The sequence below is a fragment of the Chroococcidiopsis sp. CCALA 051 genome (genome assembly GCF_003015105.1).
Lineage (GTDB): Bacteria > Cyanobacteriota > Cyanobacteriia > Cyanobacteriales > Chroococcidiopsidaceae > Chroococcidiopsis > Chroococcidiopsis thermalis.
Genome location: NZ_PYCI01000053.1, coordinates 1 through 40,807, shown reverse-complemented (window position 1 = coordinate 40,807; position 40,807 = coordinate 1). Strand labels below are relative to the sequence as shown.

Below are 40,807 nucleotides of genomic sequence, written 5' to 3'. Positions count from 1 at the left end.
TACCTAAAGAGTCAACAATATCGCTGCCTAAGCAAGTTTCATTCTCGCCGAGCGATCGCTCGTTTGCCTGTGGGAATTTCTTCAAGATAAATTGGCGAATCTGCTGTCTTATATTTTGATTTTTTTTGACAATCATTTTTACTCACTTCTTCCATAAGTATTTTTTTTAAATGTATTCTTTATTTCGTACCAATATTTGGTTTCATGCCATAAACCACGCAATTCTTTTAAGTTACTCGGAATTAAACTAAAATTTAATAAAATAAGTTCTGAGTATAAATTATCAATTTGAGCTAGTTTTAAGCTAGAAGACCTGTAAAGTTTGGGAAAACTAAACGGTAAATCGTAACTGAATGGTAATTTGAACGGCGCGATGAGCCGCGAATCTACCACAACTAAAGGAATACGACTGTGCCTGATTATTTCAGAACGGATTGCGCCGCTGTACTGCGAAAATATTTGAATATTGCTGATGTATTGAATGTAGCAGTGTGAAAGAAATGCTTGTTTCACTATAGTATATATGACGTAGCAATAATTTTTGCCATTGTCAATTAATAAATGATAGCAGTTAGAATAACTGCTATGGTCTTGAAATAATTTTAAATCTTGTTTTGAGAACTGCTCTGCTATTTGAGGTTTTTCTTGAGATAGGTGAACTATCTCGATCGCACTCCTATTTCTCCCGCCAACTGGTAGTAATACACGTAGCTTTGAATCTAATCTTTTAAAACCCAGCTTTTGCAGGATTTCGATCGCTCTAGGGGCTGGACTGAGATCTGTCAGCGTACAATCTTTTAACCTCAAAACGGGTAGAAGTAAAGATAGACTGCGATCCCTATATTGCGGTTTGACTATCCAACTATGAATGTTACAAAAATTCTCAACGCGATCGGCGATCGCTCTACGACTAAAAATTAATCCTAAAAAACCAACAACTTCTTTGCCATCAAACAATCCATAACCGCAATAATCTTCCGCCTGCCAATTATAATCAAAAACGTTTCTCCAATTAACTTGAGCATTTAAATCTAAAAGTAAAGGAAAAACCTCTTCATACATCGAACGATCTACTTTTTGGAGTGAAACCATATTGTTTCTCAACTGAAATTAGCCTACATTAGTAGACCATTGGTATTGCAGCAGGCAAGTCGCCCAACTGCGAGGAGGTGACTTACCCGAGCCATAAATATCGTAAGCTTCTACATCAAAACATGTGGCATATTCAATACAGTCAAGCAGAATTTCACCTCTGAGTAACTCCAGTTCAATGCGACATCGCCCAGGTGTCAGATACATTGGTTCTGTAATGCAAGTCACCGTACCTTCAGCAGGAAGAAGCTCGGGAACTCCTCCTACGACATTACTATCTAGTGAAAAGATGGCATATTCGTTGTTGCAGTCATAAATAGTGACTAAGAATCGCGGTGAATAAATTGGTTTTTCACTACGGTAGCCGATGGTGAGTTTTAGGCGGCTAATCGAACAAATGATTTTACTCCCATCGCCATCTTCAATATTAATAAAAGTTAATTTTGCGCTGCCATCTCCAGAGCGATCCTGTCGCTGTTCCAATATAGTTGAATTGAGTTGTGTTAGCAATCGCAAAGATAATAGATATTGCTCGATGACCTCACCTGAATCTCCTTGAGCCGCCATACTTCCGGCTTTGAGTAAGCAAGCTTTAGCACACAAAGCTTGAACCATTTGCATATTATGACTGACAAATAAAACCGTTCGACCTTCTTGAGTCGCAACATTTTCCATTTTACCCAAACACTTCTTTTGAAATGCTATATCTCCTACTGCTAAGACTTCATCGATAATTAAAATCTCTGGTTCTAGGTGAGCGGCAACGGCAAACGCTAGTCTGACGTACATGCCGGAAGAATAGCGCTTTACGGGCGTATCTAAAAATTTTTCGACCTCCGCAAAAGCAACAATTTCATCAAATTTACTTTTAATTTCAACTTTACTCATTCCCAGAATTGCGCCGTTGAGATAAATATTTTCTCTTCCTGTGAGTTCTGGATGGAAGCCCGTTCCTACTTCTAAAAGGCTGGCAACTCGACCTTTAATTCGGATTTTACCTTTAGTTGGTTCGGTAATGCGGCTTAAAATTTTTAGTAATGTTGATTTTCCGGCTCCGTTTCCGCCGATAATACCAACGCACTCGCCCTGCTTAACTTCAAATGAAACATCCTTGAGCGCCCAAAATTCTTCGCGAGTTGGTTTAAATTTGTGCGTGCGTTTGGGAGTTAATATTTTCTGGGTCAAAAACTTAGTTTTTTGAGTAATTTTTTCTCGCAAATTAGTATATCCACCTGCTTGCTGCGCTAGCAGATATTTTTTTCCCAACTGCTCGACACGAATAACGGTTTGTGACACGATCTATTCCTACAATTTAAATCACGTCTGCGAAGGTGCGCTCCGTGCGTCGAAAATACCAAATACTGCTAGTCAGTAAGAGTAAAACTAACCCTACGCTCAGAATTAATCCTGGTAGGTAAAGTTGAGCTTCTCCCCCTAAAATTGCCCAACGGAACCCATCAATAACCCCTACCATCGGATTTAGAGAATATAGCAATCGCCACTGTTCGGGAACGATGCTGCTACTAAAACCTACGGGCGAGATGTATTGACCGACTTGAACGAGAAACGGCACGACATGGCGAAAATCTCGATATTCGACTGTTAAGGCTGCTAACCACAGACCAGCACCTATTGCCGTAGCAAAGGCGATCGCAGTAAATAAAGGTAGTGTGAGAATTCGCCAATCAGGTACGAAATTGTACCATGCCATTAAAGCTAGTAATATCATACCAGAAATTAAAAAATCTACAAAGCAGACCACAACTGCACTTACGGGAACGATTAAGCGAGGAAAATAAATCTTAGAAATAATTTGAGAGTTAGTAATTAAGCTATTGCTACACTCGGTCAGGGCATTCGCAAAAAATTGCCAGGGTAGCATTGCGGCGAACACCATAATCGGGTAAGGTACGTTTCCTTCTGAGGGCAATTTAGCCAAAACGCTAAAAACTACTGTCAGCACGATCGTAGTGAGAAACGGTCGAATCAGCGCCCAGAGAATACCGATCGCGGTTTGTTTGTACCGAACCAAAATATCTCGCCAAGCGAGGAAATATAATAATTCGCGATAGTCCCAAACATCTCGCCAATACTGACTTTCAGTTTTGCCTGCTTCTAATACGATCTCGCGCGTTTTCATGTTGATGAAGGGTGGAAGTCGGAAATCGAAGGTTACAGAGCGCTAACTATCCTTTGTAGAGACGTTACATGTAACGTCTCTACATTGACAACCGATCCATTACCCATTACCTATGACCATTTCACCTACTAGAGACTACTGTGGTATCGAGATTGTCTTGACTTTGATAATGGAAGGAACTGTAAGGTCGATTTTCGGACGGAACGCTATTGGCAACAACTCCCAGCACTGTCTGACAGGAACATTTGAGAGCCTCTCTTGCCGCAGCTGCATTACTATAATCGACCACCCCTAGCCTAGCGACCAACAAAATTCCATCGGTAATTTTTCCTAGAGTCAGAGCATCTGCCGCTACTACCAAAGGCGGAGCGTCGATGATGACAAAATCGTAACGATCGCTTAATGAACTGACCAATGCAGCCATTCGCTGTGAGTCGATTAGAGCCATTGGGTTAGGTGGCACGACTCCAGCCGTAAGAACGTGTAAGTTGGGCATAACTTGTTCTACTGCTGCCTGAAAATCGGTTCCGCCAACGAGGACGTGGCTCAAACCCTCTACATTCGTTTGCTGCCAAATATGGTGTTGGATCGGAGAGCGGAGGTCGGCATCAATTAATAATACTCTGCGTCCTAGCTGGGCGATCGCGACGGCTAAATTAGCACAAACGGTCGATTTGCCTTCTTTGGGTACTGAACTCGTCACGACGACAGCTTTGAGCGGACGATCTAAATTCAAAAACCGCAAGTTAGCTTGTAACATGCGATAAGCTTCCGCTGTCAACGAGCGAGGACTGTTTCTCACTGCTAGTTCGGGAATTGGACAATCTTCCTGTCGTCCGGGTTTCAATTTGATGAATTTACCAAGTTGAGGAATGCTACCGATTAAGGTATAACCAAACAACTGCTTAACTTCTCTAAGTGTTTTGATTGATGCGTCGCTTAGTTCGAGTAAAGTAATCGTGGCGATCGCCAGTAGTATTGCGGCGATTCCTCCCAAACCGAGAGTCATCACTCTTTTACCCAATAAGGGAGTTTCTGGCACTAATGCTGTTTCAATAATGCTGGCGTTACCAATATTTCTGTTTTGCTCTACCCGTAGTTCTTGCAGTTTTTTCAGCATTAATTCGTAGGTAGCTTGGGCGGCTCTGACTTGTCGCTCTAACTCCCGTTGTTGCTGCTCTAATTGCGGTAAAACTGTCGCTCTTTGCCTGTAGTTCGTTCTAGCTTGAGCTAAAAATTTTAATCTATTAGACAAACTGAGGCGTTCGACTTCCGCTCTTACCAAGTCTTCAGCCAATTTTTGTTGCAACTCGCCTGCTTCTAAATTGCGATTCGATACCTGCTTCGAGTTGCCCAACATTTGTCCTATGCGTCCTTCTAACAACTGTTTGAGGGCATTCCGTTTTTGTTGTAATTTTTGGACTTCGGGGTATGTGTCTTCAAAACGAGTTTGGAGGACAACCAAATCGCCTTCTACCCGTTGTAATTCTGCCAGGGTCTTTTGTATTCCGGGGGACTCTTTGAGAGAATTAATCGGTACGACATCTTGGGAAGTGAGGGCAATTTCTTTTTGCAGTTTTGTCGCTCGACCTTGAGTTTGTACGAGTGCTGCTTCTGCAAGTGTGATTTGGTCTTGTAGTTCCTTCAGCACTTCTACAGCTGAGATAGCTTCATGTTCTAAGCTAACGATTTGGTGTCGTTCCTTAAAACGGCGCAAACTAGCTTCAGCTGCCCGCACCGTGCTTTCTGTCTGCGGCAGTTGCTTGACGATAAAATCTTCTGCAGCTGAGGCTTCGGCACGGTTACTCTGAATGTTGTAATCTACATAGGCGCTCATCAATTTATTGACGACTGCTGCTGCTTCTTGAGGATCTTTACTTTCGTATGCGACTTGCAGCACGTCAGTAGCGGGAATATTTTTCAGTGTCAACTGGCTAATCAGTGCTGTCGGTTTGAGCGGCTTACCTTCCTCATCTTTAAGGGTGAGAGCAGCGATCGTTTTCTGTGCCAGCGGGATCGAACTGACGATTTCCGACTCGGTACTCACCGGATTGCTCTCAGCGCTGAGCGGTTCCAAGCGCGGCTCGTACTTTTCAGGGTTGAGACTAGAAGTCTCGCTGGGCTTTTTGAGCAAGAGCTTGCCTTCTGCTTGGTATAGCGGCGCTTGCAAAAGGGTTACGATTGTTGAGAGTCCTAAGACAAAGCCAAATACCCCTGCTGCTGCCAACCATCGTCGTTTGATGGCTAACTGCAAGTTTTGCAAGTTGATGTCTACGGCTTCTCTAGATTCCACTCTAGATTCCATAAGCTAATGGTAAGTTGCTGCTGATTGAGAGCGAACGTTTCGCGACCGGAGATATTTCTGGCGCAAGTGCTACTGGGAATAGGGCGGGTGGCTAGTTGAACTGTGCCGCGATCGCCACTCGAATGAGGGACTTAATTGTGAACGAGAACGATACTTTCTTGGCAGTATATCACTATAAGCATAAATGAGATCGGCTTTCAGGGTAACAAATACAACTAGGGTAATTCAACCTTTTGCGCTTTTAATCCCGAATCAGCGATCGCCTGTTGGCACTGTTGTCGATTTCGATAGCCTGCAAATAATTTCCGCTTGAGCCTACCGATCGTAGCAATCGCCTCTCCACTGGGCGCGCAGGGTAATATTATTGCATCTTCCCGTTCCGAAAACATCAATAGTAGCTGCCTAATCCGCTCTCCATCAATTCTTTCCCGGGGATGGAGGATCAACGCCGAGCGAGCTTTATACATTAACCAGTCATGCTGCCACTTACCACCTACCGCAATATCCAAAGCAAAAGCTGCTTCCGGTAGGCGATCGAAAAATGCTGGTGAGTTAGTATCGCCGCAAAATAATAGGTGATCCATGCCCAGCGTGTACCAATGCGACTGCTGGAAACGTGGGGTGACAATTGTTGGATTAGCTTTATAAGCAGCAGCTTTATAGGGAGGTTGTTGTATTTCTGGGACGACTGATTTAACTTCTTTATCTATATTTAGGGACGGGTCTTCTTCTGGTTGAGCTGCTGCCGATTTGAGAGAATGTTCGATGGGAGAATTGGGAATTTGCTTCAGCTTTTCTTCAGTAACGGCTTTCAAAACTTCTTTATGCGTGACTTTACTACCCGCATTAGCCTGTTGAATAAATTTGTCGCGGATTGCATCGGGAGTCGAAGGCGAAGCTAAGCGATAGAGCGCGGATGGCTCGATGATCATCTGTGCAAATTTTGCATAAGGAAATGCTTCGTATACATAAATAAAGTTGTATGCCGTGCGCCGACTCCACCCGAATTCAGCTCTCAGCCAAGCATCGAAGTAGCCATGTCCTTTTAGTTCTGCTCTCACCTCAACTAATTTCTTCCCAATGTCCCATATATCTTGAGCTGTACGCTGCAAGCGCTCCTTCAGCTCTTTAGTTCTTTGCTGAACGAGCGAACGGTTTTTCTCACTTAAAACTCTGTAATCGAAACCTGGCTCTAGCTCCATTTGTTTAGATTGTTTAGATTTGCTTGGCTTGCATTTGTCGATCCGAGTTTATGACCTTCGATTAATTTGTTGACGCTTATTTGTGATATTTTTTAGAGATTCTGTTGTAGAAAATGATACAAACCTGATTTGAGTCAAAAGGAAGTTTTAAACACATAAGTTAAAAATTCAATCGAAGAAATAGACATTGAATTTATTTTAGAATTTTCAGCCGACGATGGATAGAGATCGCTAGCGCAAACCGATACTAAGAATTTAACGACGACCATTTTATGCCTTAACTATGGGGGTTTAGGTTTATCAAGTCGAAAACGTTACGATAAGTTAAGAATCTTTTTTAATTTATTGCTTGCGAAATTTTACGGAAAATTGAACCGAGGTTGGGGTAACTTGTCACAAATTATCCGTGAAATTACGGTTGACAATATCCGAACGACGTTCTGGTCGAAAATCTGTCCTGCACCAATTTCATCGCCGTTCCCCCTTACCCGTTGTCCGTTCCCTCGAACAGATAGTTAGGCATGACATTTAGGGATAGATTACATTCAGGGCTAAATACTGGTTGCAGGTTGAGTGCGATCGCGCCTCGCGCTCAACAACAACTACATAGCACAAGTCACACCAACAGCTACAAAAACGTTTTCATGAAGCGATCGCAAGATGGATAGAAAAATGGGTTGCGTAATTCCACCTAGTTAGAGTATATTAACTCTGGCTACATTAAAATCGCCTTTCGTATCGTAGCTGCGGCAGATTCCAATTGTCTGTTGGTCTATTAACGATTACGGACTCAGGTACGGCAATCTAGACCGAGAGACGAAGAAAAAAAGCAGTTCTAACAATTCCTAGAGCAGCTGAAATCTTGAGGAGTTTCCATCTACGGTAGCTAGCAGGCTCCTGTGTGGTAGAACACCAAATTTAAATCCAGAGTATTGCAAAATTGTCAGCGAGAGATTGCAGATTTTCAGTCTGAAGCTTCTCGCGACAGAGGTGCAGGCATTCGAGCGAATGTCAGACAAATTTTTGACACGCGATCGCCTGAGCATTAGCACATGCGTCGGCTCTAGGCTGGTCAAGTATAGATCGTGATATTCGCATGTATTGTCAAAAGTACCGGCAGTCATTGCAGCTCTGGAATGCATACTAAACAATGCAGAGAAAAAATTACAAAAAGCTTGAGAATAAGCCATGAGTGTTGCGATCGTTACTGGCTCTGCTGGTCTCATTGGTTCGGAAGCAGTACGTTTTTTTAGCGCTCTCGGTATGCATGTCGTCGGGATCGATAACGATATGCGTAGCTTTTTTTTTGGAGAGGAAGCTTCCACAAAATGGAATCTTAGGCGTTTACAATCTCAGATTAGAGAGTACACTCACTACGATGTAGATATCCGAGATAGCGCTCGCCTGGATGTCATTTTTCAGTACTACAAACAAGACATTGCCCTTGTCATTCATACCGCAGCCCAGCCATCTCACGACTGGGCTGCACGCGATCCGTTCTCCGATTTCTCGGTCAATGCCAACGGTACGTTGAATTTGTTACAAGCAACGCGCCAACATTGCCCAGACACCCCATTTATCTTCACTTCCACTAACAAAGTCTACGGAGACTTACCCAACTTTTTACCCCTAGTTGAGTTAGACCGCCGCTGGGAGATCGATCCCGCTCATAAGTATGCTTTGGGGATCTCTGAAGATATGAGTATCGATCGCAGCAAGCACTCTCTATTCGGAGCTTCTAAGGTTGCAGCCGACGTATTAGTCCAAGAATACGGTCATTACTTTGGCATTCCTACTGTTTGCTTTCGAGGTGGCTGTTTGACCGGACCCAGCCATTCGGGAACGAAATTACACGGCTTTCTCGCTTACTTGATGAAATGTACCGTGACTGGCGATCCTTACACGATCTACGGTTATCAAGGCAAACAAGTCCGCGATAACATTCACTCCTCAGACTTGATTGCGGCATTTTACGAGTTCTATCTCAATCCTGGAATCGCTGAAGTTTACAACATCGGCGGTGGTAGAGAAAGCAATTGCTCAATGCTAGAGGCGATCGCTTATTGCGAACAAATTGCTAGCAAGGAGTTGAACTACTCTTACACCGATGAAAATCGCAGTGGCGACCACATCTGGTACATCAGCGATTTATCGAAGTTTAAAGCCAAGTATCCAAATTGGTCGATTAAATACGACGTACCGCACATTTTGCGGGAGATTTACACCCAAAACTGTGAAAGGTGGTTAAAGTACAGTGATTAATCGAGGCAAACACTCCATCTTAGGAATTAACATCCACGCTATAGATTACGAATTTGCTGTCAGCAAAATTGTTGTTGCGGCTGAAAAGAGAGTTCCCTATGCGGTCAGTGCGTTAGCCGTTCATGGCGTGATGACGGGATTTTTAGACCCCATTCACGCCCGTCGATTGAACGGTATGGATCTCGTAGTTCCTGACGGACAACCCGTGCGCTGGGCTTTGTGGTGGCTGCACAAGCAAGGATTACCCGATCGCGTCTGCGGTCCCAAGCTGACGCTCAGAATCGCTCAAGCTTTTGCTGAAAAAGGGCTAAGTGTCTATCTATATGGCAGTCAAATAGAAGTATTACAGCAATTCGCTTGTCAGTTGCAGCAACGCTTTCCCCAGCTTCAAATTGCGGGCATGGAGCCTTCTAAATTTCGCCGTCTCTCTTTAGAGGAACGGAAAGAGTTAGTGGCTCGGATTAAAGCCTCTGGAGCTAGTACCGTACTTCTTGGTCTTGGTTGTCCTCGACAAGAAGTTTGGGCTTACGAATATCGCCAAATGCTAGGCATCCCCATCTTAGCTGTGGGTGCTGCCTTCGATTTTCACGCTGGTAGGCTAGCGCCAGCACCGCAAACAATGCAAGATTTGGGATTGGAGTGGTTATTTCGTCTGCTACAAGAACCCAGACGCTTGTGGCGGCGCTATATCCTGCTCAATCCGCTTTATTTATGGTATGTTGGCTTTCAGTTACTCGGTTGGAAAAAATTTGTGCCACCTGCTCCTGACGGTAGCGAACCGATTGAATCTTACGGGTAATCTATAAACGACGTGCAAATTTTGCACGAGGTTTAATCGTCATTATTTGACAGTAAATGCTGCGCTAAACTCCGTGAAGACAGTTGACGGGTGTTTTATTCTGCTCCCAGCTCCCAGCTCGTCCCTGCTCCCTGCTTCGCAGCAAGAGCGATCGCGGCGGGTAAAATTCGATATTCTTGCTGGTGAATTCGTTGGTGTAGAGTTTGGGGGGTGTCGTCAGGTAAGACGGGTACGGCTGCTTGGAGCAAAATGCGCCCGCTATCAACTTCGGGAACGACTATATGCACCGTACAACCTGCGATTTTTACACCAGCAGCGAGGGCTTGTTCTACTGCCTGAATCCCGCGAAAGCTGGGTAATAAACTGGGATGGATGTTAATAATTCGTTCGATAAAAGCATTGATGAGTACTGGCGTGACAATTCGCATCCAGCCCGCCATTATAACCCATGATACGTCATATTGATGTAAAGTTTGAACAATTTGACGATCTAGATCTTCACGGCTGGGAAAATGACGATGATTGAGCAAAACGGCAGGTACGTCACGATTTGCAGCTCGAACTGCGACTTTCGCTTCTGGGTTATTGTAAATTAAAACTTGAATTTTAGCATTAAGTCTACCTTGGGCGATCGCCTCTGCTACAGCTTCAAAGTTACTGCCATTTCCCGAAGCAAGTATACCTAGTTTAATTGGTTCTCCTGGTATCCATAGATCGGTGGGATCGATCGGAGAAATTAAGCTGGCAGTAGAGGCGGTGGTTGCTGGGATCGTCATACAGCATTTTATCGAGCAAGGTGTTAACTCAGTCATTATCCATCATTCGACTGGCGATCGCCTCACTCCGGCGTTAAAAATTGCAGTTATCAGTTATCGGTGAAGCGTCAACAACCAACAACCATCAACCATCAACTCTTGACTCTTGACTCCTCCCTACTACCTGCTTGCTTTAATGAGTAAAATAGCCCTACAAAGTTAAAATACAAAGTATGGCTTTTGAGCGTTCTCGCAAGCAACTGCTAGATAACGATGCGATCGCAGCATGGATTTTTCTCACGCCAGCGCTGCTCATGCTGGGAATATTTCTAATATTTCCCATTGCTTATCTGTTTTATCTCAGCTTCACTACAGGAAGTTTTACCGCTGCTGGCGTGCGCTGGGTAGGATTTAACAATTACTTACGACTAATTCTCAATCCTGATTTTTGGCAAGTTCTTAGTAATACTTGCTATTTTACCATTGCTACAGTAATTCCCAGCCTAGCGATCCCTCTAGGTTTGGCAGCACTATTAAACCGCAATATAGCTTGGCGAGGATTATTACGCAGCGCCTATTTTCTCCCTTCAATTGTGTCTATTGTCGCCGCTGGGTTAGGATTTCGCTGGCTATTTCAAACCGAGGGACCAGTCAATACATGGTTGAATGCAATTGGAATTTCTCCGATTCCCTGGCTAGGTAGTAATATTTGGGCAATGCCAGTCATCATTTTATTGAGTATTTGGAAGCAGCTAGGCTTCAATATGGTGGTATTTCTAGCTGGATTGCAGGCAATTCCTCCCAGTCGTTATGAAGCAGCAGAATTAGATGGAGCAAATGCTTGGCAGCAATTTTGGTATATTACTCTACCAGGATTGAGACCGACGTTAATCTTCGCTACGATTACAACAGCAATTTTTACTTTGCGGGGTTTCGAGCAAATTTATGTCGTGACTGGTGGAGGACCTTTAAATTCTACTAATATTTTAGTTTATTACATTTATCAAGAAGCTTTTGGGCAATTCGATTTCGGTTATGCTGCGGCTGCGGCTACAGTTTTGTTATTGGTAGCGCTAGTTTTAGTTTATATTCAGTTGCAAACTTGGGACGAAGAGTAGAAGCACGCTATATATATTTTTTGCTACAAATTAACGAAATACAACTAAAGAAGATGCTGTTTTTGCTTGCTGTCTCGCTTTCTCTATAGCACTCATAGTTTGTAATGAAAGAAAACCAAAACCTACCTTGGAAGCCATATCGAGGAGAGTCACAAACATTGTTTCCACGCTAATATTTAAGAAATTCAAACCTGCGGGACTCAGAAGCCAGACTATCGGGTAAAGCGTCCATATTGTCAAGTGAACTTTCAGCAATTTGTGAAAAGCTGGAATAACTCTAGGGAAGGTACGTTCTACTTGTGGGCGATATTGGTTAAGGAGAAGATATACAGTAGCACAGTAAGCTGCACAACTGACAATGTACCAAATATAATTAACTGGATAGGGTGAAATAGTAGCAACAAAACCAGCAGCAATTGTATAAGCATTTGCTCCTAACAAGCTCGCTGTGGTTGTCACGTTAGTTTTTCCAAGATATGTGAGAATTAAGAGCAACAAAGGCGTAGAAATAAACCAAGAAACATATCTGACCCAGAAAGTGGGACGACCGTTAATAAAATCTACTCCTTGACCGAGAGCCATAATTAAATACAGTCCAGCAGCGATCGCGCAAACGAAAAAGTTGAGCGTGTACAAAATTTGCCAGCGCTGATTTTTCGCATTGTGAGCGCCAATTCCAAAAACGATCGCACCAAACGACATACCAAATACACCAAGCCACTGCCAGAGAAATGTCATATTTCTATAACTTATATAACTGATAACTTGCGATATAACTTTCCATATGCGAGCCAGTGGTTATGTGAGAATTACCAGCAACCGCTGGCATTTGCTTAGCTTGATTTAGATGTTCGTCAACTACATTACTCCCATATTGACTAATTGGCTAGTGTCAATTTTTTGAACTGTTGGCATAATTTGCGAATATGGAAAAGCGATGTTACATAACACCATCATTTGAGATTAACACTGTAATTCGAGAGCTAGTATGGTTAAATGTAATTCCTTAAGCTTCAGTGAATTTCATCATAAAGTCATACTTGCCTGATGCCAACGCTCGGTCTTGGTGCTTGGCGCTCGTCCTTCGTCATCCCAAGAAAAAGCCTAAGTCAAAAAATCTTCTTTCTGACTTAGGCTTTCTAATTTAGGCTTTGACGTGCAGACTATGAGGAATTATAAATCCTCTTCCTCGTATCTCCAATCATGTCCTAACTATCTGAGCGGATTGCGGCTCTAATTGCTAAAAGCATCCTTGATAGAGTCAACAGTACGCTTGACAGCGTTCATGTTTTTGTCTACTGCTTTTTCAGTCCGAGCGGCATCTTCCTCAGCTCTTTGCTCAATCCGATCTCGATCTCGCTTGGCTTTGCGCTCAACGCCACTACCCTCGTCGTCAGCTCGATCGACTTTAGCAGCATTTTTGTTGGCAGCTCGCTCAACTTTGTTTGCCGTATCTCGGATCAAATTCTTGGAGCCTTTAGCAACATCATCGGCTGCTTCTTTAGTTCGATCGCCCATATCTGCCGCTGCGATCGAAATCGGAGCGGGACTAGCCATTGCTACAGGGTTTGAGAACAAGGCAAAGTGCCATACAAAGCCGATCGCCGACAGAAAAAATAGCGTTGTTGCCAGAAAACGTCCCAAAGTCGAAACTTGTTGCTTCAAATATGTCAGTTTCATCGGATACAATCTCTATACGATTTAGCATTTACAGTACTCCAACTAACTCATCTGCTAGATCGTTCTGCGGATAGAGGGTTTTCAAGTTACTCAGTTGTTAACTAAATTTCCTCCTTTCGGTAGACTAGAAGTCGTTCCTTAATTTAATCCTCGCCAGTAGCAACAGTCATCCTATTTGATTTAGAGAGCTGATGGTTTGAAGATTACGGGTACTACATCCATCGATCGCCTTGTGGCGATCGCAGATTTAAACGAAGAACATCACAATGGTGGATGCATCGTTAAGACATGCTGCTTATATTTGCGTAGCGGTAGCGGATGATACCACCAGATGACGATCCAAGAGTAACGAACCAATAATGAATGCAAAAATTAAAAATCAGCCTGGAAGACCGCGTAGTGTAGAAGCCGATCGCGCTATTCATAGAGCCACCTTGGAACTCTTAGCCGAGGTGGGTTACGAGCGCATGAGTATAGAGGCGATCGCTAGCCGTGCAGGGGTGGGAAAAACCACAATTTACCGTCGCTACAACTCAAAAGAAGAACTGGTGGCAGATGCGATCGAAAGCCGTAGAGAAGACGTAGAAATTCCAGATACGAAAAACTTTTGGAGCGATATCGATTTAATTATTGCCAGTGCTACCCAAATGACCTTAGATCCTCTGGGACGGCAAATTGTAGCTTTAATTATCAGTACAGCATCTAACAATCCCCAGTTTGCTCAGGTTTACTGGGCGAGATATCTCCAACCCCGCCGCCAAGCCTTTGCTGCTGTCATTGCACAAGCAAAAAGCAGACAAGAAATTGCCGCAGATATAGATGCCGATCTTGTCTTCGACCTCATCAGCGGTATCATGCTTTACGGATTGGTATTTCCACCTACAAACGAGTCGTATCAAGCATACGTTCGTCGTGCTGTTGGTTTAGTTGTAAAAATGTAATTGTCATCTAATTTTGAAAATTTAGACTTCAACCGAATGTCTACTTTACCATCAGGATGCAATCTTCGCCCCGCCAATGCTAAGGATGCTTGGGCAATTCGGAAGTTGGTGCTATCGGCAAAACTCGACCCGACGCAGTTACGCTGGCAACAATTTTCAGTCGTTGAATGCAACGGACGAGTCGTTGCTTGCGGGCAGTTACGGGCTTTTGCTGGGGCGCAAGAATTGGGTAGTTTAGTGGTTGCCTCTAACTGGCGGGGTAAAGGCTTGGGGTCGTACTTGGTGGAATATTTAATTGAACAAGCAACTCAGCCGCTTTATTTAGAATGCTTGGGGCGTAAACTAGCAGAGTTTTACACTCGCTTTGGGTTTGTTGCAGTTACATGGAAAGAATTACCGCGATCGCTCAAATTTAAGTTTGCTTTGTCTGACTTGGCAGCGAAAATCGGTGTTCCTGTAACAATTATGCGTTATTCAAAGCTGTAGTCGTTAATCATACTAGAGAGCAGGGAGTAGGGAGCGCACGAGCAGAGGAGGAAGCAGGGGAGCAGGGCAATACTTCTCACTTAGCAATGCAAAAATCTTGAAGATCCCCCAACCCCCTTAAAAAGGGGGCGAGAGTTCCCCCCTTAAAAAGGGGGGTTAGGGGGGATCGAATCTTAACCGAGATGTATTGGGTAGCAGGAGGAAGAAGAGAGCTGAGGAAGCTGAGGGAGCAACTACCGATTACCAACTACCAATTACCTACTCACTGCTGTAAAACAAAACGCATGAGTCTATCTTTTGAGAGAAACACTGCTGTAATTCTTGCCATAAAATCAAAAAATAAGTTCGATAAAGCTTGGCGATAGTGTTACTATGGCGAATTCAAAATCGGCAAAAAAATCCGCTGCTCAGATTAACAAAACTACAGATAATGAGACAGCAAAAGTTGCCCGCACTATGTCTCCAGAAACAGTTGTAGCAGACGAGTTACCACCAAAACCCGATTATCCCCGCTATCGCGTCACTCCCAACGAACCAATTCAGCTAAGTCAGATCGATCCAGATACTTGTGAAAGCTATCAGAGCAAGAAAGAGATAGAAGCAGAACTAGAGTATTATCGCGATCGCTTGAGTTTGTTACAAGAACGCCTGTACGCCGAGCAGCAGCGCAGTCTACTCATCGTACTACAAGCAATGGATACTGGTGGGAAAGACGGCACAATTAAACATGTTTTTCAGGGAATCAATCCTCAAGGTTGTCGAGTTTGGTCTTTTAAAAATCCCAGCCAAGAAGAATTGAGCCATGATTTTTTGTGGCGCTACCATCAGCGGACACCGCAACGAGGCATGATTAATATTTTTAATCGTTCTCACTACGAAGATGTATTAATCGTGCGCGTTAAACAACTCATGCCGGAAGCAGTATGGCAGAAAAGATATCACAGCATTAATGAATTTGAACAAATGCTGGTTTTGAATAATATTAGTATTATTAAGTTTTTTCTACATATTTCTAAAGACGAACAAAAACGTAGATTAGAAAAGCGGCTGGAAGACCCAGATAAGCGATGGAAATTTTCTATTAACGATGTCAACGAGCGGAAATTATGGGATGATTACCAACAAGCTTATGAAGATGCAATTAATTATTGCTCTACAGAGTATGCTCCTTGGTATGTCGTTCCGGCAAATAAAAAGTGGTATAGAAACTTAGTTATTGCTCGGGCGATCGCTGATACCTTAGAAGCAATGAATCCACAATATCCAGCAGCAGCACAAAATTTAGAAAATATAACTATTCCCGATTAACAGTGATCAGTCAGTTATCAGTGGAGAAGAGAGTAGAGAGCAGGGAGTAGGGAGAATTAGTTTTGACTTTTAGCTTTTGACTTTTGACTTTTTTGTTGATACTTATTCCGAGCGTAAAGCTTTGACCGGATCGAGTTGGCTGGCACGGAGAGCAGGAATAAAGCCAGCACCCATACCGACTAGTAAAGCTGAAGCTAGCGCTAGACTTGCGGTGCTGGGTTCAAATTGGTACGGTAAGTTAAATGTATCGGCGACTGCAACGGCAATTCCATGCACTGTCCCTATGGCGATCGTCCCGCCGATTAAACTTAAAAGTGCAACTTCTAAAATAAATTGCGCCATGATATCTTGCTGAGTTGCTCCCAAAGCCCGACGCAGACCGATTTCTGGCGTGCGTTCTATCACTGAAGCGATCGTAATATTGGCAATACCCACACCTCCTACAAGTAGGGAAATTGCACCCACTACAGTTAACGCTTGGGAGGCTAGCTGCATGATTTTTTGCTGTTGAATGATGTCTTCCACATTGTTCCAAGACCAATAACTTCGCCCTGGAAAACGTTGTGCCAAGAGTTGCTGGACTCGATTACCAAAAGCTTCAAGGTCTTCAATTCGGCGAGGACGCAACTGAATTGTATCGACAGCACGGCTACCTGTAAGAGAACTATAAATTGGTAGCGGTACTAACAATTGTCCTTCAGGTGGTGCGTTTTCCTGCATTTTAGTTGGTACGACTCCCACCACTACGTAGGGTCGATCGTTAGCATAGAGGCGTTGTCCGACTGCTTGACCATCTTTAAATAACTTATCCGCCAAAAAGCGATCGATCGCGACCACAGGTCGGTAGTTGGCGAAATCAGCAGCAGTAAAAAACCGTCCTGCTTCCAACGGTCTACCCAAGGTGAGTAAAAAATCTGGGGTCACTGCCATCATCTGAGGACTAGCTTCTTCAGTTTGAAATACAGTTTCTGCCGAACCCACCCAAGCTGCGCCACTACTCGCCCGTAAGCCAGAGAGCCGTTGGCGGAAAAATTCCAAATCTGCTAGGCTCATTTGAGCGCTCAAGTCGCTGCCTGCTTGCCAATTGAGTCCTACCATAATCTGAGGCGCGTCTCTTTCTGCTAATCGTTGGGCAATAACAATCCGGCTGATACTACCAACTTGAAGCGTAGCACTGACCGCAGCCACACCCATAAATACTCCTAACGCCGTCAAAGCAGAACGTAGGGGATTGCTACGCAAAGAGTCAAAGGTGAGGATTAGCAGTTCGACTGGTGAAAGGCTCATTGGATAGTTGGTAGTTGGTAATTGGTAGTTGGTAATTGGTAGTTGGTAATTGGTAGTTGGTAATTGGTAGTTGGTAGACTGACAACTGCTCCCTGCTCCCTAATAACTGATAACTGGTGTTCCTGGGGTCAGGGTGGCTTCGGCGGGGGGTAAAATGACTTTTTCGCCAAAGTTCAGTCCAGCAACAACTTCAGCGGTGAGCAATCCTTCTAAACCCAATTTAAGATATCGTTTCTGAGCTTTGTTTTGACTGTCTTTTACCCAAACAAAAGGACGTTGTTCGGTGCGTTGAATAATTTCTGAATTCAAGACTAAAACGTTGCGCCGCTGCTCTAGTACGATCTCAACGTTTACGCCGCTACCTGGAATGAGCGATCGCGTCGGGGTGTCAAGCTTGACAGTTGCAGGTACTCTAGGTTGATTCGAGCGATCGCTACTACCACCACTACGACCGCTTTGTTTTTGACTTTCTTCGGGAGTCACTGCCTGGGGATATACGCTTTGGATTGTGCCAGTAAAAGTTTTGGCGTTAGGCGCGATCGCGCTGACGCGAACCACTTGATTGACTCTGACTTGAGCGGCGTTTAGAGGAGAGAGCAAAAGCTTGATTTTCACTTGCGCCGGATCGCCTACCGTCAACAGATCGGTACGCAACTCAACTCCATCACCATTTTTGACGCTGACTCCCAAAACCGTGCCATCTAGCGGCGATCGCACTAATGTATCTTGGAGTTTTTGCTGAATGCTTTGACGTTGAAGCTGCTCGATCTGAAGCTGGATTGTCGCGTTTTGAGCTTCCAACTGAGCATTGCGGATGTCAGCTTCATTCTGCCGCACTTTATCTTCTAGCTCTTGGACTTGTTGTTGCGCCACGGCTCCTTCCTGTGCCAAGGCATCTAGTTTTTTACGAATTTTTTCATCGGCAATTAACTGTTCCTGAGCCTCTAAGATTTTTTGACGGTTGCGTACCAGAGTCGCTTGCGCCTCTAGTATTTTCAATTGCTGGTTGGCTAAAGCAGTTTGGCGCTCGGGATAGCGGAGAATGACGAGTACTTGATCGGCTTTCACTTGATTTCCAGGCTGGACTAAGACGCGATCGACAGCGCCTTCAGTGGGCGACTTGATCGTTCGCTGTCCCTGAAGTTCCACAGTACCGCTTTCATCAATTGTATTTTCTACGGTTCCTGTTTCTACGGCTACCGTTTGTACGGTCACTGGTTGGGCAGTAGAATTGAAAACCAGAAAGTAACCCAGCCCGCTAGCTAAGCAAATTCCGGCTAGACTCGCCGACCAAGCTAGCCATTGCATACCAGAACGAAATTTGTGTCCCTGTTTTCTACTCACGATTGACCAGGTGTCAGTTATCAGTTATCAGTTATCAGTTGTCAGGGTATGGGTAGTTGGTAATGGGTAATGGGTAATGGGTTGTTGGTTGACAGTTTTTGCTTCCTCTGCTTCCTCTGCCCCTCTACTCCTCTGCTCTTATTTCATGGCGGCTTCAAGTAAAGGTGGCAGGATGTGACGGGCATCGAAATATTCTTGGGCGATCGCTCTTGCTGCTTGGCAGTGAAATTCGTAGCGGCTGTTAACTGCTTCAATCCCCGCGATCGCTTCTTCTAAATTACTAAATGCGATCGCGCCTGCACCAGTAGGCAACCAATTGGAAAAACCCGTGTCTTGAATCACCACAGGACGACCGCTAGCGAGATAGCAGGCGCTGCGTTCGCTAAACAAACCACTCCAAGTTACGGCAAAAGCATCCTTGGTTATACTAAACTCTGCCTTCGATTGTTGAATGTATTCTTGATAAGTCCAGGGCGATCGCGTCGGTGGCTCTCGCACTCTCCAGCCTTTAGTTGCCAGTTGCTCGGTGGGTGTATTACCTCCACTCACTGCCAGCTCCAAGATCGAGCCTACCCGCTTTGGCAAATCTATGTAAGGGGGAAAAGCATCTGCCTTTAAGCCATAGCGAATACCTTTGTATTCTCGCGCTGGATAACTTTCCCATTGCATGACTGTCGTAAATTTGGCTGCGGCATCAGTTAAAGGCTTTACCGACCAGGTATCGAGAACGATCGGTTGGCGCGTGGGTTGCCAGGGAAACCCATCATCGGGGACAGTACATTTGCTCTGACCGATATTTTCCGCACAAGAAAAGAAAGTTGTATGCTGTCGCGCTTGTTCGTAGGCATAAGCATCGGTGAGGTGGCGAATTTGGGTGAAGACAGAATCTCCCTCAACTAATGCACGGGCGGGAATTTGCAGCAGCCAAGGGCGCAGCGGGTTAACTCCATCTAAATTGAGTAACAGATCGGCAGTAGTGCAAATCTCCTTAATCCGGTCAGCACAACCTCCCAACCACGAACTTGTATGGGCATCGTAATACGCCCAGCGATCGCCTAAACCAACTTGCTCGAAAATACTGGCAGCATATTTCAAGCCATAAGTAGGATCGATATCCATATAACCGCGTGTCGGGTCGTAGCAAGAGGGATAATCATCGCTATCTTCGATGAAATAAACATCGTGACCCAAATTTGCTAGCCCCATTAGGTATTGCAAAGGATGCCAAGACATTCCACCCAAAGGTCCACGCACGATGTATCCGAGGACGACGATTCGCAGGCAACTGGCGCGATCGGGAGTGGGAGAGTGGGAGTCAGCAGGGACGGGTTTGGAAACCCGCCCGTACAGGAGTGGGAGAGTGGGAGTCGGGAAATTTTGACTTTTGACTTTTGAATTTTGACTTTTGCATCATGGTTGAAGCCCGTACACAACAAGGCGGGTATTTTTCAACACGCAGCGACAATGCGATCGCAAATAACGTTCCAGCTCAGAATAGTAATCGAGCCACCAAAAAGCCGACCAGCCAAAAACGATAAACTGCACCCCTTTGCTCTGCAAACGTTCCAGTTCTTGAATTGCCGTTGCGTCATCTGGTGGTGCGCCCCAGTATTGTCCATCTTGTTCAAGGAAAGGAATTGCTGGTGCAGAGGCGATCGCTTCCCCTTGCCACTGACCGTCATCGACGAGAATGTAGGCTTCTTCTGGGGGGATTAACCGAGCAATTTCTTGGGTGGCTAATTGCAATCGTTCCTCCCAAGTTTGTTGCATGTAGGGCAGAGCCATTTGCGTGTATTCGCTTTGACGTGCGTGTAGAGCAAGAAAGCGTTCGGCAAGCCATTGTCGATAGTTCTCATCCCTGGCGCGATCGCTTTGCAATAGATAAGCGACAGCATCGATAATTTCAGCAATGACACCAATTGGTCCGTTGCGATCGAAGCGCCAGTCTGTTTCGGTAATCTGTCCTGGGTGCAGGCGGACTTGCGCGAGTTCTCGGGCTAAAAAGAAGATGTCGAACTTGGCAGCCAGCCGATAGATCGTCGTCAAGTCAAATGTATGCTTAGAATGGGGACTATCAAACTGTCCCACGACTGCCAACGCTGAAGCGCGGAAAAATAGACTAGAAGTATAAACCGGACAACCCTGCCAGGAAATCGTCTGTTCGAGAAAATCTAGACCCTCGACTAAACCACCAGAAATATTTCCCGTGTGCTGTAGGTCTAGGGAATTACCAGCAGCATCGATCAGCCTCACCATTGCAAATGAAAACCCAACTTGCGGATGCTCGTCTAAAACTCGGACAGATTCGCCGATCAACCCCGGCAACATCAGATCGTCATCGCTCAAAATTGTTAAATAAGGACTAGTATTTAATTCAATAGCAAGGTTCCAGTTACCTAAACCACCAATATTAGTTTCGTTACGAATGTAAGTGACGCGATCGTCGTCTTCAGCAAGCGATCGCACGACTGTTTCAGTATCGTCAGTCGAAGCATTATCGAGTACCATCACCCGAAAGTCTGGATAGTCTTGAGCTAAAACACTTGCCAAACTGAGCTTGAGTAACTGCGATCGATTATATGTAGTTAGGGCTACAGTAACTTTGGTCATCGCATTGCGTTGTTGGTTGTTGGTCACTGGTTACTGGTCACTGGTCACTGATAACTGCTCCCAACTTCCCGCCTTGTCAATCAAATTCGTCAGTACCTTATCCGAGTCAAAATATGCTTGCGCGATTTCTCTGGCGGCTTTGGCGTGTCGCTGCGGGTTGGTTTTTAATTTCTCGATTGCCTCTGCTGCTTGAGCTGTTGTCGTAAATGTCAATAGCCCTTCCCCAGTAGGAATGGTTTTGCTAAAGCCTGTATCTTGTAGAATCACTGGTACGCCAAGGGCGAGGTAGCTGGCTGTGCGACAAGAAAACCAACCGCTTTGACTAGCAACGTAAGCGTTCTTAGCAATGCTCCATTCGCCGAATGAATGAGCGAGATAATCTCGGTAAACCCAAGGGTTGTGGGAGACTTCGTAGCCATCGCGTACGATCCAACCGGATTCTTGCAGCCTCTCGACGGGGGCAGAACCGCTTAAAGCTAATTCGAGTGGTAGCGGACTGTGAGATGGTAAATCTATGTAGCGCTCGAATTCACTACTTTTTCCGGTATAAGCAACGCCGTTGACTACCGGACCCTTTTCTTTTGGTTCCCACGATGCAACAGTTGTCAATACGGGTCGCCGCTCTGTAACTGGTACGGCTGCTCGGTCGAAGCAATCTAATACAATTGGTTGGCGTGTGGGCATCCAGTCAAACGATTCGCAGGGAACTTTACAATCAGCAGCGCCTATATTTTCTCCAAAGCTAAAGAAAACGTCGTGATGTTCCTGCCACCAAGCAACGCGAGCTGCGACTTCCGCAGGGGAACCAGTCAGTAGTCCGGCTTGAGTATATAAAGGATCGGTATCGATTAATACGACTTTGGCATTGGTAAAGTTTTCCTCACGCATCCAATGCCCAGCGGAAATATGGAGTAACAGATCGGCACTGTGGCAGAACTCGACAACATCGTGCCAAGGACGACCGTAGGTCTTGCCAGTTACGTCGCGAAAAAACCAGCGATCGCTCAAACTCTCGTCTAAAATGGCTAGTTCTCGCGCTAAAAAGGCAGCATTTTTCGACCCATCTTCGACAAATGTTTTCGCCACCGGGTCGTAACACCATTTACCCGTATCCTCGATATACAAGACATCATGACCGAGCCGTTGCAATCCGAGTAAGTATTGTAAGTAATGCCAAAACATGCCCCCGAAGGGATACGTCCCAGCTAAACCAGCGATCGCAATCCGCAGCGACATATTTATTTCTCCCCCTGTAAACTGAACTGGGTACGGTAGAGCGCCGCAAATGCACTCCGCTGACTCATCAATTCGGCAAATGTACCTTGTTCGACAATCTGCCCAGCTCGTAACACGACAATTGAATCGGCTTGACGCACGGTTGAGAGTCGGTGAGCAATAATTAAGGTCGTCCGTCCGACTGTGAGTCGGTCTAACCCTTCCATAATCAATGCTTCAGTTTCGGCATCCACTGAGGAGGTGGGTTCGTCCAAAATTAAAATCGGTGCGTCTAGTAAAATTGCTCGGGCGATCGTCAAGCGTTGTCTTTCCCCTTCTGAAAGAGTCGCTCCCCTTTCCCCTACTACCGTGTCGTACCCTTGGGACGTACTGACGATTAAATCGTGAATTCGGGCAAGACGGGCAGCAGTCACGACCTCTGAAAGCGCTGCATCGGGGCGACCGTAGGCGATGTTCTCCCGAAAGCTGAGGGGAAAGACAATCGGCGGTTGCAGCACCATGCCAATTTGACGACGCAAGGATTTCAGTTGAAATTCTCGCACGTCAACTCCATCAATTGTGACTCGACCAACTTGCGGATCGTAAAAGCGCGGTAGCAGACTAACTAAAGTCGATTTTCCTGCGCCTGTAGGACCGACAATTGCCACTTTCTGTCCCGCCCGCACGCGCAAATTAATTTGTTTTAGCGTTGGCTGGTCGGGCAAATAATCGAAACTGACATTATCCCAAACAATTTCTCCCTTAGCTCCAACTGTAGGGAATGTTTTAGTTCCCTCTGGCAGATCTCGCTCGATATCCAAAATTTCAAACACTCGCATCACGCCCACCTGCGCCCACTGAGTCATTCCGTAGGTTTGACTGATGCTATTAATTGGGTCGTAAAGCGAGGCAAGATAAGAAGTAAATAATACTAACTCGCCCACTGTCAATTCACCAGCCAATACTTGATTGGCAGCAACCCACACGACTAAGGCAGTACCCACGGCGCTAACTAAACTGACTACCCCAGAGTAAAGACTTTGTAGATTGTAAAGTCGCAAGCGCGCTGCTAAGCTCTCCCGACTCGCCGCCATAAACTTGCTGTGTTCTTCATCTTCTTTGGTAAATGCTTGGATAATCCGCATGGCAGAAATATTTCGCTGCACCAGCGAATAAACCACGCTCTCTTGTTGATGAGATTGAGTTGCCGCTTTGTTAATCGGGCGATTTAACAGCGATAGCGTGATAAATAAAGCCGGACAAACGCTCAGCGCTAAGAAGGTTAGCAGCGGATCGAGCTGCACCATGATAATAAACATTCCCACCAAAAACACCACTGCTGAGAGGATGGGAATTACGGTGTTCATCGTCAAGCTTTGAATCGCGTAGGTATCGGTAGCAATGCGGTAAAGTAAGTCTCCTACCTGCTGGCGATTGTGAAATGCTAGAGAAAGGCGCTGCAAGTGGCTGTAGAGGTCGCCGCGCAAATCGTTGACCATGCGCTGACCGATGCTAATAGTGGTGTAGTTATGCAATAGTGACAGACCACCCCAAAGTAGATAAATCAGCACCAGTCCGATACAGATCGACAAAAGTAGATGTTCGCGGGACAAGCCTTTTAAAAATTCCCACGGGAGCGGCTGACCTCCGACTTGTACGTTGTCGATAATCAGTTTTAGGGGCCAAGGCTTCAGCAATTCTAAAGCATTCAGCAAAATCACCTGCGCGATCGCCACTAAAAATAGAAAGCGATAGGGCAGAAGGTAGCGTAAGGTTTTACGAGCGAGGAAGATTATCATTGAAAGTCGGGAGTCGGGAGCCGAGGACAAAATTCACGCATTCAAAATTCACGCATTGGGACAAGGGGGACAAGGAGGTGAGTATCAATGACCCATTACCAATTACCCATTACCCATTACCACCTAAACTATTGCCCATTGTCCAAATTTGAAGTCGGCAACAAATAAAGTCTTTGTGCCACGTTTTCCATGACGTGGTAGAGAATGCGACCGAGGCGGGAGTGTTGATAGAGAATTGTCGTAGCGGTAATCGCACTCGTGACAGTTGCGATCGCGCCTAGTTCTGACCTGCCAAGGGCGATCGCGGCAACTGCCATTAAGGTACAGCCGATCGCCATCATCTTGGCGAGCTGCGTTAGTTTGAGTCCGCACCGTACCCGCAGCAATCGTTTACCGCTACCGTGATTTTCGGTACAGACCTTGATCTGAGCTTTCGACCAGATGCCTCGATAAACTTCCAAATCCCAACTGCTCCAACCGCGATCGGGAATGATAAAGTATTTGCGAGATAAAAGCAGTTCCATTGCCCCCAGCAGCAAACTTTCTTTCTCCATTCCTGCTTCTGTCCAATAGGACAAGTAAAAAGCAGACTTGTGCCAAACTACTTCGGGTTTTTGCGTGACGCGATCGCACTCGATCGCATCCATCTGAGTTAGTCCTTTAAACCGCCAGCGATACCGCTCTAGACTACGAACCAGTGGACCTAAGTAAATTAACGTTGCTACCAGCAAACGCGCTTTTATGCCCTGAAAACGGGAGTCAATTGGTGCTTGTACGGCAGCAGCCACAGACCAACCCCAGGAAATTAATACCATAATGATGGCAACCCAAGGGAAGTGACCGGATAGCAGCGATAAAGTGCCAAACAGGGCGATCGCTAGGTTCCACTCTAAAGTTAGAGGAAGATAGCCAAACAGAGAGGCTGGCGGTTGGTACAACATCTGAAAAAAGCCACGACCGAACACTCCAGAGTAAATCGTCGGTTGACCGATGAGAAAAGTGGAGTAAAGTCCGCCGTAAATTCTGCCGAACCAGCGGGGTTGTCCCAATAAATTAAAGCGATAGGGGTGCTTGAAGTAGACTAGAGCTTCTGCCTTGCCATAGCCTCGTTGTTGTTTTAGGTAAGCAGCTACGGTATTGCGGCGAAAGTGCCAGACGATCGCAGCGGGACTAAAGCCGATCGTATAGCCTTGGTCTTGTAACCGCCAGCACAGATCGACATCATCGCCAGCAGCATGAAATAACGGATCGAAACCGCCAATTTCCGCTAGTGCTTCTCGGCGAAAAGCCATATTACAACCAGCAATATGCTCCGCTACCTCATCGTTTAGTAAGACATGGGTAGGACCACCAGGAGATACTGCCACGCAAGCAGGAATCAAAGCATCTTCTGGTGGGGGTAAGTTGGGACCACCAACGGCTGAAAGTCCCGAACTGAGAAATTTATCTACCAGGTAAATTAACCAGTCTGGGTCGGCAACGCAATCAGAATCAGTATAGGCAATAATTTCGCCTTCAGCAGCAGCGATACCGACGTTACGAGCGACACTTAATCCCTTATTTTCTTGGTTAATTAAGCGAATATAGTCATATTTTCGAGCAATTTCCCAGCTACCGTCTGTAGAGCCATCATTGACCACAATTACCTCATAGTTAGGGTAATTGAGTCGCTCTAGCGAGGCAAGGCAACTGTCTAGAGTTCGTTCGGCATTGTAAGTACAGACAACCACCGAGACTTTGGGGTATTCAGGTAGTTGTGGTGGTAGCAGCGATTTGTAATACTGCTGTACGCTGTAGAATGCAGGCTTTTTATGCCGATCGCGATCGACTAAACCGAACGCCCAGTCTTGAATTGCAAACCCACCAGTAAACCACTCGTCCGTCCAAGAAAAGACTATTGTACCTGCTGCTCCAGTTTTGAAACTCGATGCCAGTTTGCGATCGAGGATCTGAGCTTGCCCCTCTACACCCTCGCGGATAGAATCGATGCCGAACTCGCTCAGTACTAATGGTTTATCTTCTGCTAGATTGTGCAGCCGCGCTAGGTAACTGCGAAAATCTTTTTCCTTGTGTAGATAGACGTTGAAGGATAAAAAATCAGTGAAGTCAATATCTAAATACTCAGTACAGGGGTAGTTAGCATAACTGACAAGTGCGGTAGGATCGCCATCCTTGGCAACTGAAACTAAATCTCTCAGGAAAGCTCGAACTTGCTTAGCTCCGTGCCAGCGAACGACATCTGGAGGGATCTCGTTACCGACTAGATAAGCAAACGTAGCGGGGCTGTCGCGACAGGCTCGCACCCCATCAGCGATCGCGCCCCGAATCTCTGCTCGGACAGCAGAGGAACTCAAAAAACAGATATGCTCAGCCCAAGGAATACCGACCATTATTCTCAGACCGTAAGCTGCTGCCAAATCCAACAGCCATACAGGGGGAACAGTATACGTGCGAATACAGTTCGCTCCTAGTTCTACCATCAAGGCAAAGTCTTTTTCAACAACCTGTTTTTCAGGAAAGGGAGTGCCGTGTGTTGCCTGAGAAAACGGACCGTAGCTAACTCCTTTGAGAAAAAACTTTCGATCGTTAACGTATAAAAACTTACCCTGAGCTGTGACTGCTTCCCTGGTTGCCAGCGGTGCATAACTGAAGCTAGAACACGGCAGACTCATGCAGGATTCCGCTCCTCATAGTTCAAATTTCTAAATTTTTAAATCTCGATACTTAATTCTTGCCGCTTGTGTTGAGATACAGCACAGAAGTACTGCCCCTCACGCATGTGGCAGAGCGCGAAAGACTGCGATCGCGATCGCTAATTAAGGCAAAAATTGGTCTCTATCAAAACCTAGTCATAAGCTACACTCTTACCAAAGTTAATTACAAGTGTCAACTATACAATCGAGCTTTTTGGGAACTTGTAACACAATGCCATATTGTCAACTCAGGACAATTGGTTGATATATTCTCTCTATTAGTTGTTGCCTCTTGCTTGCAGCTAGTTTGGAGGGAATATTTACTTTCAGAGTTTTGCATAACGTACTTCAATCGCATGTCTGAAGTTCGACCCTACTTTTGCAAGTATCTTCACATTTGTGCAAAATTTGCACAAATGTCTCGAACTTGGTATTTGCAAATATGGGGTTGACACGCTCAAATTAAGTGTGTAGTATCCAGTTTAGAGGAAAAGTGAGTATTCAAAATCAAATCTTAAATTGCAATAGGTTTTAAGTTGCATTGACGACTAGTGCCAGCTAGTTGTGAACGATCGGACGTAGTAAGTTTTAGGCATAGTGAAATATAACAATGAATAGCTCGTGCTGTCGTTTCTGTGGCTCCTTGCTGAGACATAGCTTTGTCGATCTAGGAATGTCACCATTATGCGAGAGCTACATCACACCTGCTCAGCTCAACCAGATGGAGCCGTTTTATCCACTGCATGTGTACGTATGCGATCGCTGTTTTTTAGTTCAACTTCTAGAGTATGTCAGTCCGAGTGACATCTTCAGTCACTATGCGTACTTCTCGTCCTATTCTGATACTTGGCTGCAACACGTTCGAGATTACACTGAAAAAATGGTAGGACGTTGGGGATTGCACGAACAGAGTCAAGTTGTGGAAATTGCGAGTAATGATGGTTATTTGCTGCAATACTTTGTGGCTCAAGGGATACCTGTTTTAGGCATAGAGCCAGCAGTAAATGTAGCCAAAGTAGCTCAGGAAAAAGGTATTCCTACAGTTGTCAAGTTCTTTGGGCAACAGACAGCGCGAGAGTTAGTAGCAAAGGGGAATCAAGCTGATTTACTGTTGGGTAATAACGTGCTAGCTCACGTACCCGATTTAAATGATTTTGTGGCTGGAATGAAAATTTTGCTCAAACCGGAGGGAGTTATTACAATGGAATTCCCCCATTTGATGCGGTTGATGGAGGGAAATCAGTTTGATACTATTTACCACGAACACTTTTCTTACCTTTCATTCCTCACGGTTGAGAAAGTTTTTGCCACCCACGGACTGACTATTTTTGATGTTGAACAGTTGTCAACTCACGGGGGTTCCCTCAGAATTTATGTCAGTCATGCTGAAGATACGTCGAAATCAATTAGTCAACAGGTGAGAGCGTTAAGATCTGAAGAGAAAGCGGCTGGGTTTACAACTCTAGAGCATTATTTCTCTTTTGCTCAAAAGGTTAAAGAAACCAAGTTTAAGCTATTGGATTTTTTAATTACAGCGAAAAGGCAAGGTAAGTCTATTGTTGGTTATGGCGCTCCAGGCAAAGGCAACACGCTCTTGAATTTTTGCGGAATCCGCACGGATTTTATTGATTATACAGTCGATCGCAGTTCTTTTAAGCAAGGTAAATTATTACCAGGCACTCATATTCCTATCTTTCATCCTAACAAAATTTTGGAGACAAAGCCAGACTATCTTTTAATTTTACCTTGGAATCTTCAGGATGAAATTATGGAGCAAATGGCATATATTCGCGATTGGGGTGGTAAGTTTATTGTACCAATACCTGAAGTAATTGTTTACTCTTAGGTAATGGGTAATTGGTAGTTGGTAGTTGGGATTTACACTACTTGCTACCTTATGGCTCAGTTTAAATCTACTCCGACAGAAATAAGGAGAGTATATTATGAAAGTTGTTTTATTTTGCGGTGGTTTAGGAACGCGATTGAGAGAAGCTGCTGCAAATTTACCTAAACCAATGGTTCATATTGGCTACCGACCGATTTTATGGCATATTATGAAGTATTATGCCTACTACGGGCATAAAGATTTTATTTTGTGCCTTGGCTACAAAGCTGATGCTATAAAGAACTATTTTTTACATTACAATGAATGTTTATCTAACGACTTTACATTATTGAATGGTGGAAAAACTATTCAACTATCCAATAGCGACATTGAAGATTGGAAAATTACTTTTGTCGATACGGGTTTGCATTCTAGTATCGGGCAAAGGTTTAAAGCGGTAGAAAAGTATTTGGAAGGTGAAGAGGTATTTTTAGCAAATTATAGCGATGGGTTGACCGATCTGAATCTACCAAAATTCATTGATGATTTTTATCAGAAAGATAGGGTAGCTTGTTTTTTGTGTGTCAAGCCTTCTCATAGCTTTCACCTTGTTTCTACTACAGAAGATGGTTTAGTTAACGATATTAAAGATGTAAAAGAAGCAGGAATTCGGATTAATGGAGGATATTTTCTGTTTAAACGAGAGATTTATCAATACATTAATGAAGGTGAGGAGTTAGTGTGCGAGCCATTTCAAAGATTGATGAAGTTGAATCAGCTAACGGCATATAAATACGATGGTTTTTGGGCGTGCATGGATACCTTCAAAGAACAGCAGCAGTTAGACGATTTGTATTGCCAAGGGAAAGCACCTTGGCATGTATGGAAATCTACTCAGTCAGAATATTGTTGGGAAACAAATGAATCGAAAACATTCAATCTAGCATATCAGATTGGGAGATAGACTGGATGCTCAAATTTAATTTTGAAGCAAAAAGCGATTCGCCTTATAATGTTTTATGTTTGGGAGCGCACTGCGATGATATTGAAATTGGTTGTGGAGGTACAATTTTAAAACTGATAAAAAAATATCAGAATCTTGTTTTCTACTGGGTGGTATTTAGCTCTAATTCACAAAGAGAAAAAGAAGCTTACGAGAGTGCTAAACAGTTTTTAAAAGGAACGCAAGTCAAAAACATTGCGATCGCAAATTTTCGAGACGGGTTTTTGCCTTTTATGGCGATCGAAGTTAAGGAACTTTTTGAAAGCTTAAAACAAGAATTCCAGCCCGATCTTATTTTGACTCATTATCGTAATGACCTACACCAAGATCATCGATTAATTTCCGATTTAACTTGGAATACTTTCAGAAATCATCTAATTTTAGAATATGAAATTCCCAAGTACGATGGTGATTTAGGTATACCTAATTTATTTGTTCATTTAGATCCAATAATTTGCCAGCATAAAACTCAGTTGATTCTCAATGCTTTTCAGTCTCAAATGGAAAAGCAGTGGTTTACCGAAGAAACTTTTTTATCAATTTTAAGAATACGGGGAATTGAATCGAATGCACCAGAAAAATACGCGGAGGCTTTTTACTGTCGCAAAGTTATTGTTTGATCTGTAGTAGGGTGCGTTTTCAAAACACACCCTACTAGCCTTACAATTTCGTAAAGTTTTTTTTGATTGAAAAGAGTCATAGAGGTGTACGGTTGTTTGGTAGGGGCGCACAGATGTGCGACTCTACTAAGAATTAGATTGCCCTATTTTCCAAAGATAGCTAGAAATTAAATTTGTAAACGTGTGCGCCACAATTGGTACTAATAAATTGTGCGTAACTACAGCACTAAATCCTAGTAATGCACCTACTATAGATGCCCAAACAACATAAGACCATTGCTGAGAACCACTCAGATGTAAAGCACCGAAGCAAAGACTTGATATGGCAACACCAGTAGCATTTAAACCGAGTGCTGGTAGCATCACACCTCGAAATAACAATTCTTCACTCAGCCCTGGTAATAACCCTACCCAGATAATATCTGGTAGTAACAATGGCTTGAGGACAAATTCTAGATAGAAATCCGAACTACGACGATATGCGGGCCACAATCGATAAACTATAAAGCTAGTAGAAGTAATAATGAGTCCTAAACAGATGCCTGTGAGTATTGCTATAGCATCCCAACTAACACTTAAGATGGTTACTGAGCCAAATCTTAACCAGACTTTTGCAATTAGTAAAAAGACTACAGCAGTCACACCCATCAACATGAGAATTTGGAGGCGTGACAAAGGTTGAATACTCGGATCTTGCTGCTGACTCACGGAAATGGCAGGGCGGTTAGGGGTTAGTGATAGTATAGGGCTACAGCTAGTCATCTGTGGTAGATAAGCAATGTAAATTTGCGATCGCCCCACTCAAGATAGTTGGATTCACACCTGCTTTATGGGCAGCGATGACACCGATTGCCTCCAAATAAGAGTTTACCGCGATCGCTTTGATTCCCAGTGGTGCGGGTGGCACTTGCATTGTGGTTTGATTTTCTGCCACAGTAATAATTTGCGCCTGGGATTGGCTTAAACAGAGGACGGCACTACTACCGCAAGCCGTGGCAGGGATGACGACAGCATCGACTTCCTTTGCCCAAATATCTTCATGTAGAGACGTTATATGTCGTGGAGGTTGTAGAGACGTTCCATGGAACGTCTCTACAGGGTGCGCGTTTACAACAAATTGAGGGGCGCGACTTAACCCAACTAAAACGCTAGGCAAAAATGTATATCCCAATTCTTCCGCCGCCGAACGAGGAGACAAATCGGGATCGAGGGGTAAAGGTGATAACGCGGGAGAGTGGGCGCAGGGAACTTGAAAAGTTTTGACAATTAAATGGCTGATAATCGCTTCCGCACCCGCTAGCGGATCGACTCCCTGCCCGTGGCGATAGTTTTGCAATGCCTCGCTACCAATATCATCAGGGAAACGGGCAACCACTGCGATCGCTTCTGCACCAGCTTTACTTATCAATACTTCCGCCGCCCGTAACAAACTATCGGGATTGCCAATTGTCCCCCAACTCGCCCCAGAAGCAGCAGTCCGCAGTTCCACATTTAAAGGCGCATCAGTAATAACATAGTCGGTTAAATTTAACCCCAAAGTTGCCCTAGCCGCATCCGCAGCTTGGAGATGTCGCAGTCGCAAATCTGTCTCTATTCCTTTGTCAAGAATTAAACCTATGCGATTTTGATGTATTGGACGTAAACCCCAGCATCCCGCTGCGAATTTGTCAAGTCCGTAGCCTTCAACATAGAAAGCATTAGGTAAAGACCAGTATAATTGTGCGCCATTGAGGACGTTCGGGTGAGTGATGAGGCGATCGCATACCGAAGCGAGTGTTCTAGCAACGGGCATCGCATCGCCAGCATAACCACCAATAGCTGCCCCAATTCCAGTAGGGACGATTAAGAGGGCTGTGTAGAGACGATTCATATAAAGTCAAAAGTCAAAAGTTAAAAGTCAAAAATTCGTAGGGGCGGGTTTAGCGAGAATCCCTCAGAATTAACGAAGATCGTTTACCAAAACCCGCCCGGATAACAGTTAAAAGTCAAAACTGGTAGCGCGTGATGCGCGATCGCGAATTGAATTGTCTCCCTGATAACCGTTTACTGTCAACTGACAACAACTGCTTCGACAATTGCTTTTTGGCGAGGGAGATCTACGCTAGTAATTGCCCACCGCAACGGTTCTCCAGACAATCGTAATTCTGCTTCAATTGCCTGAAGTAATTGGGCTGGCGTTTCTTGAAGATCGATTTCTAAAGTGACGAATTGGGTTGTCATGTTATGGCAGGAGTCGGAAGTCGGGAAAGTCAAAACCATAGTTTTGACTTTTAACTTTTAACTTTTGACTTTTCTACGGTTTTCCAAACTGCAAATCGTATAACTCGTCTTCTTTTTCCGTTTCAATTTTCAAATCGGAACGAGGACGGGCGACGCATAACAAGACATAGCCTTGTTGTTGAAGTTCGGGACTCACACCCATTCCATCACTTTGATCGACAGTTCCCTCTAGAATTTTGCCAGCGCAGGTGGTACACACGCCTGCATTACAAGAACTCGGCAAATCCAGCCCAGCAGCAGTAGCAGCCCGTAAAATGATTTTGTCTTCTGGGACTTGAATCGTGTGAGTTTCGCCTTGATGATGAATTTGAACCGTGTAAGTTTGAGACATATATAAAGTTAGGGCGATCGCAAGCTCGAACGCAGCATCAGCTATTGTAAATTGCTCACCAGTTATTTTATCTTGTACGGTCGGGTTCTAACGAATGGTCATTAGTCATTCGTCATTTGTCATTGGTTGTTGGTGAGTAGCTAGTCACCGAATCTTTATTTAGTCACTAGCCACCAGCCACTAACCACTGATAACTGTTAACTGATAACTGATAACTGGCTCTTGCTAGCACTAAGCTGGAAGTAGGAAGTAAAAATACTGGAGATCCTTAAGAGGTAGAGAATGCTGGAACAATATCGGCAGCAAGTAGCAGAACGCGGGGCATTAGGTATTCCGCCGTTACCATTGGATGCGGAACAAACATCGGATTTGTGTGAATTGCTGAAACATCCGCCTGCTGGGGAAGAGGAAACATTGCTGCACCTGTTGCGCGATCGCATTCCTCCTGGTGTCGATCCGGCGGCTTATGTCAAGGCTGGGTTTTTGACGGCTGTGGCTAAGGGTGAGGTGACGAGTCCCCTTGTTTCCCCTACAGATGCGATCGCTTTATTGGGGACGATGGTAGGCGGTTATAACGTGCGATCGCTAATCGATCTACTTAGTGCGGAGGCGACTTTAGCTGCTGCTGCTGCCAAGGCTTTGAGTAAGATCGCTCTAGTTTATGAGTCTTACCACGATGTTTTGGATTTGTCAAGTGAAGGCAATCCTTATGCTAAGCAGGTGGTTGATTCTTGGGCAAATGCTGAATGGTTCACTTCTCGCCCGACTTTACCTGAAGCTATCACCGTCACTGTATTTAAAGTGCCTGGGGAGACGAACACGGACGATTTATCTCCTGCACCCCATGCTACTACACGCCCTGATATTCCCTTACATGCCTTAGTGATGTTGGAATCGCGGCAACCTGGTAGTTTAGAAACGATCGCTCAGTTAAAGCAAAAAGGACATCCTGTAGCTTATGTTGGCGATGTTGTCGGTACGGGTTCTTCCCGCAAGTCGGCAATTAACTCGGTGTTGTGGCATATCGGTCAAGATATTCCCTGCATTCCCAACAAGCGGGCAGGAGGGTATATTTTAGGAAGTGCGATCGCGCCAATTTTCTTCAATACAGCTGAGGATGCTGGTGCATTGCCAATTCAGTGCGATGTCACCCAGATGGAAACGGGTATGGTAATTACCATCCATCCTTATAAAGGGGAAATTACCAACGAAGCAGGCGAAGTTATCTCTACCTTCACTCTCAAACCCGACACGATTTTAGATGAAGTTCGTGCAGGCGGACGCATCCCCCTATTAATCGGACGTACCCTTACCGATAAAACTCGCACGGCTTTGGGATTAGAACCAAGTCTTATTTTCACCCGTCCCAAGCAACCAGTTGATACGGGTAAAGGTTACACTCTAGCGCAAAAAATGGTGGGTAAAGCTTGCGGTTTACCTGGTGTCCGTCCTGGGACTTACTGCGAACCGATTATGACTACTGTTGGTTCTCAGGATACCACGGGACCCATGACCCGCGATGAGTTGAAAGAACTTGCATGTTTGGGTTTCAGTGCTGACTTGGTGATGCAAAGTTTCTGTCATACGGCAGCTTATCCCAAACCTGTAGATGTGAAAGTGCACCACGAACTCCCCGATTTCATGTCTTCTCGCGCTGGTGTTGCCTTGCGTCCTGGGGATGGTATTATCCACTCTTGGTTAAATCGGATGCTGTTACCCGATACTGTCGGTACAGGTGGCGACTCTCACACTCGTTTTCCTTTAGGAATTTCCTTTCCTGCTGGTTCTGGTTTGGTAGCTTTTGCAGCGGCTTTAGGTGTGATGCCTTTGGATATGCCGGAATCTGTTTTAGTTAGATTCAAAGGTGAGTTACAGCCAGGGGTAACGCTACGGGATATTGTAAATGCAATTCCCTATGTTGCTATCCAAAAAGGATTGCTGACGGTAGCCAAACAGAATAAGAAAAACATCTTTTCTGGACGAATTATGGAAATCGAAGGCTTGCCAAATTTAAAAGTCGAACAAGCTTTTGAACTTACCGATGCGACAGCAGAAAGATCTTGTGCGGGTTGTACCATCAAATTGAGTATCGAAACTGTTTCCGAATATTTGCGTTCCAACATCGCGCTAATGAAAAATATGGTGGCGCGGGGTTATCAGGATGCTAAAACTATCATGCGCCGCGTTGCCAAGATGGAAGAATGGTTAGCTAATCCTGTATTAATGGAAGGTGATGCTGATGCGGAGTATGCGGAAATCATCGAAATTGATTTGAATGAAATTAAGGAACCAATTGTTGCCGCACCTAACGATCCTGATAACGTGAAGTTGTTATCGGAAGTAGAAAACGATCCGGTACAAGAAGTATTTGTTGGTTCCTGTATGACTAATATCGGTCATTATCGGGCAACCGCGAAAGTATTAGAAGGTGCTGGCGCTGTTAAAACTCGTTTGTGGATTTGTCCCCCTACTCGCATGGATGAAAAGCAACTCAAGGAAGAGGGTGTTTACGGTGTGTTTGGTGCGGCTGGTGCGAGAACAGAAATGCCTGGTTGCAGTTTATGTATGGGGAATCAGGCGCGGGTTGAAGATGGCGTAACGGTGTTTTCTACCTCTACGCGAAACTTCAATAATCGCATGGGTAAAGATGCCCAAGTTTACCTCGGTTCGGCGGAATTAGCTGCTGTTTGTGCGTTACTCGGTCGTCTGCCTTCCGTACAGGAATATATGGACATCGTAGCGCATAAAATTCATCCTTTTGCTGGCGATTTGTATCGCTATTTGAACTTCGATCAAATCGCAGGTTTTGCGGATGAGGGAAGGGTAATTCCTTTAGAAGAGATGCCTCGGATTGAGGATATTTTGGGAATGCCTACGGCTGCTAGTAAGTCATAATTGTAAGGTGGGCAATGCCCACCTTGTTTCTTTTGGGTATACATAAATGGATTTTTACACAGTTGTGCTTCGACAAAGTGCAGGATATTGGGTAGCGTTGTGCTTAGAAAATGGCATAGTAGGACAGGGAAACTCTCAAGAAGATGCTGTGAATAAGCTCAAAGAAGCGATTGATTCGTTTCAACTCGTTTATGATAAAGAAACTAATATTTATCATGCACCTATCTCTATAGAAGAACTGCATGAATTTCGCACAATAGGATAACTTAAATTATGAGTGAAACTATAACAGTTGTATTTGACGGTAAAGTTTTTCGTCCAGATTCTCCACCTAATTTGGAACCGAATACACGCTACACTATTACAGTTGAATCTGTCGAGCCTGTAGCTAAAGGTAATGCTTGGAATGTTTTAGAAGCAATGGCAGGAACGGTAGAAGCTCCTAGTGATTGGTCTAGCCAACACGACCATTATCTATACGGTACACCAAAACATAACACTGAAAATATTGAATGAATGGCAACAGCATATTTTTAAATACATCTTCTATTAAAAAAGCAGACGAATGATGGTAAAATATTATACCTAAAGATCATTGTAGAATAATTTTCATGCCATATTTGAAAGCAAAGCACTTGACGGCATATGGAAAAAGACTGAATCAAGAGTCAGTGCAAGATAATCGGACTTTAATATATAACGGCAGAGACATCCGTTTCCAGTCAGAAGTAGATTTAGAATACTATATTGAATCTCAGTTCAATACTATTTTTTCAGACTTGATTTTAGTCAAGCGTCAATATACTATCAAAACTCAACGATGCGATCTACTTTGTTGTTCTAAATCAAACAAACAACCAGTAATTATTGAGCTGAAGAACGAAGAGGATCGAGGTATAGTAGCTCAGCTAATTCGTTATCGAAAAGCTCTTTTGGTAAAAAAGCCATTTGTAGAACAGATAGATTACTCGTTACCAATCAAGCTAATAGCAATTGCACCTACTTTTCACGAAGATAATCATACTGATAAAGAAGCATCTAAATTTGAAAATGATTTTGAGTTTTTGCAATTTAGCATAAAAAACGATAATGGCTCAGGGAAATTTAAACTATGTGGTCGAACTCATGATATTCCCTATCCTATATTCGGTTTAGCTGAAGTCTCAACTAGCTACGATACAAGTAATAATAGTTTACCCGTTTTTACCCGAAACTTTAGAAGTCACTTACCTCTAGAATACCGCAATGATTTTAATACTTTAAGATCGCTACTAATTACTCAACCAAAAGTTAAAGAAATGGTTAGCCGTACATACAGAAAAATTCTTTATGGTACTGGAGAAGGAGAGAACCATAAAAAGCTAGCAGAAATAACTAATACTGGTAAAGGCGTACAGTTATTTCTTTGGCTACCAACTCAAGTAGAAACAAAGATAAAAGTTCCTATAGCAAGATTTGGATTGGTTTTAGCTGAAAATCACAATCCTTTTTCTAAGGATTCTATTGTTGAATGGATAGTTTGTACCAAAACTAATATTGATATAAAAGAAAAACAAAATCCTAATAAAAATTTAACATTCAACAGACAAGGGATGGTGAAGTGGAGCCAAGCTAATATGTACTTGGCACAAGCTACGATGGGAGGAGGTAATTCATTTTGTTTACTGCTTTATCTCCTAAAAGGTATTACTCCACCTATTGATAATGAAATTACAAGATGGTGGGAAACTTATAGAACGCAAACTCCTACTAATCTGGGATGGTATGTTGATTTAGCTATAAAAACTTGGAATTATAGAATCAAATAGTTATTAAACTACAAGCCACAGTCTCTATCACATTGCCACTATCGCAGCGCATCTCATTATAACCGCAACGCCTACTTAAAATCTACTACAATGCTTGAAACTCACAAAAGTTATATTCTTGGCGAAAATCAACAACCTATTGCTGTACAAATTCCTATTGCTGAGTTTGAAAAAATTGAAGAAATACTAGAAGATTATGGCTTAGCGCAACTGATGAATGAAGTAAAAGATGAAAAGCCATTATCTAAAGATGAAGCTTTGCAACAACTCATAAAAGAAGAATAAAGGGCGATCGCACCCCCTACTCACACAAGCACTCTCGCTATTCTAAATGATAAACATTTAAGAATCAACTTGCTCAATTCCTATTAAATACCACTTATTTTCAACATCTATACTAATACTCCAATATTCAGTAAAAGATCGTGGTTCAGGTTCGCCACTTAGAACGTATCCTTGAGGAGATACTTCAAAATTGGTCATTTTTGCATTTATCTGTATTTTAAAAATATGTTTGTCTTCTTCCTGTTTGTAACTAAGCGGTGCAACTTCAATTATTTCAGGTTGATAAACAATATCGTAATTATCACCAAAATTACGTAGACAAATATACTCTTGTTTAGAGTAAAATGGCTCGGCAACATACTCAGCCATTTGAATAAATTTTTTCATTGTCCAGTCAGATTGATACTGAATAAATAGTTGGCTTACTTTTTCTATTAGTTCCGCTTTACTACATATGTGCTGATAGTCTTGTTCGTTAATTTCTGATATGTTTGTAATTACTTGCCAAATTTCATTATCTTGTGTATAACTAGCAGAATAGCGATTGGCAAAGTTCGGATTAACAAGTGTAGTAAATTTAATTAAATCTAGATTGTCAGTAAAATCTTTTTTAAAGAAACTAATATAATTATAAATTTCTCGTCGAAATCCAAAAGGTACTAGCACAGCTAATAAGAGCATCCCCACAAATGCAAGACTATAAATAGTCTTTTTAGTAATTGGAGCAGATGAACCACCTCCATGTTCTCCTCCAGAAAAGCTTCTACCTCCTCCTCCACCATGTCCTCCACCATGTCCTCCACCACCTTTGTTATGTACTAAAATTTGGTTAGCATAAAAGTTATGCTGAGGATTAATAGAAATCAGATTATAGACAGTAATAGGTTTATTTATATACTCGATCGCAGAAATAACAGGAGTAGCAATCTTATATCCTACGAGGCGATCGCCTACTTTTAGTCTTCGCGCTTCAACTAAATCGATTCCTGTAGAAGTTTGAATGTAAAACGGGTGAGTTCCCGTAACTTTAAGCGTATTATTAATTACAAAATAATCGGGAGAGGATAGAACTTGAATTTCGCCAATTTTTCCTATCTCGGGATGATGCGTGGTAAAGTTATAACTCAGAACGCGATCGCCTGGATGCAGTTGTTCGATTAATTTGTCGCCTACTGGAGTTGAAATTTTGGTTCCTTCTCCAAAGCAACCGCCACGAGCATAAGCAAAATCAGATATACAGAAAAATAATAATAAAATAGCCAAACTCATACTTAGCAGTTTGGCAAAATTCCCGATAAATTTCATTGAAGTATCACTTTTCTAACCGCACGGCGTACCACTGTAAAAACTGCCCTGGTTCTAAATCTAAATCGCAACTCGTATCGATTAAATACTTAGCCTGAGCTTCGATAGAGTTGAACTTTTGCAACTCTGGAGGTAAATTGTGTTGCCTCTGACTCAAAACATCTTTAAGCTTTTCTAACAATTCTGCAGCCGTAAGAAATTGTTCTGGCTGGTTTGGTTCTAGGACAACAAAGTGATCTTCTTGATACATTAACGGGTCTGTCATAAATTAATTGTAACTTAGGATATAGTGACAAAATGCGTGTTTCAGCTGCTAGTTTAAAAGAAAACGCAACTATCTGAGTGCCGAATCGGAAGATTTTATGACCCGAAAGACAGCTTGCCTAGTATTTAACCCAGTTGCTGGTCAAAGTAACCCCGAACAAGATCTAGCGCAAATTAGAGAGTTACTCGAACCGGAGTTTGACTTAGATATTCGGATGACAACAGCCGAAATGGACGCGGATGAAATTGCTAGAGAAGCGATCGCAGATGGGGCAAAAGTTATTATCGCCTCTGGCGGCGACGGTACTCTCTCAGCGGCGGCTGATGCTGTAGTGGGAACGGATATTCCCTTGGGTGTAATTTCTCGCGGTACGGCTAATGCTTTCGCCGCAGCCTTGGAACTACCAGATACAATTGAAGCTGCTTGTCAGATGATTTTAGGGGGAGTCACGCGCAAAGTTGATGCGGCATTGTGCAACGATCGCCCGATGGTATTGCTAGCTGGCATTGGGTTTGAGGCGGAAACGGTAGAAAAAGCAGATCGTCAGGCGAAAAAGCGATTTGGAATGCTAGCTTATGTCATGGCTGGACTGCAACAGTTGCGCGAATTGGAAAGCTTTACCGCAGAAATTGAGACAGAAGACAGAATTATCAACGTCACGGCTGCTGCAATTACAGTCGCCAACGCCGCACCACCTACCTCGGTCTTAGCTCAAGGTCCAGACGGAGTAGTATTTGATGACGGACTATTAGATGTTACCGTAGTTTCTTCTACAACTCGTGCAGGCGCGATCGCGGCTTCTTTTCACTTACTCTCTACAGCTTTAAACGAGAATGCAGCCGAACGAGATGACGTAGGATATTTACGCGCCGAACGAGTCAAGATCCGCACCGATCCGCCGCAAAAAGTTGTTTTAGATGGCGAAATCATTGGTGAGACACCTATTGATGTCAAATGCATTCCAGATGGACTGACAATTTTTGTCCCAAAGGAAGCAGCCCCACCCTCAGCCGCAGAAAAACTGGAAGGACTACCAGATTTGATTGTGGAAAATAAAGTGGTTGTGGGGTTTGCTGATTAATCAGTTATCAGTGACTAGTGACTAGTGGCTGGTGACTAGAATTCTCCCCCTTGTCCCCCTTGTCCCCCTTGTC

General features: G+C 44.0%; 41 protein-coding genes. 19 read left to right on the top strand and 22 right to left on the bottom strand.

Annotated features, from left to right (window positions below):
• Positions 1–138: 138 nt before the first annotated feature.
• From C7Y66_RS14865 to C7Y66_RS14845, 5 genes are all read right to left on the bottom strand, one after another.
• Complete coding sequence (locus tag C7Y66_RS14865) at positions 139–1,092, bottom strand: hypothetical protein (RefSeq protein ID WP_106546193.1); 954 nt, start codon at positions 1,090–1,092, stop codon at positions 139–141.
• An 18-nt stretch (positions 1,093–1,110) separates the two neighbouring features.
• Positions 1,111–2,388, bottom strand: a complete 1,278-nt coding sequence (locus C7Y66_RS14860; protein ID WP_106546192.1) for an ABC transporter ATP-binding protein — start codon at positions 2,386–2,388, stop codon at positions 1,111–1,113.
• A 16-nt stretch (positions 2,389–2,404) separates the two neighbouring features.
• The gene (locus tag C7Y66_RS14855; RefSeq protein ID WP_106546191.1) at positions 2,405–3,232 is read right to left on the bottom strand and encodes an ABC transporter permease; all 828 of its coding nucleotides are present in this window, start codon (positions 3,230–3,232) and stop codon (positions 2,405–2,407) included.
• A gap of 121 nt (positions 3,233–3,353) precedes the next feature.
• Complete coding sequence (locus C7Y66_RS14850; RefSeq protein WP_106546190.1) at positions 3,354–5,537, bottom strand: polysaccharide biosynthesis tyrosine autokinase; 2,184 nt, start codon at positions 5,535–5,537, stop codon at positions 3,354–3,356.
• A gap of 215 nt (positions 5,538–5,752) precedes the next feature.
• Positions 5,753–6,739 carry a DUF3102 domain-containing protein gene (locus tag C7Y66_RS14845; RefSeq protein ID WP_015154405.1) on the bottom strand — a complete coding sequence of 329 codons (987 nt, stop codon included), beginning with the start codon at positions 6,737–6,739 and terminating at the stop codon, positions 5,753–5,755.
• A gap of 521 nt (positions 6,740–7,260) precedes the next feature.
• Here C7Y66_RS14845 and C7Y66_RS31120 point away from each other — a divergent pair.
• From C7Y66_RS31120 to C7Y66_RS14835, 3 genes are all read left to right on the top strand, one after another.
• Positions 7,261–7,407: a hypothetical protein gene (locus C7Y66_RS31120; protein WP_158265933.1), complete on the top strand. Its 147-nt coding sequence runs from the start codon at positions 7,261–7,263 to the stop codon at positions 7,405–7,407.
• Between the two features lie 520 nt (positions 7,408–7,927).
• Complete coding sequence (locus C7Y66_RS14840; protein ID WP_106546189.1) at positions 7,928–9,001, top strand: NAD-dependent epimerase/dehydratase family protein; 1,074 nt, start codon at positions 7,928–7,930, stop codon at positions 8,999–9,001.
• Positions 8,994–9,800, top strand: a complete 807-nt coding sequence (locus tag C7Y66_RS14835; RefSeq protein ID WP_106546188.1) for a WecB/TagA/CpsF family glycosyltransferase — start codon at positions 8,994–8,996, stop codon at positions 9,798–9,800. The genes C7Y66_RS14840 and C7Y66_RS14835 overlap by 8 nt, the downstream gene beginning before the upstream one ends.
• Before the next feature lie 95 nt (positions 9,801–9,895).
• Here C7Y66_RS14835 and purN read toward each other — a convergent pair whose 3' ends face one another.
• Entirely contained in the window at positions 9,896–10,576 is a 681-nt protein-coding gene (gene purN / locus C7Y66_RS14830; RefSeq protein WP_106546187.1) for a phosphoribosylglycinamide formyltransferase, read from the bottom strand.
• Between purN and C7Y66_RS32985 the strand changes: the two genes are divergently transcribed.
• A complete protein-coding gene (locus tag C7Y66_RS32985; RefSeq protein WP_255409991.1) occupies positions 10,557–10,679 on the top strand; it encodes a hypothetical protein in 123 nt (40 codons plus the stop codon). The genes purN and C7Y66_RS32985 overlap by 20 nt on opposite strands.
• 109 nt (positions 10,680–10,788) lie before the next feature.
• Positions 10,789–11,673, top strand: coding sequence for a carbohydrate ABC transporter permease (locus tag C7Y66_RS14825; RefSeq protein ID WP_106546186.1), 885 nt, complete (start codon positions 10,789–10,791; stop codon positions 11,671–11,673).
• A gap of 30 nt (positions 11,674–11,703) precedes the next feature.
• On the opposite strand, the gene C7Y66_RS14820 is transcribed toward C7Y66_RS14825, so the two are convergent.
• Positions 11,704–12,411, bottom strand: a complete 708-nt coding sequence (locus C7Y66_RS14820; RefSeq protein WP_106546185.1) for a bacteriorhodopsin — start codon at positions 12,409–12,411, stop codon at positions 11,704–11,706.
• Between the two features lie 495 nt (positions 12,412–12,906).
• Entirely contained in the window at positions 12,907–13,353 is a 447-nt protein-coding gene (locus tag C7Y66_RS14815) for a hypothetical protein (RefSeq protein ID WP_015154398.1), read from the bottom strand.
• 196 nt (positions 13,354–13,549) lie between these two features.
• Between C7Y66_RS14815 and C7Y66_RS32980 the strand changes: the two genes are divergently transcribed.
• From C7Y66_RS32980 to C7Y66_RS14800, 4 genes are all read left to right on the top strand, one after another.
• The gene (locus C7Y66_RS32980) at positions 13,550–13,675 is read left to right on the top strand and encodes a hypothetical protein (RefSeq protein WP_255409990.1); all 126 of its coding nucleotides are present in this window, start codon (positions 13,550–13,552) and stop codon (positions 13,673–13,675) included.
• Between the two features lie 37 nt (positions 13,676–13,712).
• Positions 13,713–14,294 (top strand): TetR/AcrR family transcriptional regulator, encoded by a 582-nt coding sequence (locus C7Y66_RS14810; RefSeq protein ID WP_106546184.1) that lies wholly within the window; start codon positions 13,713–13,715, stop codon positions 14,292–14,294.
• A gap of 36 nt (positions 14,295–14,330) precedes the next feature.
• A complete protein-coding gene (locus C7Y66_RS14805) occupies positions 14,331–14,780 on the top strand; it encodes a GNAT family N-acetyltransferase (RefSeq protein ID WP_015154396.1) in 450 nt (149 codons plus the stop codon).
• 372 nt (positions 14,781–15,152) lie between these two features.
• Positions 15,153–16,088, top strand: a complete 936-nt coding sequence (locus C7Y66_RS14800; protein WP_106546183.1) for a polyphosphate kinase 2 family protein — start codon at positions 15,153–15,155, stop codon at positions 16,086–16,088.
• 102 nt (positions 16,089–16,190) lie between these two features.
• On the opposite strand, the gene C7Y66_RS14795 is transcribed toward C7Y66_RS14800, so the two are convergent.
• From C7Y66_RS14795 to C7Y66_RS14785, 4 genes are all read right to left on the bottom strand, one after another.
• The gene (locus C7Y66_RS14795) at positions 16,191–17,375 is read right to left on the bottom strand and encodes an ABC transporter permease (RefSeq protein ID WP_106546182.1); all 1,185 of its coding nucleotides are present in this window, start codon (positions 17,373–17,375) and stop codon (positions 16,191–16,193) included.
• Entirely contained in the window at positions 17,335–17,460 is a 126-nt protein-coding gene (locus C7Y66_RS32975) for a hypothetical protein (protein WP_255409989.1), read from the bottom strand. The genes C7Y66_RS14795 and C7Y66_RS32975 overlap by 41 nt, the downstream gene beginning before the upstream one ends.
• A gap of 14 nt (positions 17,461–17,474) precedes the next feature.
• The gene (locus C7Y66_RS14790) at positions 17,475–18,719 is read right to left on the bottom strand and encodes an efflux RND transporter periplasmic adaptor subunit (RefSeq protein ID WP_106546181.1); all 1,245 of its coding nucleotides are present in this window, start codon (positions 18,717–18,719) and stop codon (positions 17,475–17,477) included.
• Between the two features lie 138 nt (positions 18,720–18,857).
• Positions 18,858–19,973, bottom strand: coding sequence for a hypothetical protein (locus C7Y66_RS14785; protein ID WP_106546180.1), 1,116 nt, complete (start codon positions 19,971–19,973; stop codon positions 18,858–18,860).
• Position 19,974: 1 nt separating this feature from the next.
• On the opposite strand from C7Y66_RS14785, the gene C7Y66_RS32970 reads away from it, so the two are divergent.
• Positions 19,975–20,100 (top strand): hypothetical protein, encoded by a 126-nt coding sequence (locus tag C7Y66_RS32970; protein WP_255409988.1) that lies wholly within the window; start codon positions 19,975–19,977, stop codon positions 20,098–20,100.
• Between the two features lie 29 nt (positions 20,101–20,129).
• Here C7Y66_RS32970 and C7Y66_RS14780 read toward each other — a convergent pair whose 3' ends face one another.
• From C7Y66_RS14780 to C7Y66_RS14765, 4 genes are all read right to left on the bottom strand, one after another.
• A complete protein-coding gene (locus tag C7Y66_RS14780; RefSeq protein WP_233222683.1) occupies positions 20,130–21,356 on the bottom strand; it encodes a glycosyltransferase family A protein in 1,227 nt (408 codons plus the stop codon).
• 3 nt (positions 21,357–21,359) lie between these two features.
• The gene (locus C7Y66_RS14775; RefSeq protein ID WP_106546179.1) at positions 21,360–22,565 is read right to left on the bottom strand and encodes a glycosyltransferase; all 1,206 of its coding nucleotides are present in this window, start codon (positions 22,563–22,565) and stop codon (positions 21,360–21,362) included.
• A gap of 2 nt (positions 22,566–22,567) precedes the next feature.
• The gene (locus C7Y66_RS14770; RefSeq protein WP_106546178.1) at positions 22,568–24,343 is read right to left on the bottom strand and encodes an ABC transporter ATP-binding protein; all 1,776 of its coding nucleotides are present in this window, start codon (positions 24,341–24,343) and stop codon (positions 22,568–22,570) included.
• Positions 24,344–24,471: 128 nt separating this feature from the next.
• On the bottom strand, positions 24,472–27,015 hold the full coding sequence (locus tag C7Y66_RS14765; protein WP_106546177.1) for a glycosyltransferase: 2,544 nt from the start codon (positions 27,013–27,015) through the stop codon (positions 24,472–24,474).
• A 631-nt stretch (positions 27,016–27,646) separates the two neighbouring features.
• Between C7Y66_RS14765 and C7Y66_RS14760 the strand changes: the two genes are divergently transcribed.
• The 3 genes from C7Y66_RS14760 (at position 27,647) to C7Y66_RS14750 (ending at position 30,484) form a co-directional block, all read left to right on the top strand.
• Complete coding sequence (locus C7Y66_RS14760) at positions 27,647–28,882, top strand: class I SAM-dependent methyltransferase (protein ID WP_106546176.1); 1,236 nt, start codon at positions 27,647–27,649, stop codon at positions 28,880–28,882.
• 97 nt (positions 28,883–28,979) lie between these two features.
• Positions 28,980–29,825: a sugar phosphate nucleotidyltransferase gene (locus C7Y66_RS14755; protein ID WP_106218483.1), complete on the top strand. Its 846-nt coding sequence runs from the start codon at positions 28,980–28,982 to the stop codon at positions 29,823–29,825.
• A gap of 5 nt (positions 29,826–29,830) precedes the next feature.
• On the top strand, positions 29,831–30,484 hold the full coding sequence (locus C7Y66_RS14750; RefSeq protein WP_106546175.1) for a PIG-L deacetylase family protein: 654 nt from the start codon (positions 29,831–29,833) through the stop codon (positions 30,482–30,484).
• Positions 30,485–30,610: 126 nt separating this feature from the next.
• Here C7Y66_RS14750 and C7Y66_RS14745 read toward each other — a convergent pair whose 3' ends face one another.
• The 4 genes from C7Y66_RS14745 to C7Y66_RS14735 form a co-directional block, all read right to left on the bottom strand.
• Entirely contained in the window at positions 30,611–31,198 is a 588-nt protein-coding gene (locus C7Y66_RS14745) for a CPBP family intramembrane glutamic endopeptidase (protein WP_106546194.1), read from the bottom strand.
• A 40-nt stretch (positions 31,199–31,238) separates the two neighbouring features.
• The gene (locus tag C7Y66_RS14740; protein ID WP_106546174.1) at positions 31,239–32,354 is read right to left on the bottom strand and encodes a DUF3326 domain-containing protein; all 1,116 of its coding nucleotides are present in this window, start codon (positions 32,352–32,354) and stop codon (positions 31,239–31,241) included.
• Between the two features lie 179 nt (positions 32,355–32,533).
• Positions 32,534–32,743: a hypothetical protein gene (locus C7Y66_RS30550; RefSeq protein ID WP_146149797.1), complete on the bottom strand. Its 210-nt coding sequence runs from the start codon at positions 32,741–32,743 to the stop codon at positions 32,534–32,536.
• A gap of 34 nt (positions 32,744–32,777) precedes the next feature.
• The gene (locus C7Y66_RS14735; protein ID WP_106546173.1) at positions 32,778–33,095 is read right to left on the bottom strand and encodes a 2Fe-2S iron-sulfur cluster-binding protein; all 318 of its coding nucleotides are present in this window, start codon (positions 33,093–33,095) and stop codon (positions 32,778–32,780) included.
• A 282-nt stretch (positions 33,096–33,377) separates the two neighbouring features.
• Between C7Y66_RS14735 and acnB the strand changes: the two genes are divergently transcribed.
• The 5 genes from acnB to C7Y66_RS14710 all read left to right on the top strand — a co-directional run bounded on the left by acnB (position 33,378) and on the right by C7Y66_RS14710 (position 38,083).
• Positions 33,378–35,990: a bifunctional aconitate hydratase 2/2-methylisocitrate dehydratase gene (gene acnB, locus C7Y66_RS14730; RefSeq protein ID WP_106546172.1), complete on the top strand. Its 2,613-nt coding sequence runs from the start codon at positions 33,378–33,380 to the stop codon at positions 35,988–35,990.
• Between the two features lie 46 nt (positions 35,991–36,036).
• Positions 36,037–36,255: a type II toxin-antitoxin system HicB family antitoxin gene (locus C7Y66_RS14725; RefSeq protein ID WP_106546171.1), complete on the top strand. Its 219-nt coding sequence runs from the start codon at positions 36,037–36,039 to the stop codon at positions 36,253–36,255.
• A gap of 8 nt (positions 36,256–36,263) precedes the next feature.
• Complete coding sequence (locus tag C7Y66_RS14720; RefSeq protein ID WP_106546170.1) at positions 36,264–36,506, top strand: antitoxin family protein; 243 nt, start codon at positions 36,264–36,266, stop codon at positions 36,504–36,506.
• Positions 36,507–36,601: 95 nt separating this feature from the next.
• On the top strand, positions 36,602–37,798 hold the full coding sequence (locus C7Y66_RS14715; RefSeq protein ID WP_106546169.1) for an endonuclease NucS domain-containing protein: 1,197 nt from the start codon (positions 36,602–36,604) through the stop codon (positions 37,796–37,798).
• 90 nt (positions 37,799–37,888) lie between these two features.
• Entirely contained in the window at positions 37,889–38,083 is a 195-nt protein-coding gene (locus C7Y66_RS14710; protein ID WP_106546168.1) for a hypothetical protein, read from the top strand.
• A 57-nt stretch (positions 38,084–38,140) separates the two neighbouring features.
• Here C7Y66_RS14710 and C7Y66_RS14705 read toward each other — a convergent pair whose 3' ends face one another.
• Positions 38,141–39,388, bottom strand: a complete 1,248-nt coding sequence (locus tag C7Y66_RS14705; RefSeq protein ID WP_106546167.1) for a polymorphic toxin-type HINT domain-containing protein — start codon at positions 39,386–39,388, stop codon at positions 38,141–38,143.
• Between the two features lie 7 nt (positions 39,389–39,395).
• Positions 39,396–39,653, bottom strand: a complete 258-nt coding sequence (locus tag C7Y66_RS14700) for a chlororespiratory reduction protein 7 (RefSeq protein WP_106546166.1) — start codon at positions 39,651–39,653, stop codon at positions 39,396–39,398.
• A gap of 97 nt (positions 39,654–39,750) precedes the next feature.
• Here C7Y66_RS14700 and C7Y66_RS14695 point away from each other — a divergent pair, with 97 nt between their 5' ends.
• The gene (locus C7Y66_RS14695) at positions 39,751–40,734 is read left to right on the top strand and encodes a YegS/Rv2252/BmrU family lipid kinase (RefSeq protein WP_106546165.1); all 984 of its coding nucleotides are present in this window, start codon (positions 39,751–39,753) and stop codon (positions 40,732–40,734) included.
• Positions 40,735–40,807: the final 73 nt, after the last annotated feature.

Bases quoted from the DNA above. Each gene is read 5' to 3' on its own strand.
- C7Y66_RS14865 (WP_106546193.1), bottom strand. From the start codon at position 1,092: ATGGTTTCACTCCAAAAAGTAGATCGTTCGATGTATGAAGAGGTTTTT.
- C7Y66_RS14855 (WP_106546191.1), bottom strand. From the start codon at position 3,232: ATGAAAACGCGCGAGATCGTATTAGAAGCAGGCAAAACTGAAAGTCAG.
- C7Y66_RS14850 (WP_106546190.1), bottom strand. From the start codon at position 5,537: ATGGAATCTAGAGTGGAATCTAGAGAAGCCGTAGACATCAACTTGCAA.
- C7Y66_RS14845 (WP_015154405.1), bottom strand. From the start codon at position 6,739: ATGGAGCTAGAGCCAGGTTTCGATTACAGAGTTTTAAGTGAGAAAAAC.
- C7Y66_RS31120 (WP_158265933.1), top strand. From the start codon at position 7,261: ATGACATTTAGGGATAGATTACATTCAGGGCTAAATACTGGTTGCAGG.
- C7Y66_RS14840 (WP_106546189.1), top strand. From the start codon at position 7,928: ATGAGTGTTGCGATCGTTACTGGCTCTGCTGGTCTCATTGGTTCGGAA.
- purN (WP_106546187.1), bottom strand. From the start codon at position 10,576: ATGACGATCCCAGCAACCACCGCCTCTACTGCCAGCTTAATTTCTCCG.
- C7Y66_RS14825 (WP_106546186.1), top strand. From the start codon at position 10,789: ATGGCTTTTGAGCGTTCTCGCAAGCAACTGCTAGATAACGATGCGATC.
- C7Y66_RS14820 (WP_106546185.1), bottom strand. From the start codon at position 12,411: ATGACATTTCTCTGGCAGTGGCTTGGTGTATTTGGTATGTCGTTTGGT.
- C7Y66_RS14815 (WP_015154398.1), bottom strand. From the start codon at position 13,353: ATGAAACTGACATATTTGAAGCAACAAGTTTCGACTTTGGGACGTTTT.
- C7Y66_RS14810 (WP_106546184.1), top strand. From the start codon at position 13,713: ATGAATGCAAAAATTAAAAATCAGCCTGGAAGACCGCGTAGTGTAGAA.
- C7Y66_RS14805 (WP_015154396.1), top strand. From the start codon at position 14,331: ATGTCTACTTTACCATCAGGATGCAATCTTCGCCCCGCCAATGCTAAG.
- C7Y66_RS14800 (WP_106546183.1), top strand. From the start codon at position 15,153: ATGGCGAATTCAAAATCGGCAAAAAAATCCGCTGCTCAGATTAACAAA.
- C7Y66_RS14795 (WP_106546182.1), bottom strand. From the start codon at position 17,375: ATGAGCCTTTCACCAGTCGAACTGCTAATCCTCACCTTTGACTCTTTG.
- C7Y66_RS32970 (WP_255409988.1), top strand. From the start codon at position 19,975: ATGTATCCGAGGACGACGATTCGCAGGCAACTGGCGCGATCGGGAGTG.
- C7Y66_RS14775 (WP_106546179.1), bottom strand. From the start codon at position 22,565: ATGTCGCTGCGGATTGCGATCGCTGGTTTAGCTGGGACGTATCCCTTC.
- C7Y66_RS14770 (WP_106546178.1), bottom strand. From the start codon at position 24,343: ATGATAATCTTCCTCGCTCGTAAAACCTTACGCTACCTTCTGCCCTAT.
- C7Y66_RS14765 (WP_106546177.1), bottom strand. From the start codon at position 27,015: ATGAGTCTGCCGTGTTCTAGCTTCAGTTATGCACCGCTGGCAACCAGG.
- C7Y66_RS14760 (WP_106546176.1), top strand. From the start codon at position 27,647: ATGAATAGCTCGTGCTGTCGTTTCTGTGGCTCCTTGCTGAGACATAGC.
- C7Y66_RS14755 (WP_106218483.1), top strand. From the start codon at position 28,980: ATGAAAGTTGTTTTATTTTGCGGTGGTTTAGGAACGCGATTGAGAGAA.
- C7Y66_RS14750 (WP_106546175.1), top strand. From the start codon at position 29,831: ATGCTCAAATTTAATTTTGAAGCAAAAAGCGATTCGCCTTATAATGTT.
- C7Y66_RS14740 (WP_106546174.1), bottom strand. From the start codon at position 32,354: ATGAATCGTCTCTACACAGCCCTCTTAATCGTCCCTACTGGAATTGGG.
- C7Y66_RS30550 (WP_146149797.1), bottom strand. From the start codon at position 32,743: ATGGTTTTGACTTTCCCGACTTCCGACTCCTGCCATAACATGACAACC.
- C7Y66_RS14735 (WP_106546173.1), bottom strand. From the start codon at position 33,095: ATGTCTCAAACTTACACGGTTCAAATTCATCATCAAGGCGAAACTCAC.
- acnB (WP_106546172.1), top strand. From the start codon at position 33,378: ATGCTGGAACAATATCGGCAGCAAGTAGCAGAACGCGGGGCATTAGGT.
- C7Y66_RS14725 (WP_106546171.1), top strand. From the start codon at position 36,037: ATGGATTTTTACACAGTTGTGCTTCGACAAAGTGCAGGATATTGGGTA.
- C7Y66_RS14720 (WP_106546170.1), top strand. From the start codon at position 36,264: ATGAGTGAAACTATAACAGTTGTATTTGACGGTAAAGTTTTTCGTCCA.
- C7Y66_RS14715 (WP_106546169.1), top strand. From the start codon at position 36,602: ATGCCATATTTGAAAGCAAAGCACTTGACGGCATATGGAAAAAGACTG.
- C7Y66_RS14710 (WP_106546168.1), top strand. From the start codon at position 37,889: ATGCTTGAAACTCACAAAAGTTATATTCTTGGCGAAAATCAACAACCT.
- C7Y66_RS14705 (WP_106546167.1), bottom strand. From the start codon at position 39,388: ATGAAATTTATCGGGAATTTTGCCAAACTGCTAAGTATGAGTTTGGCT.
- C7Y66_RS14700 (WP_106546166.1), bottom strand. From the start codon at position 39,653: ATGACAGACCCGTTAATGTATCAAGAAGATCACTTTGTTGTCCTAGAA.
- C7Y66_RS14695 (WP_106546165.1), top strand. From the start codon at position 39,751: ATGACCCGAAAGACAGCTTGCCTAGTATTTAACCCAGTTGCTGGTCAA.